The organism is Candidatus Nanopelagicales bacterium (assembly GCA_030700225.1).
In the GTDB taxonomy this organism is placed as follows: Bacteria; Actinomycetota; Actinomycetes; order S36-B12.
This window is the reverse complement of the sequence record JAUYJT010000068.1, coordinates 1-53,276: the sequence shown is the minus strand read 5'-3', so window position 1 is coordinate 53,276 and position 53,276 is coordinate 1. Positions and strand designations below refer to the sequence as shown.

Genomic DNA, 53,276 nt, shown 5'->3' with positions numbered 1-53,276 from the left:
GGCTCGACGCGTCGGCCACAGGCGCGGCGAAAACCCTCGACCCGGCTGCCGGGTCAAGAGGCGAAGAACCAACACCATCGAACATGTGTCCGATACTAATCGACCCCCCCGACAACCCCACCCAACGACACGCGCCCCCGGTGCCCGGAGCCCCGGCGGGGGATCGCCGATCGCCGGGTTGAAGCTATTTCGTGACCATGTCCGTCAGCTCCCCGGCATCCACGACGTCAGAAGCGGGCGGCGGTTTGATGTTGGAAGCCACGCCGAAGTCGTAGAAGCGCATCGTGCTTTCGTACTGCACGCCGAGGCCCTCAGCGGTGACGATATCGCCCTTGTGCTTGAACTGAAGTACACGACCGTCGCCGTCGATCCAGACGGTGACTTTGGCCGTCGCGCCCTGCATCTGCTGTTCCAGAGCCTGGCGATTCTCGTCGCTCATGCTGGCCGACCCGAGCGCCGTCAGAAGGTCGAGGGTGCCTTGGTACTTGGTCGCCCGCACGCCCGCCACCTTCTCGCTTCCGACCTTCTTCATGCCGGTGATCGAATCGAGATTGGCCAGACCCTCGCTTGGCGACGCGATCTCGCCGAGCTGTCCGGCGGTGGTCTTCATCCATTTCGGGGCCTGGTTGGTCTTGATATACAGGACGCCGTCCGCGGAGATGAGTCGCATCCGCCCATTCCCGCCTGGACCCTTGCTCTTCAGGTTGGCCTCGACCTCGTTCTTCGCGAAGTTGACCGTGCCATCCATGGTTACCTGTGTGCCAGCCGATCCGGGCGTTGTCATGGTCGCTGAGAAGCGCGCGCTCCCCGTGGCCAGCGTCTGCTCGCCAGCCTGCACCACGATCGCGGACACGCCGTCCGCGGAAGTTGACGCCGATCCGCTCGGCGCGTCAGGCGTGTCCGTCGCGCTTACGCAGCCCGCTAAAGCCAGGCCAAGGGCTAGGACGACAATAATGTGTGAAAGACGTTGGGTCATCGACCTTCCTTCGTTGAATCCATCATCGTAGCCATGTGCGCTGTTCCGCCGTTTCGGGCAGATTCACTGGCAGCCACAGATCAAGCTAACCGGTCGGTATCCACTACCGCGCGGTCGGTCCAACGGGCCTTCAGCCACGCGAGGACCTCCTGGTGAACAGGATGCGCGGCGTACTCGGCGAGTCCCGCCGGGTCGTCATGCTCGGTGACCAGGACGACATCGAAAGCAGCGGGGGAGGCGTTGGAGTTCCGGCCCGCTCGGATGGAGCGCAGACTCCGGATACGTCCCGCCATGCCGCGCAGGCGGACGAGAGCTTCCTCGACGTCGGCTGGGTCCACCAGCCGGAACATGACGACGTGCGTAGTGCGCGGGTCAGTACTGCTCGCCACGGAGTCTCCTCTGATTCGATCAGCCGAAACGGCCGGAAACGTAGTCCTCGGTCCGTTGGTCCACCGGCGCTGTGAAGATCTGATGAGTTACGCCGTATTCGACGAGGCGGCCATGGCGGACGCCGTCGGAATCGAGTTCGGCAGTGAAGAAGGCGGTGCGATCTGACACGCGCGCGGCCTGCTGCATGTTGTGGGTGACTATCACGATGGTGTAATCGTCCGCTAGCTGACGCATCAGGTCCTCGATCTTGCCGGTCGCGATCGGGTCCAATGACGCGCAGGGCTCGTCCATGAGGATCACTTGTGGCTGCACGGCGATGCACCGAGCGATGCACAACCGCTGCTGCTGTCCGCCTGACAAGGACAGTGCGTTGGACCGCAACTTGTCCTTCACCTCGTCCCATAGGGCCGCGCTGGTCAAAGCGCGCTCGACGGTGTCGTCCAGGTCGTGCTTCTTCCCCTGTGCCCTGGGGCCGTAGGCCACGTTGTCGTAGATCGACTTCGGGAACGGATTGGGCTTCTGGAAGACCATGCCCACGTGACGCCGCACTTCGATTGGGTCGATCTCGGGTCCATAGATGTCCGTGCCCTGGACCGTGACGGTCCCGACGACCCGGGCTCCTGGGATCAAGTCGTTCATGCGGTTCAGGCAACGCAGAAGCGAGGACTTGCCACATCCGGACGGTCCGATCAGTGCCGTGATCTCATTCCTCCGCATGACCAGACTGACATCGCGGACCGCGTAGTAGTCGCCGTAGTACACGCCGACGGATTCGAGATCAACCAGTGGTTCGGCCAATGGATCGGATTTGGGTCCTGCGATCTGCGTGAACAGTGCGGAGGGATTGGCAGCAAACACAGTCATTCACCAGCGCCTTTGGTAGCGGTTTCGAAGGAAGATGGCGATCCCGTTCATTATCAACAGAATCACGAGCAGAACAATGCACAGCGCGGCTGCGAGCACCTGATACTCAGCCCTGGATTGGGATACCCAGTTGTAGATCTGGATTGGGATAACGGTGTAGGTGCTGGACAGTCCGGACGGGTTGAACGTGATGAACGTGACAGCCCCAAGCATTATCAGCGGAGCCGCTTCCCCGATCGCCCGCGACAGGGCCAGTATGGCTCCGGTAGCCGTGCCCGGTATCGCCGCTGGCAGCACTGAGCGCCACGTGGTCTGCCACTTGGTGGCCCCGAGTGCCATCGACCCGAATCGGATGGAGGACGGAACAGCACGCAAGGCTTCTCTGGTGGAGATGATCACGATCGGCAGGACCAACAAAGACAGTGTCAGGGCCGCCGTGATCACGGTCTGGCCAAGGGCGAGCGCTCGGGCTATCACGCCCAGTCCCAGGATCCCGTAAACGATGGAGGGCACGGCCGCCAGATTCTGGATATTGATCTCAACGAGCCGGTAGAAGCGGCTCGTCGGGTTGGCGTACTCCTCCAGATAGATCGCCGCCATGATCCCGACGGGAAGGCAGATCACCGCGGTAGTGCTCAAGACCCAAAGGGTTCCTGTGATGGCTGATTGCGCGCCAGCGAGTTCGGGCAGACGGACCGACGGCATGTTCTCCCAGAGGGTCGGCGTCAGCCTCGGCCAGCCTTCGATGCTGATGAATCCAAGGAGCGCCGCCAGGGAGACTAGGGCGATTGCCAGCGCCACGAAGAGGAGCCCAGCGAAGGCCATGTCCTTGACTGGGGCGCGCCGGATGTTCCTCATTCGTAGACCTCCCGGTACTTGCGTACCAGCCTGATGCTGAACAGGTTCATCAGGAACGTCATGACGAACAGCAATGAACCCACCGCGAAGATTGTCTTGTAGCCGATTGAGTCGGTCGGCTGGTCGCCCGACCCAGCGGCGGCGATGAATGAGGTCATTGTCTGCATGCCTTCAAGCACGTTCAAACTCAGTCGCGGCTGCAGGCCGGCCGCGATGGCGACGATCATTGTCTCGCCGATCGCGCGCGAAACCGCCAGTACGAAGGCCGCGATGATTCCCGACAGCGCGGCTGGAACGACGACCCTTGTGGCCACCTGACTCCTCGATGAGCCCAGGGCGTATCCCGCTTCGCGCAGACTGCGAGGAACTGCCGACATCGCGTCTTCGGACAACGATGCGACGGTGGGGATGATCATCACGCCCATGACCAGACCGGCGGACAGCGCGTTGAAGACTCCGATGTCGGGCCATATGGCCTTCAGGATCACTTGCGTCACGAACTCGAGCGCGAAGAAGCCGAAGATCACTGTGGGGATTCCGGCCAGCACCTCCAGAATCGGTTTGATGGTCCGGCGAACCTTCGGCTTGGCGAATTCCGAAAGGTAGATCGCCGACAGCAGTCCTAGCGGAATCGCCACCACGCACGCGATCGCCGTGATCACCAGGGTGCCGCTGACCAGCGGCAGAACCCCGAACTTGGGGTCGGCGAACAGAGGCGACCACTCGGTGCCGAAGAGGAAATCGGGAATCGACACAGCCTGGAAGAATTGAACTGTCGGGACGATCAGGGCCCAGATGATCCCGACAGTGGTGAGAATCGTGACGGCGGCGGCCGCGGTCAGCAAGCCCTTGATCACGGCCTCGCCGTAGCGGGGTGAGGAGCGCCCCAGGTCCAGACTCCCGTCCGGGGCTGGGGCGCTCCTTGGGCGCAGTCCTGTTACTCCCATAGACGACTACCCTGCCTCCTAGCCGACCGCCGGGGATGAGCTGACCCCAGCCTCCTTGAGTGCATCGGCGTACGCCGTCTTGAGCTCAGATCGTTGCTTGTCGCTCAAAGGGATGTACTGAGCGTCCTTCGCGATCTGCGCGTTATTGTCCACGTAGTAGTCCAGGAACTGCCGCAGCGATGGGTTGGAACTGAGCCGGTTGATGGACGGGTAGATGAACAGCGGGCGAGACAGCGGCGTGTACGTGCCGTCGCGGGACGTTTCAGGTGACGGGGCCACGCAGCCGCTACCGCCGTTGATCTCCACCGCGTTCAGCTTGCCCGGGTTCTCCTCGAAGTAGGTGTACCCGAAGTAGCCAAGTCCGCCCGCGGAGCCGGCTACTCCTTGAACGAGTACGTTGTCGTCCTCGCTGGGGGTGTAATCGGTTCGGCTGGCTCCCTCCTCACCGTTGATCTCATCGGTGAAGTAGTCGAACGTGCCGGAATCGGTTCCCGGTCCGAACAGCTCAAGCGGCAGGTTCGGGAACTTCGAGTCCACTTGGTTCCAGTTGTTGATCTTGGAGCCGGGCTCCCAGATCTTCTTCAGCTGGCCCGTTGTCAGGCACTTGGCGAACGAGTTCGACTTGTTCACTACGACGGTCAACGCGTCATTGGCCACGACGAGCTTGGTGTAGCGCACACTGTTCTTCTTGCACGCCTCGATCTCCACGTCCTTGATAGGTCGGGAGGCATCAGAGATGTCGGTCTCGTCTCGGCAGAACTTCTCGAAACCTCCGCCGCTTCCGGACGTACCGACCGTGACGTTCACGTTTGGCGCTTGCTGCCTGAAGAGCTCGGCCGCCACGGAAGTCAGGGGGCCCACAGTGGACGAGCCGTCCGCCGTCACTGTCCCAGAAGCGTCTGAACCGCCGGAACCGTCAGACTTGCCGCAAGCCGCCAGCACAAGCGTCCCCGCTACAGCTGCGGCTAGCACTCCCGTGAGTGCACGTCTAGTTCTCATCCTCTTCCCTCCATCGTTTTCCCCGCTCCACGCGGGAGCCAGCATCAGCGCCGACACTCGGACGCTAGGGGCGGCACGTGACTCCTTGCCTCATTCGGAGTGAACTCGCCGTGAACGTCTAGTTACTCGGGCCTCCCTTGGCGGGCAGGTGAGGTCCCTCATGTCGCTCCACCGCGACAACCGACCATCCATGCTTAACGAAGGAGCGGTGTATCACGATCATCCCTCCGGGCGGGATCGTGGTTCGCGTGGAACGCTTGAGCGCTGCGGACTTGCCGAGTGCTCCAATGCTCGTCAGCATGCTCGGCAAGACCGGCCGATGGCTGCAAATCGCGAGGCTGCGGCGCTCGCCAGCCAGAGCCTGTGTCCGGCTCCGGGTCGACTTTGGGCGGTCCTTGTAGCCAGCCTCACTGAGCAGAGGTTCGGCTTCGACCTTCGCGCGAGCGACTTCCGCGTATGGCCTCACCGTCTCCAGGCAGCGCAGGGCGTCGGAGCTGTGGACGTGAGTCACCCCGTAGGCCGCTAGCAATGGGATGAGACCCCGGGCCTCGGCTTTTCCCTTGTCGGTGAGCGGCCGTCTGATGTCGGGGCCGTCGAAGTCACCACGCTTGACGGAGGCCGCGTGGCGAAGGATTATCAGGGGCCAGGTTTGCGGCGAGGCGAAGGCCCGCGCGACCAGCTCGGCGTCCCTGGCGTAGCTCAACCGCGCACGAGCATCGTCCAGGGACGCCCAGCGGACTTCGTCAACCTCCCCGTCAGGTGCGAATCCATTGTCCAGGCCGATCGTCGCGGTCCAGTAGTCGACGGTCTTCTTCCGACCCATCGCCTGGTAGGTCTGGCGTTTCAGTGGCACTCCCAGAACTGGGATGATCCCTGTCTCCTCATCGCACTCGCGTATGGCGGCGGCGACAGTGCTCTCGCCTGGGTCGAGCTTGCCTTTGGGCAACGACCAGTCCTTGTGGCTAGGCCTGTGCACCATGAGCGTTTGCGGACCGCGTGATGTTTGCCGGAGCAGCACGACTCCAGCTGCTCGGATCGGTTCATCACTCATCAGCCAGAGGCTAGCGAGGTCTCGTCATGCATTCTGCGCATCGTTGGCCACAAGTGCCGGAATTCAGCCCGAAGCGACATCTCGTGCTCGATTTCGAGTGAATGCAATAGTCCGATCGCGAACCCGGTTGGCCCGTCGACGTCGGGGTCGGACGCGAGCTCCTTCAACGTCATCTGGGCGACGTAGGCGTCCTGGTGGTCACCGAGGACCTCGGTTACTTCAGCCAGTCCCGTGGCGAGGCGCTTGGCCGGTCTGCCGAACACCGGCTCGACGGCCTCAGCCGCGTAGCGGGCCTTCTTGGCCGCGATACGTGTCTCATGCCAAGGATGGGCGGGGCTATCGATGTGCAACTTGCGGACGTCCTTCGCTAGCCGAATCCAGGCCTTCTCCACCAGGGGGGGCAGAACGTCAACGCATGGCTTGTCGGACTCAGGAGTCAGACGCGGCGATCGGACCGCCTCGACGAGTTCGGTGAGAAGTTGGCGATGCCGCTCGCTGCGCAGGGCGGCCAGAGCGTGCGCCCTGGCATCGACAAGGCGGGCCCGCAGGGCCTTGTCGATCGCGGAGGTGGCAAGGTCGGCTTCATCGTGGGGCAAACTCGCGGCGCGGTCCTCGAGGCGTTGGAGCATCACCTCCGTGTCACGGGCGGCGCCGAGCTCGCCGGCGACCCAGCCCAGCTCGTCGCGGAGATGCCGCGCCCATTCCTCTTGCACAAGTGGGGAGAATGCGCGCAGCCCGCTTCGGATCCTGCGTGCGGCGACACGCATCTGGTGAACCGAGTCTGGGGAGTCGCGGCGGACTCTCACATCCTGGATCAACAGTCTGCGAACGTGCCGGGCCAGGTGGGCCCGCACAGCCGCGCCGGCCGCGTCGCTCGGCGTAACGGTGTCAGGCGGCATCACGTCCGGCGGCGCTGAGGCATGAGGCCCCAAGGCGGTCGCCGCTTTCGATGACGTGCTGGGAACGGCGCCGAACTGCGTGAGGTAGGTGACGACCCTTCCCAGAAGCGGATCGGTGGCGGCCTCCGGCGTCAGGGCCTCGACCTCGATCTCGCGGAACCGCGCGACGACCCTGTCCGCGTCGAGGACCGAGACGGTGTCATCGACGAGTTCGAGCGTGGGCTCACCGCTGGCGTCCGACAGCAGATACGGCGCCCGCTCCGTGCGCAGTATCGCGACGGGGACAAGAGGGGCTTCCCGCGTCAGGGCTATCACGATGTCCGAGAGAGCCGCTGGAACGTGTCCGACCTCCCCCGCGCTCAAAGGCAAGCGAATCTCGTCCCGGACTCCTTGGCCCTCATCATCGACGGGCAGTTTCATGTGCCATCCGGCGTCGTGGCCGCCCTCGCGTCGGCGCAGCGTTATCCCCCATCGGAAGAGGCGTAGGTCCGAAGTGTCGTGGTAGACCGCGAGCAGATCGCGGGTGGGCTGAGGTTCTACGGCTGACAGACCCTCTACGCTGCCCGCAAGCTGCGGGAGTCTGAACAGGGCATGGATACGCAGCTTCTTCTCAACCTCGCGCACGGTCGACGGTTCCGCGGCGTGCGCGGCCGTTGCGTCACTCCCGGCGAATGGCAAATCTGGAGGGCCGCCGCTCTCCGACATGCTCACGCTCCTCGCTTGGCACTCTTCAGCCGGATGAGCGATTCCTGGTAGTCGTTCAACTCAGAACCGTCCGATGATTGGATTCTACGGGTCCAGTCTCCGTTTTCGCCCAGATGCCAGGCCGACGTTGCCGGGTCGAACGCCATGTCGAAGAGGGCTCCTATCTCGGCGACATGCTCATCCGACTGAAGTCGTACCAGTGCCTCAACGCGCCTGTCGAGGTTGCGGTGCATCAGGTCCGCTGAGCCGATCCACGTTTCGGGCTTGCCGCTGTTAGCGAACTCGAAAGCTCGCGAATGTTCCAAGAACCTGCCCAAGATGCTTATCACCCGCAGGCGGCCTCCGGTGTCAGGAATGCCAGGACGGGCCGCGCAAATCCCCCTCACCCAAAGATCGACCGGGACGCCCGCCTGAGCCGCGCGGTAGAGGCTGTCCACGATGCGCTCATCAACGATCGAGTTGCACTTGAACCTGATCCTGGCGGGGAGTCCGTTTCTGTGGTTCTCGATCTCTGACTCGATGCGCTCCAGAAGCCCGGATCGGATGGACCGTGGCGCGACCAGGAGACGCTCATACTCGGTGTTCAGCGAGTACCCGGACAAGACGTTGAACAGTCGGCTTACGTCTTCGCCGATCGCTGGATCGGTTGTCAACAGACCGAAATCCTCATACAGCCGCGCTGTCTTGGGGTGATAGTTCCCCGTCCCGATATGGCAGTAGCGACGCAGCATGTCCCCGTCGTCGCGAACGACCATGCTCAGCTTGCAATGGGTCTTCAAGCCCACGAGTCCGTACACGACGTGCACACCCGCGCGCTCAAGCTTGCGGCCCCATCTGATGTTGGCTTGCTCGTCGAAACGCGCTTTGATTTCGACCAGAGCCAGCACCTGCTTACCGGACTCGGCCGCGTCCGTCAGAGCATCGATGATCGGGGAATCACCGCTCGTCCTATAAAGGGTCTGTTTGATGGCGAGCACTTGCGGGTCTGCCGCGGCTTGTTCCAGGAACCGCTGAACGGACGTGGAGAACGAGTCGTACGGGTGATGAACCAGGACTTCCTTCTGCCGGATCGCGTCCAGCACGTCGGGAGGTGAAGCTGACTCCACCTCCGCCAAGTCACGGTTGGTCTTGGGGACGAACGATGGCTGCTTGAGGTCGTCGCGGTTCAGGTCAGTTATCCGCGTCAAAGCGGTCAGGTCCAGTGGCCCAGGCAGCTGGACTACCTCATCCGGCCCCACACCAAGCTCGCTAACCAGCAGGTTCAGCACGTACGGGTCGATTGAACCTTCGACTTCGAGTCGCACCGGCGGACCGAACCTGCGCCGCATCAGCTCTCGCTCAAGCGCCTTGAGCAGATTCTCGGCGTCGTCTTCTTCGACTTCGAGATCCTCGTTGCGGGTAACGCGGAAGGTGTGGTGCTGCAGGATCTCCAGGCCCGGGAACAGCTGGTCCAGGTGGATCGCGATCACGTCCTCCAGCGGGATGAACCGTTCATCGCCGACAGCCACCAGCCGCGGAAGAAGCGGGGGCACCTTGACTCTGGCGAACAGCTCGTTGCCGGTTTCGGCGTTGCGCACGACTATGGCGAGGTTCAGGGACAGCCCGGAGATGTACGGGAAAGGGTGTGACGGGTCGACGGCCAATGGAGTCAGGACCGGGAATACTCGCCGCCGGAAGAATCCGTGCATCTGTTGTTGCTCGTCCTGCGACAGGTCATCCCAGTGCAGAAGCTCGATGCCGGCCTCGTCCAGGGCGGGCTTGATGTCGTCGGCGAAGCATTCGGACTGGCGGCGCATCTGCTCGCGCGCACTATCCCAGATGCGCTCCAGCAGTTCGCGGGGCAGCAGACCGCTCGCGGCGCGGACGGCGATCCCGGTCGCGATCCGGCGCTTCAGGCCCGCGACGCGGACCATGAAGAACTCGTCAAGGTTGCTGGCGAAGATCGCGCAGTATCTGGCCCGCTCGAGTAGCGGCAATCGCTTGTCCTCGGCCAGCTCAAGAACGCGATGATTGAACGCGAGCCACGAAAGCTCGCGGTCCAGGAAGCGATCCGGCGGCAGCTCGGGCAGATCCCCTTCAGTTGGGTCTCCCGGCACAGCCGCGCGGAGTGGTTGCCCAGCGTGGGTCGTCTTCTCTCCGACGACGTCCGCTGTCATATCAAGATCCTGGCACAGACTCCAACTCGATTCCGGCTCTCAACGCGTCGCGGGTTCACGCCACGGCCTTGGGCTGCCTCAGCCGGGTGGGAGTTGGAAGGAGCAGTCCCGGTCGAACACTTCGAAACCGGCTCGCTGATAGAACCTGATGGCCCTGGGATTGTCGGTGTCGACGAACAGATGCGCCCGCGTCACACCGTTGTCCTCCAGTTGCTCAAGACCGGCTGAAAGCAGGGCCTGGGCCACGCCCGATCCGCGCCACTGGGGCTTGACCCCCAGGACTAGCACTTCGCCCGACACCTGATGGTCGACCCGGACGTGTGGGTCGACCTTGGTCCAGTGGAAGCCAACCAGCCCGGTCGTCGGATCCTCCGCCACAAGGAATCCGCCGGGGTCGAACCAATCGGCGTCGAGGCGAGAGCGAAGATCCTCCGCGGTCCAATCCCCCTGGTCGGGGAGTTGCGCGAACGCCAGACTGTTCAGCTCCAGCCAACTGTTAGTGTCCCGAGCTGGGTCGAACGGCCGGATCCTGATCGGGGCGGGCGGCTGTGGGTCGGCTTCAGCGGGGAGCGGTCTGATCATGATCAGCAGTTCGCGGGACGGCGTCAAGTCCAACCGTTTCGCCAGCAGACCGGCCGCCGAGTCGTTGCCGTGTGCCCAGAGCTCAAGGTTCGCTGTCTGCGCCGCGGCTTCGCTGACCAGGAGATCAGCCGCCGCCGGGCATGAGGCCATCGCGGTGAGATGAAGGACGGCATGACCGTTTGAGTCAGTGAGGTGGGCGTAGCCAACCAGTCGATTCTCGGATCGGCAAAGCAAGTGCCTGACGTTGGGCCGATCCGTTGTCTCGCCCCTGTCTCCCAGGGGATACAGGACGTGCTCCGGAAGCACCTGACGACCACATCGGTCCTCTTCCAGCGCCGCTAGCAGGAGCGCCGCTCGTGCCTGGCCGCGGCTGAGTCGGCGCGTGCTAACGACATCAACGCGGTCGGTGCCACCAGTTGTCACGATTGGGCCAGTCGGTTCCGATCCTGGGGCTCCCCGGCTTGGGCGGTCGAGTCGACTTCCGCCGCGTCGTCGGCGTCGGCGGCGTTGGCGTCGTCGGCGGGCATTTCCACGAACCGGTACCCAACGTTTCGCACCGTGCCGATCAGGGCTTCGTACTCAAGCCCCAGCTTCGCCCGCAGCCGCCTGACGTGAACGTCGACGGTACGGGTGCCGCCGTAGTAGTCGTAGCCCCAAACGTCCTGTAGCAACTGGGCTCGGGTGAAGACGCGCCCGGCGTGCAGGGCGAGGTGCTTCAGCAGTTCGAATTCCTTGAAGGTCAGGTCCAGACTCCTGCCCTCAAGGGACGCGGTGTACGAGGACTCATTGATAACGAGCTCACCTCTGCGGATTCGGTCGCGTGAGTCGGCTGCGGCCTCACCGCGTTCGGCTCTGCTGCGCCCCAGCGCCAGCCTCAGCCGCGCCTCGACCTCCGCTGGTCCGCACGAGTCCAGGAGTACGTCGTCCATCCCCCAGTCCGCCTGTACAGCGGCCAGTCCGCCCTCAGTGACCACGAGCAGCACGGGTGCGCTGGCGCCGGTGGCGCGCAGAAGGCGGGTCAGGCCCCTCGCGTGCGGCAAGGACGTGCGACCATCCACGATGATGACTTCGTGCGGGGGAGAGTCCAGCAGGGCAGTGCCGTCCGCCGGAAGAACCCGCAGGGTGTGGGTGAGCAGCTCAAGCGCGGGCAGTACGGTGGCCGCAGGTCCCGCGTCGGACGTGAGCACGAGCAGACGCATGACACCTCCCAGGCTACCGATTGATGCGAGGGTACTTGACCATGGTGACAGGAGAACACGGTTGAGCCTGTGCTTGGTAATCGAGGAGTGTCGATGACGGGATTGGCTGTACTCGTAGTCGCGCTCGTCGCGGCTACGGTCCTGGGGCTGTGGCTGCGGGCTCGCGGGGGGCGGTGGCGTGACGTGATCCCCGGGCCTGTCGCCGACGATGAGGGCCCCGTCGCCGTGGAGACGCCGGATCGCTCGCACCATGGCGGGGAGACGCTGTCGTCGGCGGATCTGGGACAGCCGCTGGGTGAGAAAGCGACGCTGGTGCAGTTCTCGTCATCGTTTTGCCAGCCATGCCGGGCGACTCGACTCATCCTCAGCGACGTCTCCAAGTGTCTGTCGGGTGTGTCTCACGTTGAGCTCGACGTTGAGTCCCACATGGATCTGGTCCGCCATCTTGGAGTCCGACGTACGCCAACCGTGTTCCTACTGGACGCCACCGGCGCGATCCGCAAGAGGGCGAGCGGCCAGCCCAGGAAGCCCGACATTGTGGCAGCCATCGGTGAAGTCGTGTGATGCTTGACGTATGGATGACGGTAAGGGCGTGCTTGTGGATCCGCGCGGGTCGCGGTTCGGTGCCACAGTCACGGTCGTCGTCCTTGCCGCGGCCCTGATCCTCATCCCGTCACCCGCGGCTTCGGTGCTTCTGGTCTTGCAGGGCCTCGCCTTCGGGGCTGGCGGGATCCTCGGGCTTCGTTTCCAGCCATACGGGTGGGTGTTCCGCAAGTGGATCCGAGCCAGGCTGGGCCCGCCATCCGCGCTTGAGGCGCAGGCTCCACCACGGTTCGCTCAGATCGTTGGATGCGTGTTCATCGTCGTTGCGCTGGTCGGCTTGGCGTTCCAGGCGGTTCCCTTGGCTCTGGTGGCGGTGGCGTTCGCGTGGGCGGCGGCATTCCTCAACGCGGTGTTCGGTTTCTGCATCGGATGTGAGGTGTACCTGATGTGGAAGCGGGCGAGCGAGCGGGGATAGCCCGGCCCGGCGTGCGTCGCCTCGGAAAGTGACCGGCTATCGTTGTCACGTGGTCGATGTCTTCTTTGAAGTGTTGCTGGTTGTGATGGGTCTTGTGATCGCGTGGTTCGCGGTCATGGTCGTGGCCAGGCTGTACAAGGGCCAAAGCTGACAGTGTCCGAGGCTCTGCCCCAGGAACTCATTCCGCTGTCATGGCTGATCGGGCGTTGGGTCGGGGTTGGCACGGGTCACTATCCAACGATCGAGGATTTCCGGTTCGGGCAGGAGCTTGGCTTCGTCACGGACGGCCGCCCATTCCTGAGCTACTGGTCCCGATCGTGGGTCTTGGACGATCAGGGCAATCGGATCCGCAAGGCAGCCACAGAGGTTGGTTTCGTCCGTCCTGGACCGGACGGCTCGCTGGAGCTGCTTCTGGCGCACCCCACGGGGTTCACCGAGATTTGGGAAGGCAGCGTGGAGGTCACCGAGATGTCGGGGAACAAGATCACCGGCGCGCGAGCTGATCTTCGCACGGACTTGGTCGCCAGGACCCACGACGCCAAGCCATACACGGCCGGGCACCGGCTGTACGGGCTAGTCGACGGCGATCTGATGTGGACATTCGACATGGCGGCGATGGGGCTGCCGCTACAGAACCACCTGGCTGCCAGGCTCCGGCCGGACCTGCCTGTTGGCGAATGAAGGCAGTCTGATGGGCGAATCTCCCCAGAGCGGATCCGACTTGGCCAAGAGGCTGCGGGACCGCGGGTACCGCCTGACCGCGCAGCGGCAGCTTGTGATGGATGCGGTCCGGGCACTGTCGCACGCGACTCCCGAATCGATCCTGGCCAGGGCGCGCGCTGTCGAACCGAACTTGAACCTGTCGACGGTTTACCGCGTGCTCGCGGTCCTGCAGGAAGTTGGCCTAGTGACGCATGCGCACATCGGCACTGGGTCGCCCGCCTATCACTGGGCCGACGCGCCCCCGCACATCCATCTGGTCTGCGTTGACTGCGGAACGGTGACGAGTGCCCCGATCGAGGTCGGGGAGCGGTTCTCGCAGGACGTTGCCCAGGCGGCTGGGTTCCAGGCGGATGTGAGACACGCCGCCGTCTACGGACGTTGCGCACGATGCGCCGGTGACCCGTCTGGGATTGGCTGACCGAGACCGGAGCACACTGGTCAGATGAACTCCCTGGACCTGCCAGACGCGTGCGCCCAGCCTGAGGGCGGCCCGGACGCCGGTGTCGCCTGGCACTTCGGCGATCCGCTGAGCGAGCAGCGCTGGCTGGTTGAAGGCACCGCGGTTGTCGATCTGTCCGACCGCGGCGTGATCCGTGTAGAGGGGCCCGACAGACTGACCTGGCTGGACGATCTGACGACGGCGAAGGTGTCGCGGCTTCCTCCCGGTGAGAGCCGAGTGGCCCTGATCCTGTCCCCGCATGGGCGAGTGGAGCACGAACTTCATCTGGTCGATGACGGCGATGCCACTTGGCTGATCGTTGAGCCGGGCACTGTCCATGCCTTGGTTGGCTACCTGAATTCAATGCGGTTCTTGCTCAGCGTCGACGTCATTGACGCATCCGAGCAGTTCGGGGTGCTTGGAGATCTAAGCGGTGAGCGATCGGTGGCGGTTCGTCCTGAGTCCGTGGTCCATTGGACCGCTCCTGCCGAGTTCGCGGGAACAGGCCTGACTGAGTCGGGCGCTGACCGTGGCGGCTCGGCTGACAGATACGTGCCGAATCGGCCCGGCGTCTTCCCGGCCCGCGAGTGGGTGATGCCGCGACGCAGCATCGCGGCCGCACTCCAGGCGGCCCCCCACCGGGCTGGGACGTGGGCGTGGGAGGCGGTTCGAGTCGCTGCTGCGGTCCCGCGCATCGGAATGGAGACCGATGCCCGATCCCTGCCGCACGAGGTCGGATGGATTGGATCGGCCGTGCATCTGGCGAAAGGTTGCTATAGGGGCCAGGAGGCAGTGGCGCGAACTCACAACATGGGTCGGCCTCCCCGGCGGCTTGTGCTGCTGCATTTGGGGTCTAGCGACGAGCTACCTGCGCACGGGACCGTGGTGAGGGTGGGTGGCAGTTCTGTCGGTTGGATCGCGACTTCGGCGATCCACTTCGAGCTGGGTCCGATCTCTACGGCGGTTGTCAAGCGATCTGTCCCGTCGGACGCTGAGGTCGAGGTGGATGGCGCGACGGCCACTCAGGTGTGTGTCGTCGTGGCCTGATGCCCGTCATCGGCCGAAGCGCTTGCGGCGCTTGGCATCGGATGCCTTGGCGTCTGCCCGCTCCTTCGTGGGGGCCTCTTTGTCAGGCGCCGGTTCGGTCACCCTGGTTCCGAGCGAATGCAACTCCCGGAAGACCTCTCTGTTGCTCAATCCGCCTCTTGGGGGTCTCGCAGGTGCCGAAGTCGGCTCTGGTGTCGCGGGCTGATCGCGCTGGCCTTGGGACGCCGTTTCCCGAGTCGCCCTTGGCGGGGTTTCGGCCGTGGTGGGTTCAGGGTTCGCTAGGGTGCCCGAGTCAGCTGCGGCTTCTGCCAGTTGCTCAGCTAGCTCGTCGCCACCAAAGCCATGGGCCGCCATCACGGGGTGGGTTGAAAGGTCGACGTCGCGCTCCTCGGAGTCCCGGCCTATCGCAAGGATCATGCCGCTCTCGATGAGAGGTTCCACTAGCTCCACGGCCTCAAGGATTGTCAGTCCGCATCGATCGGCGATCCCAACAGTGTCAACGTCTCCGACGCAGCTGCTCACGATCGCTTGCTGGATCGTCGCGAGACCTTCGTGCGCGCCGGTGTCTACGGCCAAAAGCCGGGACTGTCGCGGTTGGGCCGCGTCGCGGTATCTAGCCGCCTGCTCCAGCACGCGCATGGCCGGGAGGAGCAGCGTGCTCGTCTGCGGCAGGCGACCGTTTTCGAACCGAGTCGATGACACTCCCAGGCGAAGAGCCACCGCGAGGTGTTCGCCAGCGGTCGCTGTAGCGAACTCAGTCAGGAAGTCCTCAGGGACGCCTCGCTTGCTTAGCAGCACATCAATGAGTCGGGTGCCCGGTGACGCCCGGGTCGCGCTCAGGGCGTTGGCTATCTGAGCCTGGGAAAGGACCCCAAACGCCGCGAGTCGGGCCGCGAGCAGTGGCGTGCGGCAAGCGGAGGAGACTCCGCACACGTGGCCGTCCCGGAGCCAAATCCAACCGGTGTCGGCGTCGGGTCCGCTGATGATGAGCCGACCGGACGCTCCTTGCGCGACTAGGTCCAGCAGTTCGTTTTCGAACGTGGCGATCTGATCGGAGTTGGGGTGCAACGTGACCTCCTGAGTGTCGTCCCCCAATCTGTGTGATCGGCTGTGTTGGCGGTTTACTTGACCCCAACCGGTCTGCGTGCACGGCGGGCGAGAGAATGGCTAGGCTCGTGTCGGAGGTGATCCGTGTCAAGTCCGAAACCCGGGGATCCGATCCCTGGCGGTCGAAGGAGAATCGACCGCATCTTGGATCGGAGTTTCGTCATGGATCTGCCCAGGCTCACGCTGGCCGAGTTGCGCGATCGGCGCGGCCAGGCGATGGACGAGGAGGCGGATCTGTCGTACGTACGACGGATGCTCCAGGGACGCATCGACATACTCACCGACGGCTTGGGCTCGGGTGTCAAAGGCACGCAGGAACTTGTGGAGGGGCTCACGCAGATTCTGACTGGGTCCGGGCCAAGAAGCAGTGGGTCCGCGCGACGGCTCACCAGCGAGTCCGGGGGGACGGGAGCGCGCAGGCGGCGCGCGGAACGGCTCATGACTGATGTTGGGCTTTCCGACCCGGCGACAATGACGAAGGCCAAGGCTGAGGCGGCGCTGCTTCTGCTGCGAGCCGAAGAGCGCGACGTATCGTCGGTGCGCAACAAGGTGCATGAAGTCATTGAAGCTTTGTCCGCTGAGCTCGGCAGGCGCTATCGCAGTGGAGAGGCCTACCCAACATCGTGATGTTCGTTACCCACACGCAACGAGAAGACGGGAAAATCAGAAATGAGTACTGGTCCTGAGTCGAAGTCACCGGATCCGATCGCCGCTAAGCCCCCGCGCAAGGCCCCAGCGCGCAAGCGAGCCGCGACCAAGTCGTCGGCGACAAAGAAGGTGAGTCCGGCGGCGCGCGCCGCGCGGAAGAAGACAGCCACCTCCAAGACTTCTGCCGCGCCGAAGACTTCTGCCGCCAGCCGAAAGCCTGCGAGGGCGTCCGCCGCCCCGGTCGCGGCAGCCCCCGCATCAAGCAATGGGTGGAGTCGCCTGTCTGGGCTGGAGTTGCCGAAGCCCGAAGACTTGCGCGCGTCTTTGGCGCGGACAGTCGATGGAGTACAGGACGCGGTCGGGACCGCTCCGTCGAAGGCTCAAGATCTGGTCCAGGACCTGCGGGAGCGTGTCGCGAAGGTCGTGGCTTTCATTCGCGAGGCCCTGGGCAGGTAGCTGAATCCGGTCAGCGCTGCCAGCTGGCCGCCGATGTCGCGCGAGAGCGACCTGTGGCTGGCGCCCACTCCACGAAACCCCACGAACATCAGCCCGTAGGCTGGGCGCATGTTTTGGCAAGCTCAAGCTTCTGTCCTGGGGCTGATCTGGCTCGTGTTCCTGGTGTTGAAGGCCTGGGCTTTCCTTGACTGCCTCCGCCGACCCTCGAGGGCGTTTCCCGCGATCGGTCGGCAGAACAAGGGTCTTTGGGTGGCCCTTACGGGCGTGAGCGTCTTGACCGGGTTGCTATTCGATCCCGTCGGGCTGGTGGGCATCGCAGGCATCGTCGTCGCTTTGATCTACCTTTTCGATCTGCGACCCAGGATGGCCGAGCTGACCTGGCGCCGGTGACTCGGACCTGATGTCCGCCTGAGCGGTTTGATGAGCGCCTGGGCGGTTTGGCGAGCGCCTGGGCTGCATGCCCGCAGCAATCATTCCCACGCCCCCCACCCCCACCGCAGGAGCGGCCGTTCCCGACAAAGGCACCCGTTCCGCAAGGAAACGACTGTTGCAACGGGCGCGTCTGTACCCTAACGGTCGCGTTTGTCGGGAACGGCCGCTAACGCAAGGGGGAGGCGTCGACGCGGGAGCGGATGGCGGGCAGCGGGCGCGGCGTCGGCTGAATTGTGGAGGGGCGGCGCCGCCGTAGCGGAACCGCCCCTCGCTTTGGGCCTATCTGGCTCGGACCTCCTAGAAGTCCATGCCTCCCATGCCCCCCATGCCTCCGTCGCCTCCCGGCATCGCAGGCGCTTGCTTCTCGGGCTTGTCGGCAACCACGGCTTCCGTAGTCAGGAACAGACCCGCGATCGACGCGGCGTTCTGCAGCGCTGACCTGGTGACCTTGGCCGGATCGATGATCCCGGCCGCGATCATGTCGACGTACTCGCCGGTGGACGCGTCCAGTCCCCAGCCTGGTTCAAGGCTCCGGACCTTCTCGACCACGACGCCGCCTTCGAGCCCGGCGTTGACGGCGATCTGCCTCAACGGAGCGGTGACAGCGCTCTTGACTAGCGCGGCTCCGGTCTCCTCGTCGCCGGACAGTTCCAGCTTCTCGAACGCCGCCGTGGACGCCTGAATCAGGGACACGCCACCACCGGCGACGATTCCTTCCTCAACAGCGGCCTTGGCGTTGCGCACGGCATCTTCGATGCGGTGCTTGCGCTCCTTCAGCTCGACCTCGGTGGCGGCTCCGGCCTTGATGACCGCGACTCCGCCAGCCAGCTTGGCCAGACGCTCCTGCAGCTTCTCCTTGTCGTAGTCGGAGTCGCTGTTGTCGATCTCGGCCCGGATCTGGTTGACCCTGCCGGCGATCTGGTCGGCGTCTCCGGAACCCTCGACAATCGTCGTCTCGTCCTTCGTGACTACTACCTTGCGGGCTCGGCCGAGCAGATCCAGGTCGATCGTCTCCAGCTTCAGGCCCACTTCCTCGGAGATGACCTGGCCACCGGTGAGGATGGCTAGGTCCTGCAGCATTGCCTTGCGGCGGTCGCCGAACCCAGGCGCCTTCACGGACACTGACTTGAACGTGCCACGGATCTTGTTCACGACCAGGGTGGCCAGGGCTTCGCCCTCGACGTCCTCGGCGATGATCACCAGGGCCTTGCCGGACTGCATTACCTTCTCCAGGATCGGCAGCACGTCTTTGACCGCCGAGATCTTGGAGTTGACGATGAGCAGGTATGGGTCCTCCAGGACCGCTTCCATGCGCTCGGTGTCGGTGACGAAGTACGGCGAGATGTAGCCCTTGTCGAAGCGCATACCCTCAGTCAGCTCAAGCTCGAGCCCGAAGGTGTTGCTTTCCTCGACAGTGATGACTCCCTCTTTGCCGACCTTGTCCATGGCCTCGGCGATGATTTCGCCGACCTCGGTGTCCGCCGCGGAGATGCTCGCGGTGGCCGCGATCTGCTCCTTGGTCTCGACTTCCTTGGCCAGCTCTAGCAGCTGGTTGGACACGGCCTCGACGGCCTGCTCGATTCCGCGCTTGAGCGCCATTGGGTTCGCCCCAGCAGCTACGTTGCGCAGACCCTCATGAACGAGTGCCTGAGCGAGCACGGTGGCCGTTGTCGTGCCGTCTCCGGCCACGTCATCGGTCTTCTTCGCGACCTCTTTGACCAGCTCGGCGCCGATCTTCTCGAAGGGGTCTTCCAGTTCGATTTCCTTGGCGATGGAGACTCCATCGTTGGTAATCGTGGGAGCGCCCCACTTCTTCTCAAGTACGACGTTGCGGCCTCTGGGGCCCAGTGTGACCCTGACGGCGTCGGCCAGGGTGTTCATACCCCGCTCGAGCGCCCGGCGGGCCTCCTCGTCGAACGCGATTATTTTCGACATACGGTGCGTTCCTCCGCAGAACGTATCGGGTGGTTACCGGCGCGACGCCCGCGACGGACGGCAAGGCACCGACTCCTCCTTCAGAGCCGACACCAGACCTCGTCGAACCGGCACAACACCCCCACAGGACCAGATCCAGACCGAGTTCATGCCACGATCTGTCACTCGACCCCCGAGAGTGCTAACTCACTTATTAGCACTCTAACGGCCAGAGTGCAAGATGACGCCTAGTGCGATCAACCAGCGAAGGCAGCGTGGAGCGGTCAATTGCGGCCTCCCGCCGACTGTCTACAGGCGGCCTGCAGGTGTCAGAATGAGGTATCCGCATACCGGTGGAGCGCGTGACGGCGAAAGGGAGGGGCTCATGTCTAGGCACGGACGAAGTAGTGAGCGGTACGACCCAGCCAAGGACGTCGTTGAGGAGATGTACCACGAGATATCGGAAGACTTGGGCACTGACGGCCCCGAGGAGACATTCGGACATCCGGACGAGAGCGTCATCGGGCGGCTGGTGGAGGAGGACGAGGGTGTCCGCCCCGACACCACTTCGGAGGTTCTGGCCTTCGACAGCCACGACGTCAGCGACCTGTCTGCCGAGGAAGCCGCAGTGCATCTCGTCGCCGACGAGGAGGAAGAGGCGGCGGCGGACCCAACCCTGACCCGCGCGGCCCGCCGGGCGCTAGAGGACTACTGAGCCCCGCCGGCTACAGCCGGAATCACGGCGATCGAGTAGCCATCCTCAAGGGGGGTGTCAAGGCCACCGGAGAACCGGACGTCTTCGTCGTTGACGTAGATGTTCACGAACCTGCGCATCGCTCCGGTATCGTCCAGCACGCGCGCCCGGATGCCCGGTGCGGCCTCCTCGAGTGACTGAAGTGCGGTAGCCAGAGTCGATCCGGGGGATTCGAGGGTGACTTCGGCGGCCCCTCCGGTGTAGGTGCGCAGAATCGTCGGGACTCGGACGGTAACGGGCATGACTCTCCTTACTTGGTTGCGGCCACAGATCAGGCGGTTCGGTCGTCAGCAGCGCGCGCTAGGACTTCCCGGGCCTCCTCGACGGAACCGTCGATGACAGCGGTCGGTCCCACGACTCCTGCCACCGCGTCGAGGGTCTTCAACCCGTCGCCAGTGTTCAGCAGCACGGTCTCCGCGTCCGGGTTGGCGACTCCCGTCGCCAGGAGCTTGCGGAACACGGCCAGAGTTACCCCGCCCGCGGTCTCGCCGAAGATCCCCTCCGTTCGCGCCATCAGCCGGATCGCGTCAACGAGATCCGGATCGCTGACGCTGTCTATGGCTCCGTTTGTCCGCCGGGCGACGTCGAGCGCGTAGGGCCCGTCAGCCGGGTTTCCGATGGCCAGTGACTTGGCAATGGTGTTGGGCTTGACGGGCCTGACCGCATCAGCTCCCTCGGCGAACGCCTGGGCCACCGGGGAGCACCCGTCGGCCTGCGCCCCGAACACCCTGTATTCGTGCTCATCCACTAGGCCGAGTGACACGAACTCTCGCCAGGACTTGTCGACTTTCGTCAGCAGCGACCCTGACGCCACCGGTATCACGATCTGATCCGGCAGGCGCCATCCAAGTTGTTCGGCGACCTCGTACCCGAGGGTCTTGGAGCCCTCCGCGTAGTAGGGCCGCAAGTTGACGTTGACGAAGCCCCACGTGTCGGTAATCGGGTCGCCGATCAGTTCGCTGCACAGCCGGTTGACGTCGTCGTAGGTGCCACGCACGCCTATCAAAGTTCCGCCGTAGGCAGCGGTCGTCACGGTCTTGCCGGCCTCAAGGTCGGCTGGGATCACGACCACGGAACGTTGCCCGGCGCGAGCAGCGGCCGCCGCCACCGCGTTGGCCAAGTTCCCGGTTGACGCGCACGCCAGCGTTGACAGGTTCAGCCGACGAGCGGCGGATTGGGCGACGGAGACGACGCGGTCCTTGAACGAGTGCGTTGGGTTGCCGCTGTCGTCCTTGATCCACAAAGGAGCGGTCATGCCCAGGGCTCGCTGAAGATTGTGCGCTCGCACGAGTTTGGTCTGTCCGGCCTGCAGGTTCGGCTCCTGCCCGGCGTACGCGGCGACCGGGAGTAGTCCGGAGTAGCGCCACAGAGAGTTCGGACCCGCCTCGATGGAGGCCCTCGTCACCTCGCCGAACACATACGCGGCTTCAAGTGGGCCGAAGCACTCCATGCATGCGTAGGCCGCGCCGAGGTCGTACCGTGCGCCGCACTCGCGGCACTTCAGGTGCGTTGCCGGCCCGAAATCGGGCTGGCCCGCAGCCAGATCGTTCTGGGGACTGTTGGCGGTCACTGCACGGGGCCTTCCTGCTGCCCTTGGGATGAGCCTTTTCCGTTGTGAGGTGGCCCGTGCGATGATCACCCAGGCCCTAACACTGTACTTCAGGGTTTGCCGGAGATGGGAGCGTGGGATGCGTCGGTTGGAGGGGAACTGGTTCGAGAATCGGTCCTCAGCCCTGGCGGATTGGGATCTGGACAGGTTGCTGGAGACCAAGGGAACCGCCCGGGTCGACGTGATTCTGCCTGCTCTGGATGAAGAGGACACCGTGGGCCCGATCGTGGCCGCGATCATGCGGGATCTCGTGGCACCCGGTCGCAGGCTCGTGGATGAAGTCATCGTTGTTGACTCGGGCAGCACCGATGCGACCGTGGATCGTGCCTCGGCGGCTGGCGCGAGAGTCGTGAAGACGGATTCCGTGCTGACGGACTTGCCGGTTGAGCGTGGCAAGGGCGAGGCTATGTGGCGGGGGCTGGCTGCGACGGCCGGTGACTTGGTCGTGTTCTTGGACGCGGATTTGCGGTCGTTCACGTCCGGGTACGTGGTTGGGCTGCTCGGGCCGCTGCTGGCGGACCCATCTGTCCACCTCGTCAAGGCCGCCTACGACCGGCCCTTGGTCCTTGGGGATCAGCGGATCGCCGACGGCGGGGGGCGCGTGACCGAGGTGCTTGCCAGGCCCTTGATCAACGCCCTTTGGCCTGAGCTCGGAGGTGTCGCGCAGCCTCTCGCCGGAGAGTTCGCGGCGAGGCGTTCCTTGCTGGAGTCGCTCCCGTTCCCGTGCGGCTATGGAGTGGAGACGGGTCTACTTGTTGACGTCTTCCGCGCGGTGGGGATTGATGGCATCGCGCAGGTGGACCTTGGTGTGCGCGTGCACCGCCACCAGGATTGGGCGGGTCTTTCCGGTATGGCCGCTGAGATCATCCATGCGGCGATGCTCAGAGCCGATCCGGCCGGGTTGATGTTTGAGCCTGGGCAGGGCGCGGCTCTGCCCGGATTCGTCAGGACACCGGAAGGGCTCGACAGGCAGGACCGGCCGGTTCAGGTGCTGGAGCGCCCACCGCTATCGTCCGTGCCGGAGTATCGCGGTGGTCGGCTGCGCGCGCCGGTCTCGGGGCTACGTCCGACGGTGCAGCGAGGTCCGCGCCTCGTTTCGTGAGGCTCGGAGTCGGCGCAGGCGCCTCACGAGTACCGGATCGGCGCACAGGGCCTCCGGGTTGTCGATCAGGTTGTTGAGCGTCTGGTAGTAGCGCGTTGTCGAGAAGTCGAACTGCTCTCGAATCGCATCTTCCTTGACCGCGCCGACGCGCCACCAAGCCCGCTCGAACTCCAGGATCCTTCTGTCAAGGTCAGGCAGTCCCCTAAAGGGCGGTACCCCCAGTTCCGCGTCGGCCGAGCCGGTCCGGTGTGCGCTTGCGATCATCTGTCTATCTCCCCAGCCTGCTCCCGTGGCCCGACGCGTTGGGCACCATCGTATTGCGACGGTGCGCCTCACTCGTGGAGCACACGGGGAGCAGTTCGCGGTTCCGAGAGCACGCCGGAGTCGGCCTAGCTGCCGGAGCTTGATCGAGCCGCTTCCCGGCGCGCGAACAGATAGCCCCACCCGTTCGTTGCCCAGTGCATGCCCATGGGGGCGATGAGCGACCCGGACCCCATCCGCAAGACGCAGAAGACGATCCCGCCGATCGTCGTCGTGACGACGGAAATGAGCACCGCTGTGATCTTGGCCAGCAGTCCACCGCCACCGACTCGGGATAGCCGGTCGTTTCGCAGGTGCATGTCCAGGGACGGCAGCACGTGCCACAGACCGAAGAGCACGGCCGACATCAGGGTGGCCCAGGCGACGCCGTACCGCCGCGCGAGCATCGCCCAAAGGACCGCTCGGAATGCGACCTCCTCGAAGAGCACGGTGCCGATGGGCAGCTCAACCATTGAGTGCCAGAAGAGTTTCGGCAGCGACAGATTCGCGATGTCGTGGTCCTGGAATGCGCCGCGTGTGTGGGGCAGGCGCGAACCGATCGCGTAGACGGTGAATATCGATAGCACGGCGATCGCGCCCCATATCGCCCCGGTGAGCCACGTCCAAGGCGCAAGACCCATGGAGGCCCAACTTGAGCCGTCCAGCTTGCCGAGGGCCAGCGCCACGACCGATCCGCCGAGCGTCCAGAACAGGTAGTAGCCGGGTAGCGCCTTGTGCGCTGCCACGTTGATCATCACCAGCAGAACGAGTACGGCGATTACAGGCCAGATCGGGAGCCCGGACTCGACCTTGGGGATCGCGCTACCCCAGGACGAGAGAAAGGCCTCGATCACGCCACCCTCGCATCCCGCAGCGGAATTGCCGCGCTGTCTGATCTTAGATCCAGGCGGCCGGGTCCTTGCGGCGGGCGTTTGGAGTCGGGGCACGGAGGCGCTCGAACTGCCAGGCCGCGCTCGAACTGACCAGCGGCGCCAATCTGCCCGTTATGGTCGCCATAGGCCCGACATTCGCGTTCTTAGCGACCATAGCGGGTCGATGCGATCCAGGAATCCGACAATACGGACAGGCAGATCCTTCCCCGGCTCGCGGGCGGCCGCATGTGGAATCGTTGAGGCGTGGTGCGAAGAGGCGGTGTCCTACCCTCCGCGCTGATCGCGGTCATCAGCTTGCCTTGCGGGTACGTCGTCTACAGGGTCGTTCAGGCGATCGTGGGCTGGCTGTGGATCGAGGGCCCCGAGTCCTGGTGGGATGGGCGCCCGCCGTGGATCTACATGCTCGCTCTTCCGGTCGCTGCGGGCGCGCTGGTCTACCTGGCCAGGTCGCGCGGCGGGGATGGGCACAACCCGCTATTCGGGATCTCCATGGAGCCCGTGAGCCCGCGTGACTACCCGAGCGTTCTGGCGGCGATAGTGCTGTCCTTGGCGGGCGGGCTCGTGCTGGGTCCTGAGGTAGCCATGGTGTCAACCGGGTCATTCCTGGGTGGCGCCCTGGGAAATGCGTGGAGCGTGCCGGTCAAGCGAGGCGTGATGATCGGGGCGGCCGCGTCTCTTGCCGCGCTCCTAGTCGATCCGCTCTTCTCCGGCCAGCTGAGGATCCAGGGCGTCTACCAGTTCTCTGCCTGGGACCTGCCGATGGCGGCTGGAGCCGGAGTGGCGACTGCCCTTCTGCTCGTGGTCGTGAGGCTGGGGGCCATTGGGCTGCTGCGCTTCCGGGGCGGCGACAAGCCGCGGATTTGGCAGCTGATGGTGGGCGGTCTGGTCGTGGGTGCGATCGCGGTCGGCTACCAGTCGGCGAGCGGCCAGAAGGTGGACCTGGTGCTGACGAGTGGGGAGACTCTGATCGCGCCGCTCGTGACGCTCGGCTCGGCCAGCTTGATCGCTTGGACGGTCCTGGCCAAGTGCGCCGCGTACGCGGTGAGCCTTGGGTCTGGATTCCGTGGCGGACCTTACTTCCCCGCGATGTTCGCCGGGGCCGGTCTCGGTGCGGCAGGGGCAGGTGCCCTAGGCCTGTCTGCCGAGCCAGCGGCGATCGCGGGAGTTCTGGCCGGGATCACGTTCCTGGCTCACGCGAAATGGAGCGTGAGTCTGGCACTGTCCCTTGTCATCGCGTTTGGCCTCGCAGGACCTGCGATGGTGCCAGTCGCGTTGATTGGCGGTGCTTGCGGTCGCCTGATTCCGATTCCGATACCGAGACCGGCTGAGCCTGAGACGGCCGATGCCGTCGGTGCGGCTTCACAGGACTAGGTCATGTGTCGGCCGCACCGCAGCGGCCACTCGACGTGCCGCCTGCTGCGGATCGTCATGCTCCCAGATGCGAATGACCCGCCACCCGGCATCGACGAGATGGCCGTCGGTGCCCTTGTCCCTGGCGATGTTGTCGGTGACTTTGCGGGCCCAGAACCCGGAATTCAGGGTGGCTGGTCGATGATGTTCGGCGCACCCATGCCAGAAACACCCGTCCAGAAACACAGCGACCTTCGCCCTCGTGAACACAAGGTCGGCCCGCCGACGAAGCTGAGGCAGCGGTTGCTTGTCGACTCGGTATCGCAGACCCAACGCATGCACGGCGGATCTGAGAGCCAGTTCAGGTTGGGTATCCCTGCTCCGGTTGCCCCGCATCACGGAGCGAACCGCTGGCGTGCTCGCCCAACTCGCCGCTTGTGTCACGCCTCCAGTGTCGGACGCGGCTAGTCGAGTCGCTGCGTCAGGTACTCCTGGGCGTCAGCTTGGATCTCCTCAGATGTCTCGGGCCGCGGTTGCAGATTGTTGGCCCATGCGCGGCCAGGGTGCAGAACGTCCCAGCGCGAACGCACCCCCGCATGCCTGCCGCTGCCCGTGTCGTGGTTACCGAAGCCGTCGATGAGCGCGTTCCACAGCGGAGCCGAACGGTTGATCAGGAGTGATTCACCCAGCGGTATCCAGATCTGCTCCACGACCAGCCACCGAACACCGAAGTCCTCCAGCTCAAGGTTCTCCGCCATCTCTATGCTCCGACGATGTTGGCGAAGACGATGGCACAGAGCCCTGGACTGCGGCGCTGCGAGCAGTCCTTTCCGTGAGCCCTTTGGAACGGCCTTTCCGGCGTAGATCGGCACGTCGTAGCTCTCCCGGTTCGCCTCCGAGAGCAGCGCGTAGGAGGGGAACGGCCCCGTGTAGTAGACCGCATAGATCCCGGCACCTTCGAACTGGTCCAGTTCCGCGAACGGCGTCGCTTCTGATACCGCGAGCGCTTGGGCCACGGAGGCGCCCAGGTTCTCGATGTCGAGCGGGTTGAACGGCTTGCTCATGCGGTCAGTCTGTTGCCGCCCGACGATCGTGTCGCGCCTCCCCCACGGAGCGGTGGGGGTCCCCCCGCCCGGCGACAGCCGGGGAGGGGGAGGACCCCCATTCCGGCGATCGCGAGGTGCTCCGCCACACTCCCGGCGAGGCGCTGTGCGAGCAGGACCGGAACCGCGTTTCCCAGTTGACGCATCGCTTCGGTCCACGAGCCGTGCAGTTCGTACCGGTCAGGGAACGTCTGGAGCCGAGCGCTCTCGCGAACGGTGAAGTACCGGACGGAGCCGTCCTGTCGCAGCATCATGTTCTCGCCACCTGGAACTCCGTGGTCGCCAGCCTTCAGGGTCTTCGCGGGCAAGTCCAGGTGACTGCCGGTGTGGCCCACGTATGGGCGGGCACCCGGCTGTAGAACGTGGTTCAGCGCGTTCGCGGTGCCGTGGGGGAGGGGTTCTGGCAGGCCGACGAGCGCGTCGCGCACCGTGCGCCACGGGCGCAGATCGCAGTCTTGCCGAGGAAGCTCCGGGGGCGAGTCAGGCGCCGTCGGCCGATCTCCTGGTTTGACACGGTGCCGCTCCCAGTAAGAGCCAGTAACCCATTGATCGTGCAGCAGGACTTGCTTCGAATGCGTGGCGTCGGGGAAGCTCCATTCCGCGTCCACATCGGAGCGGAAGCCCACGATGATGACTCGGTGGCGCTGTTGGGGAACGCCGTAGTCAGCTGCGTTCACGACTGTCGGCACGACGTTGTACGCCAGGCCGTGCTCTGAGCTGGTTTGCTCCGCCTGGAGCCGGTGGAAGTGGTCGACCCAGGTCTCGGGATCGCGTCGAACCGATTCCGGGTAGCTCAGTCGCAGAAGGATGTACTGGTAGTAGTTCGCGAACGTAGAACGGGTCAGCCCGCGAACATTCTCGATGATGAACGCCCGAGGCTGCACGGCCCTGATCACCTCGGTGGCTGCGGGGAACATGTCTCGGCGATCCTGCGCGGCACCATGTTTGCCGCCCATCGAGAAGGGCTGGCACGGTGGTCCACCGGAGACTAGGTCGATTGGCCCCTCCACCGAACCCCAGTCCACGGACCTGACATCGCCTTCCACAAGATTCCATTCGCGGACGAGCGGGTAGTCTGCGGCCTGATTGTGCCGGATCGTGTCGCACGCCCACCGGTCCCACTCCACGACGAGAGCGGGATGGAAGCCAGCGAGCTCGCAGCCGAGGGCCAGGCCGCCGGCTCCAGCGAAGAGTTCAACGGAGCGCATGCTACGCAGGCTATTCCGTAGGTCCGTCAGTCTGGAGGACTTGTTCGGCGCGGCGCCGACACTGTTGAAAACCCGGGTCGGGCCGTGCCTGTGGATGCGCCGCAGTCGAGGCGAACGACGCAGACTTGCCTCAGGACCGTTCTCCCCCAGCGGACGCCAGTGGCCCGGCTGCGGAGGAGTGAGTCAGGGCTATCCCGGTCCAGGGGACAGCCGGGCGATGCGGTTTCCGGGGGCGCCGTTTTCGGTCGTGAAGCTGCCAGTGAGGACGATCCCTCCGTCGGGCTGTATCGCCACCGAGTAGCCCATCCCGTTCAGGCCTCCGTTGTTTTCGTTGAAGTTGGAATCGGGCGTCCCGTCCGCGTTGAATCGCGCGACGTTGTTCGTGGGGATGCCGCCAGCCTTGTTGAAGTCGCCGGTCACGACGATCTTGCCGTCAGGCTGCAGAGCCACGGCGAAGCCTGCGAAGTAGGCGCCGTTGAGGCCGCCGTAAGTGTTGCTGGCAAAGCGAACGTCGGGGGCCCCGTCGGAGTCGATCCGGGCGATGCGATCCCCTGGAGCACCGTGGGTTGTCATGAAGCTACCGGTGATGATGATCTTGCCGTCGGGCTGCAGAGCCACCGAGGAGCCCGAGCCGTAGCCAGCTTCGGGGCGGTCGGCGAAGTTGACGATGAAGCGGACGTCAGGACGGCCGTCTGCTTCGAACCGCGCGACGAGGCTTGAAGTCATGCCCCCGGCCTCGCTGAAGCCGCCGGCGACGATGATCTTGCCGTCGGGCTGAACAGCCAGGGAGTTGCCCCCGAGGGAGTCGAGGCCGCCGTTGGTCATCTTGATGAAGCTGGTGTCGGGGGTGCCGTCGGCGTTGAAGCGCGCGATGCCGTTCGCGGTGGCGCCTCCGGCTAGGTTGAAACCGCCGGTGACCACGATCTTTCCATCGGGCTGCACGGCCACGGAGTTGCCGCTGGGAGGAATCACCATCCCCGGGTCGATGCTTCGCTTCGACGGCTCTGACCAGCCTTTGTCAGTAAGTCCGCCGTTTGTGCTGGCGTTGAAGGCCGTGTCTGGCGTGCCATCCGCGTTGAAGCGCGCGATGCGCGGCGCGCTTGTGCCTCCGGCTTTGGTGAAGCTGCCGGTGACGATGATCTTGCCGTCAGTCTGCACTGCTACGGAGTGGCCAGCCTTGTTCAGGCCGCCGTTTGTGCTGGCGTTGAAGCTGGTGTCGGGTGTGCCGTCGGTGTTGAAGCGCGCGATGCGCGGCGCGCTTGTGCCTCCGGCTTTGGTGAAGCTGCCGGTCACGATGATCTTGCCGTCAGTCTGCACTGCTACGGAGGAGCCAGCCCCATTCAGGCCGCCGTTGGTGTTGGCGGTGAAGGTCGCGTCGAACCGCATGCTCTCCGTGTCGGGCGCGGCCGTGCAGCCAGCCAAGACCCCTACAGTCACCAGCAGGCCCGCGAGAGAACCGACAAGCACGAGACTGCGACGATTCGGGCTGCTTCCCATGATTCCCCTTTCCCCGCAACGACCAAGCTCCGCCCTGGCGTCTGACAGGACCCTCTCGATCGGCGCGTGCGCCACCCTTTTCGGGGGTCAGACGCGCGGGGATTGCGAGGGGTTCCGCCGGACTTCAGGTCGAGCCTTCAGATGGGGCAGACGCCGCGCCGTGGGGGGAGCTGAGTCCAAGGCTCAGCACCAGAGCCGACGCCGGGGCTCGAACCCGGAACCACCTGTTTACAAGACAGGTGCGCTGCCAATTGCGCCACGTCGGCCGACTCAAGAAGTGTAGGACGGTTGGGGTGATGCGTGCCCCGCGCCGATGCTCGGTTCGGGCTCCGCATCGTCGGCCATCACCCCCCAGGAGTTTGCGGCCGTTCCCGACAAACGCGACGGTTTGGGTACAGACGCGCCCGTTGCAACGAGCGTTTCTTCGCGTAACGGGTGCGTTTGTTCGGAGCATCCGCTTCGGCGGGGGGAGGGCGGGGCTGCAGTGGGAAGTCCGGCGCCGGACTTCGCGAATCACGGCTTGGGGGTGCGGATCCACAGGCGAAGGAGGAAGAGCCCGAGCGCCACGGCCGCCACGAGGACAGCCGCTGCCACACCCCACAGCATGCCGCTTCGTCCAGAAACGGTGAACTTCGGGTTTTGGGCCGCGGTGATCGTGAAGTCGGGGGTGACAAGTTGGAATACGAACTCATACTCGCCGGGGATGAAGCCGTCGTCAGGCCGATAGCTCTGGCGCAGCTCGCTGATGCCGGTGGGGAGCTTTGGGAACTGCTGGAGTAGTACCTTGTCAATCTCCTGGCCGTCGCGCATGACGCGGACGTCCGCGGTAACAGGCCCTTCGATTGGTCGGACGTTGTTCTTGACCGCGCCAAGCAGATCCACGGTGACGATCTTGTCTTCCTCCATCTTCTTGTTGGCTGCGGCGACTAGGAACGACACGGTGTCCACCTTGATGACGACCGTCTTGTCCTCGTTCGCGTCGAGGTGGAATGGCTCACGGACGTTCACGAGCTTGGGGATGTTGAAGACGGCGAAGTAGTCACCAGGCGCCAAGGTCGCCTCCAATGTGGAGCCGACAGTCTCGCGGACAGTGATGGGGGTTGGTTTGCCTGGCATCGCGATACTCAACCCGCCGGAGACTGCGGAATCGTCGGCAGAGGAGAGCGCTTGCACCTTGACGCTTCCCGCTTCGCCTGGAACGACAACTTTGAACACGACCGCGAACGCTGGCTTGTACACCAGCTTCCCCTGCTTGTGTGGCACGTTCGTTTGCTTGCCCTCCACCAGAATCTCGTATTCCCCTTTGGGGACGAACTCCTCCACCTTGATGGCGAAGTGGAAGTCGTGCTGCTGCATTGGGGCCAGATCGGCGGTTGGGCTGTCCGGTACGACCGTGATGCCGTCAGGTACTTTCGATTCGAACTCCACCGTGGCTTTCCCGGTTCCGGTGTTTTGGATGCGCAGAAACTGCACTGGCGGCAGTTCCGCCCCAGGCTGGATCGAGAAGACGGTGCTGGCCGGGAAAGAGCTAGAGCCCCCGATCCCGTAGCGGGGCTCCGCTGTGGCCTGTGAGGGCAGTCCGGCCACCGCTACGACTGATAGGGCCCATGCCGCCATGAAACCCACGGCGACTCGCTTCCAGATCATCGCTGCGCCTCCGAATGTCCGCATCCTGCGGCGAGAGTAGTCGGTTGACATGCTGAGGGTGGGGAGGTTTCCCTCCCCACCCTCAGAACTGACTTCTCGCTGCTACGCCTGCGCGGCAACGGTCACTGTCAAGGCCCCTGTGTAGGTCTGGGCCGGGACCTGACCACCTGTGGCCAGGCGGCAGGACGCAACGTTGGTGGTGTTGCCGTCCTCCACTGCCCCGCCGGTCAGAATGTTCGAATGCACTTCGGTCGCTCCTGCGGCTATCCGGGCTGCGCCGGTGTTGTCGTAGGTAGCCGAGCCTCCGAGGCAATCGAGTGCGAACTTGGTGACATCTGGCGCCGCGGTAACCAAACCGCCCATGTTCGTCATCGTCGTGGTCCCGTCTGTCAGGTTCGCCACGGCGTATGAGATGTCGGTCGCGCCGTTGACCTGCAGCGTGCCGTGGGAGATGTTCTGCGCGTTCGCGCTTCCGTCCTTCGCCAACTCTCCGTAGCTCTGACCAGCACGGTTGGTGTCAACGGATCCGTAGTAGGCGACCGAATGCGTTGCGTCCGTGACCGTGTGCGTCCCGGCACTCGTGTCCAACGCGGTGACCTTAGCCGTCCAGTCTCCTTGCAACGCGGCCTCGCCGACCTTGAACTTGAAGTTCAGGTCCATCGCGGTGTTGGTGGCGGTGTAGTCCGAGAGGGAAGTCTGGTCGGCCCAATACGTCGAGCCGCCGGAAGTGAGCACGAACGCGTCATCCGCCCTCGTCCAGACCATCTTCATCGTGTTCTGCGAATCTGTCGACGAGCAGTCCGAAGTGCCTCCTGCGGTGTTGTATAGACACAAGGTCACCGTGTTCAGATCCAATAGCGTGTTTCCGTCAGTGATCGTCGCGTCGATCTGATATGTGGCCGACGTACCGTTCGCGGCAGGCTGCATCGCGAAGCCAGCCGTCACAGCTGACACGACCGGATCGATGTTCCCCTGATCGAAATCGTCCGCCTGCGCTGGTGCTACAGCGACCGCCGTCATGGCGCCCGCTACCAAAGCCGCGGATGCCAGCCCAGCCCACATCCTCAGCCTCTGCCGTTTCCCGTGGTTCATCTCTAACTCCAATCCGCCCGTACAGAGCGTGTTACCTGCGTCACATATTGTTGATTGTCCACGCTGTTTCCCACGGATACAACCTGGACAGCGAACTTCTTTCAGATTTCCTGCGAGCGGTCGCCAGGCGGGCCCGAACGCCGCCTGGGTCAGCGGCCCTGGGTCAGCAGGTATAGGGCGATCGACGTCGCCGCCGAGGCGTTGAGCGACTCGGTCTGCTCATGAATGCCGATGGTGGCCACGGCGTCGCAGCGTTCGGCGACGAGGCGGGAGATCCCGCTGGATTCCGAGCCCACGACGAGTGCGACGGGCTGCTCGAGCAGGCGGCTATCAAGGCTCTCGATCGGGACTCCGTCAGATGCCGAAAGGCCGACGGCCACGTAGCCGTCCTTCTGTAGGGCCGACAGCGCGCGAGCGACGTTGACGACGCGCGCGACCGGCACTCGAGCCAGCGCGCCCGCTGAGGCTCGCCAGGCCGCCGCGGTGACTGCCGCCGCCCGCCTCTCCGGTATGACGATCCCGTCCACGCCGAAGGCGGCCGCTGATCTGGCGATCGCCCCAAGGTTCCGGGGGTCCTGGATGTGATCCAGGACCACGACGACTGACCGACCGGCCGCCGGATCCCCAGCGGCGCGGCGTAGGTCAGCTAGGTCCGCATACGCGAACGGTGCGACCAAGAGTGCGATTCCCTGATGCGGCAGCCCGTCAGCCAGACGGTCCAGCTCCGGGCGCGTGCGAAGCGACAGCGGGATACCGCCCTGTTCGGCCGCCCGCTTGGCCCGCCTGATCCGAACGTCCTCAACGGCGGAGTCCAGCACCGCCAGCTCCACCGCCGGAATGCCAGCCGCCAAAGCCTCGTCGACTGCGTTGCGGCCCAGGATCACCTCCTGCCGCATCGCGCGAACAGGTCCCGGCGAACGGTCAGCGCGCTTACGGCGGGCCTTGGCAGCCGCCGGGTGGCCCGGTCGGTTCACAGCCGGAGGAGTCGGCCCTTTGCCCGACAAAGCACGCTTGCCTCGGCCGCCTGAACCGACGGCCGCGCCCTTAGCCGACCTCGCGCCGCGAACCGCTCCACGTCGGCTTGAGTTACCCGCCATCACTGGTCCGCTGCGGGATCGAGCGTCCACCTGGATCCGGCGGCCCCGTCCTCAACCGCGATACCCGCGCGCCGAAGCGTCTCCCGAATCTCGTCGGCGGCTGCGAAGTCACGCCGGTCCCGGGCCGACTGCCTCTGCAGCAGAAGGTGATCGACCAAAGCGCTGAGCGCCTCGTGGATCCCCGCATCAACGTCCTGGACCCACTCCTTTGCCAGCGGGTCGACGCCAAGCAGATCAGCCATGAGCCTGACCGATGCCAGCGTCGCGCGAAGCTCGGGTGCGGCCGCGTCGGCGCCGAGCTGGGTGTTGCCGTCGCTGACGGCGTTGTGAAGCACTGCCAAGGCCGCCGAGACTCCCAGGTCGTCGTCCATGGCGGCCACGAACGCCGGGGGCAGGACCGCGCCCAGCTCGACCTGGCCTACGCGCTCCGTCGCGCGTTGGACGAAGGACTCGATTCGGTGATAGCCAGCCGCGGCCTCCGTCAACGACTCGGGGGAGAACTCCAGCATCGAACGGTAGTGAGCCGACCCGAGGTAATAGCGCAACTCGACCGGCCGGGCCTGCTTGATCAGCTCGCTGACCAGGAGTGTGTTGCCCAGCGACTTGCTCATCTTCTCGCCCGCCGTCGTCACCCAGGCGTTGTGCATCCAATACCGGGCGAATGGGTATCCAGCCCCCTGCGACTGCGCTATCTCATTCTCGTGATGGGGAAAGACCAGGTCCAGTCCGCCGCCGTGGATGTCGAACTCCTCCCCGCAGTACTTCGTGGCCATGGCGGAGCACTCCAGATGCCACCCTGGCCGTCCAGCTCCCCACGGCGTGGGCCATGTCGGCTCGCCGGGCTTGGCGCTCTTCCACAAGGCGAAGTCCCGCGGGTCGCGCTTACCGCGCAGCGACTCATCCTCGGCCTGGGGCACATCCTCCAGTCGGTGGCCGCTGAGATCTCCGTAGCCGGGCCAAGACCGGACGTCGTAGTAGACGTCTGCTCCGACCGCGTAGGCATGACCGCGCTCGATGAGGCGGCTCATCAGGTCGATCATCTCGGGCACATGTCCTGTGGCCCGAGGTTCGTAGGACGGTGGACGCACACCAAGGCACGTGTAGGCGGAGTCGAACGCGCGCTCGTTCAACATCGCCCATTCCCACCACGGATACCCGGCCTCGGCGGACTTGGCCAGGATCTTGTCGTCGATGTCAGTGACGTTTCGGATCAGAGTCACGGCCAGGCCCTTGTACTCCAGCCAGCGCCGCAGGACGTCGAACACGACGGCTGAACGCATGTGCCCGATGTGTGGCAGAGACTGGACCGTCGCGCCGCACACGTATATCGACGCCGTCCCGGGCCGGACAGGTTGGAATTCGCGGACCGACCGGCTGGCGGTGTCGTGGAGGCGCAGGGTCACGCGACAAGGCTACCGAGGACCGTGCCAGGCATTCCTGTACACGCCTACACACGCACGAGTGCGGTCGCGATCGCGGCCAGCCCCTCGCCCCGCCCGGTCAGCCCGAGGCCGTCGGTTGTGGTCCCCGAGATCGAGACCGGGCACCCAGCCGCTGCCGACATTCCCGCCTCGGCTTCGCGGGCGCGTGCCGAAACGCGAGGCCGGTTTCCGATGATCTGCACGGCGATGTTGCTGGGGACGGCTCCGCGTTCGCGCAGAAGCGCCGCTGTCTCGGCCAGAAGCGTCGCGCCTGATGCGTCGCGCCATTGGGGATCGGACGTGCCGAACAGCGTTCCGATGTCGCCCAGGCCACTTGCTGAAAGCAGCGCGTCGCACGCGGCATGGGCTGCCACATCGCCATCGCTGTGGCCGGCCAGTCCCGCCTCATCCGGCCAGGCCAGCGTTGCCAACCACAGCGGCCTGCTCGCATCGAACTGGTGGACATCTACGCCGATTCCAACGCGAAGCTCAGTTGACACGGGCAGCCATCCGACGTCGCAGCAGGGCTTCAGCGGTGAGCAGGTCGATGGGCCGCGTGACCTTCAGGGCGTCCTCGTGGCCAGGAACAACGAGCACGGGCACGCCGATGGCCTCGACATGGGCGGCGTCGTCAGTGCGTTCGCCGCGCGCGAGCCGCAGCGCCTCGGTCAGCACTTCGCGGCGGAAGCCCTGCGGGGTCTGGACGGATCGCAATGTGGATCGGTCCAGCGTTGACACCACTCGCCCGGCAGCGTCGATCTGCTTTATGGTGTCGACGACGCGAGTAACTGGAACCACGGCTTGCGCCCCCGATTTGAGCGCGGCGACCACCGACTCGACGACTTCGGGCGGGACCAAAGGACGGGCCGCGTCATGGACCAGCACCGTGTCGATTCCTGTCGGGAGCGCCGCCAGGCCGAGGCGCACCGAGCTAGTGCGGCTCGCTCCGCCTGCTGTCACGTGGAGGTCAGCGACCGTGTCCAGTCCTGCGATCGCGCTGCTGAATTCCTCAAGCAGATGTTCAGGCGCGGCAACGACTATGTGTGTCACGGCTCGGCAAGCGGCTATGGCGCGCACCGCATGTTCCAGCAGCGGCGCCCCGCCGAGATCTCGCAGTGCCTTGGACACGGGCCCGCCCAACCGCTCGCCTTTGCCAGCGGCGGGGATCACACATCCGACGCCGGTCATTCAACGTCCAGTCGCCGTGCGAACACCATCCGGCCGTTCGACGTGACAAGAACGCTGGTGACCTCTACATGGAGATCCCCACCGATCCGGTCACGTCCACGCTCTACTACTACCATCGTTCCGTCGTCGAGGTAGGCCACAGCCTGCCCAGCCTCCTTGCCCTCCCTGACGAGCCGGACAGTCAGGGAGTCCCCGACGAGGACCGGTGGGCGCAGTGCCAGCGACAAAGCGTGGAGGTTCTGAACCGCAGCACCCGCGATTGACGCGGACTTGGCCAGCCCAGTGTCAAGGGTCAGTAGTGCCAGCGAGCGAGCGATCGCGATACGGACGAGCTTGGCGTCCACATCGGCGATCTCTGGCGCTTCGTCGGGAATGACTGTCACCGAGACTCCGTCTGTGCGGCGCAGCACGTCCAGGGTCTCCAAGCCCTTGCGCCCCTTCTGCCGTCGGCGCTGATCGGAGCTGTCCGCCAGATTCGCAAGTTCGTCCAGAACGGGTTGGCAGACCACGATCCGCCCCTCCGCGAAACCCGCCGCTATCACGTCCAGGATTCGGCCGTCGATCGCGACCGAGCTGTCAATGAGCCGACCTCTCGTCAGCTGCCGAGGGGTTGCGGAAATCCCGGCCCGGGCGCCGAGTGCTCCCAGAACGGCCTCCCGTCGGTGTTTGGCGACGGTGAATCCGAACGCTGAGCCGAGGATTACGACAAAGGCGAACAGGCAGGCGGCGATCACGGCGGGAGTTAGCAGGAACACCGGCCACGTGAGAAGGGCCGTCAGTAGTCCCGCGGCCATCCCGCCGATCGAGCCAGCGACCAGTTCCTCCGGTGTGACGCCCTCGAGCGCGCGGTCGCCTCGGTCAAGCGACGACACCGCGTACCTGGCAACGATTCCGCCAGCGGAGTATCCGAATCCGGCTCCGATCACCAGGCCAAGCGTGGGCCCGTTCAACCAGCCGAGAATGGGGGCGTCAGATGCTCCAGAGATGGAGCGGGCGATCTGCCATCCGATCGCCGCGCAGAGAACAACGACAAGGAATCGCAGGGTTTCGACAACTCGGCTGGGGGGCCGTTTGAGTCGTCCCATGGCACTCCTTCGACAGCTGCCTCAACGACGAGCGCAGATCGCAGTGCCGGGACTCTAGCGCCCATGGCTTCAGGAAGCGAGTATCTCGTCCAACAGCGCTTCGGCCTTGTCCTCATTCGTGTTCTCAGCCAAGGCCAGTTCGCTGACAAGCACTTGACGGGCCTTGGACAGCATTCGCTTTTCTCCGGCGGAAAGTCCGCGGTCCTGATCGCGGCGCCAAAGGTCGCGAATGACTTCGGCGACCTTTACGACATCTCCCGATGCGAGCTTCTCCAGGTTGGCCTTGTATCGACGCGACCAGTTCGTCGGTTCCTCTACGTGGGGCTTGCGGAGCACATCGAAAACGCGGTCCAAGCCCTCCGCGTCTACGACGTCGCGAACGCCAACGAGATCCACATTGTCCGAGGGGACCCGGACGGTCAAATCTCCCTGCTGAACGCGAAGTACTAGGTACTCTCTTGGTTCGCCTTTGATGGTTCTGGTCTCGATCGCATCGATTGAAGCGGCTCCGTGGTGCGGGTATACGACGGTGTCGCCGACCTTGAACGTCATATGGAGTGGCCCCTTTCACCGGGAACCCAGGGTACCACGCGGAGGCACCCGGTCTCCGTGCCGGAAGACGCGGCGACGACCGCCAGCGAGTCTGTCAGCCCTCAGGAGCTGAACTTGTAGCCGAGACCTCGGACCGTCCGCAGCAGGATCGGATTGGCTGGATCAGGCTCAATCTTGGAACGCAGCCGCTTCACGTGGACGTCGAGTGTCTTGGTGTCGCCGACATAGTTGGAGCCCCAGACCCGGTCTATCAACTGCCCTCGAGTGAGCACGCGCCCGGTGTTGCGCAGGAACAGTTCAAGCAGGTCGAACTCCTTCAGGGGCAGGGCAACCTCGGTGCCGTCGACGGTGACGATGTGGCGCTCGACATCCATCCGCACGGGCCCCGCGACTAGCTTCGTGTCGGCTGGTTCCTCGGATTCGGGTCCTCGGCGAAGGACAGCTCGGATCCGGGCCACTAGCTCCCGGCTTGAGTATGGCTTGGTCACGTAGTCGTCAGCCCCAAGCTCCAACCCGACTACTTTGTCCACCTCGGTGTCTTTCGCCGAGACCATGATGATCGGGACGCTCGACTTCTGTCGGACCGCTTTGCACACTTCGGTCCCCGACAAGCCGGGGAGCATCAGATCAAGCAAGATCAAGTCGGCTCCGTGGCGCTGGAACCGGGCAAGAGCGTCGGTTCCGTCGCTCGCGAGTTCAACCTCGAAGCCCTCCTTGCGGAGCATGAAGCTGAGAGCATCGCGGATGGACTCCTCGTCCTCCACGACGAGCAGGCGAATCACGTCAGCTCCTTTTGGTCACTCGGTACCGCCATGGCCGGAGCCAGATCATGGTCGTCAGCCGGGTCTTGCCCGTTGTACCTTGGAAGCTGGATCGTGAACGTTGAGCCTTCGTTCGCGACCGACCACACTTTGACGTCTCCGCCATGATTGCGGCACACGTTGCGGACGATCGACAAGCCAAGGCCCGTGCCTCCCGTGGCTCTCGACCTTGCCATGTCGACTCGGTAGAAGCGCTCGAATATCCGGTCCAGTTCCGGCTCCGGGATACCGATTCCCTGATCCTTCACGTCGATGTCAACGATGGATTCGCCGACCCTTACGGCGACCGCGACGCGGGTGCTCGTGTCGCTGTAGGCGACCGCGTTGGCCAGGACATTCCTGAGGGCGGCGAGCAGTTGTGACTCGTCGCCGAAGACGTGGGCGTCGTGGTCGCCTCCGACGACGATGGCGATTCCCTTGGCATCCGCGGCTGCGGTCACGTACGACACTGCCCCCGCCACAAGCGCGTCGACAGAGAGGTCATAGGCGTGCGACATGGGGTCGTCGCCTTGCACTCGGGACAGGTCGAGCACGTCGCTGATCAGCTGGGACAACCGACCCGCTTCAGTCTGTAACTGCTTGGCGAAGTGGCGCACGGCCTCTGGGTCATCAGTGGCCGCTTCCAGAGCCTCAGCCAGGAGCGACACCGCGCCGACGGGCGTTTTCAGCTCGTGGCTGACGTTGGCGATGAAGTCCCGGCGCACCGCGGCCACCCGATTCTCCTCGGTGAGGTCATCGATGAGCAGGAGTGACAGGGCACCTTCCAGGGGAACGGCGCGCACGCGCAGGTCGAGCCATCCCTTCCGAAGAGGCGGGCGCCGCACCGTCACGGCTCGGATTACGGGTTTCCCGGCGACTTGTGAGTCGGCCGCGCACTCAGCGATCTCATCGAAGGCGATCCGCCCTCTTCGAATCAGGCGCAGATGGGCGGCACCCGGCGACGCCCTGATTACGCTGGCCGTCTTGTCGCAGACGATGACTACACCACCGAGCACGGACAAGACAGATTCCAGCTCTGGGGAGATAGACCCCACGCTCGCCCCTGACGGTGAGCCGGGACACAGGTCCGGTGTGTGGGGCGAGCTCGGGTTCACGCACGAAGAGTACGACTTTGGCGGCTCATGGCAGCGCCCCACCCGGGGGACCGCTCCCGCACGGTCTCCAGCCGTAGGTTCAAGACTCGCGCGCACTAGAATGACTGGTGGCATCAAGCAGGGAGTTCACGATGCGGGAGACCTACCACGAGAAGCTGGATGCGATCAGCCAGGAGCTAGTCCAGATGACGGTGCTGGTCGGATCGGCGATCAGCAAAGCGACTAGGGCTCTGCTGGACGCGGATCTTCAGCTGGCGGAGTCTGTCATTGAAGGCGACGAGACCGTCGACATGATGGCCGCCGACATCGATGAGCAGTGCTATGAGCTGGCGGCACTGCAGCAGCCAGTGGCGACCGATTTGCGGATCGTCATGACCGGAATTCAGATCTCGATGTCGATGGAGAGGATGGGTGATCTCGCCCGGCATGTCGCGCGGCAGACGCGCTTGCGCTATCCGAAGTCCAGCGTGCCGCAGGAGCTCCGGGGAACTTTCGCGCAGATGGGCGCTGTTGCCGAGGCGATCGTCGGGCTCACGGGCTCGATCATCTCGACCAAGGACGTTTCTTTGGCCATCGATATCGAACGCAGTGACGACCTCATGGACGAACTTCACGCGAGCTTGTTCAGGCGAGTCCTTTCCGAGTCATGGCCCTACGGTGTCGAGGAGGCCATAGATGTCACGCTCCTTTCTCGGTTCTATGAGCGCTTCGCGGATCACGCCGTCACCATCGCCAAGAGGGTCATCCACATCGTTACCGGAGAGCCATACGCGGCAGTCAGCGTCGCTGGCCCAGGTGTTCCCGACGACGGCGAGGTCTGAAGCACTTGCGTGATTTCGCATTCTGCGCGCGGCCCCTCGTAGCCAGGCCGGTGGGACGATGACGATGCTTGCTTCTCGGCTCGCTGATCGAGCCCTGCGTGTCGCTGTGGTGAGTCTGCACACTTCGCCGCTCGACCAGCCGGGGACAGGGGACGCGGGCGGCATGAACGTCTACATCGCGCGCACCGCCGAGCGCATGGCGACGGCGGGAGCCGAAGTCGACGTGTTCACGCGTGCCACGTCAGATCGTCAGCCGGATGTTGTTCACCCCTGGCCAGGCGTTCGCGTCCATCACCTGTCCGCGGGGCCCCTTCAGGGTGTGCCTAAGGAGGATCTTCCTGGGCAGGTCTGCGCGTTCACATCGGAGCTGCTGCGGAGGCAATCCAATGGCGCGTGGCCCCCCTACGACGTAGTGCACAGCCACTACTGGTTGTCGGGGCAGGCGGCATGGCTGGCCGCCGAGCGTTGGGACGTCCCGATGGTGCACACCATGCACACAATGGCGAAGGTCAAGAACGCGGCACTGACCGAGCGGGACAAGCCGGAGCCGCGGATGCGGGTCCTCGCCGAGGAACAACTCGCAGGTGTCGCGGATCGATTCATCGCGAACACGGCCGACGAAGCGGCAGACCTTGTGAATCACTACGGTGCTGATCCCGGTTCGATATCAGTAGTGCATCCGGGCGTGGATGTGTCTGTGTTCCGGCCCGGCGACCGGGCAGCGGATCGCCGTAGGCTCGGCATCCCGGACGACCAGTTCCTGATTCTCTTCGTGGGCAGGATCCAGCCCCTGAAGGCACCCGACTTGCTATTGAGGGCCGTTGCCCGCGTTGTGGAAGCCATGCCAGAGTTGAGGCGACGGCTTGGCGTTGTCGTATGCGGCGGACCGTCGGGTGGCACTGGGTACATGGACGGGCTGTCGGGGTTGGTTGCCAGGTCCGGGATCGAGGACCTGGTCAGGTTCCAACCACCGACCGATGCCGCAACGCTGGCCAAGTGGTACGGGGCTGCCGATCTTGTGGTTGTGCCGTCATTCTCCGAGTCATTCGGGCTCGTGGCGCTGGAGTCCCAGGCATGCGGTACTCCCGTCCTCGCCGCTGGTGTTGGCGGCCTGCGCACTGCCGTGCGAGACGGGGAAGGCGGCTTCTTGATTGACGGTCATGGCGAAAGCGATTGGGCTGACATCCTGACCAGCGTCATTGTCGATAGGTCCCGGCTTGACGCTATGTCCGGGCCCGCTGTGGCATATGCCAGCCAGTTCAGCTGGGCTGCCACGGCGGCTGCGACTCTCGCGCAATACCGTGATGCGATCGCCCGACATGCGGACCCCGGTCTCGTCGTGGCCAACTAGAGAAGGGCAGAGGCGTGTCAGCTGTAGACGTGATCCGCCAGTACCTCAGCGACGCTGGTCTGGCGGCGGAGGAGCCAACTCCCGGTCACTTCGTCGTGGTCCTTGAGGGGGAGACCAAGCTGCGCACGACGGTGTCCCTAGTGGTCGGGACTCACTCGGTCGGAGTGAACGCATTCGTCGCCCGTCGCCCTGATGAGAACCACGCGGTCGTCTATCGCTGGCTGTTGGAGCGGAACTTGAAGATGCTCGGGATCGCCTACTGCCTGGACCGCGAGGGCGACATCTACCTGGCCGGACGGATACCGGTGGCATCGGTCACGTCAGAAGTTCTCGACCAGATCCTGGGCGCTGTCCTGATTCACGCCGACGGCGACTTCAACACCATCTTGGAGCTTGGGTTCGCTCGCGCCATTACCGAGGAGTGGCGCTGGCGGCTGGCGCGGGGGGAATCCACCCGCCATCTAGAGGGGTTCGCCCGCCTTGCTCCGCGAGATCCTGACGAGTAGCGGCTTCCGTGGCGAAAGCTACCTGTCCTGCGGCACGATGTGCCCATGACCCTCAGCGACGAAATGACCTTGATACTTCTACGGCATGGCCAGAGTGAATGGAATGCCCTGAATCTGTTCACCGGCTGGGTGGATGTCGACATCACAGACCAGGGACGCCTCGAAGCCGACAAGGGCGGCGAGATGATGCTCGAGTCCGGAGTGCTGCCCGACGTCCTGCACACGTCAGTGCTGCTCCGGGCGATCAGGACCGCCGAGCTCGCGCTGCATTCAGCGGAGCGGCACTGGATCCCGGTGCGGCGTCACTGGCGGCTGAACGAACGCCACTACGGCGCCCTGCAGGGGAAGAACAAGAGAGAGACCATGGAGGAGTTCGGGGAAGAGCAGTTCATGCTGTGGAGGCGTTCTTATGACACTCCGCCGCCGCCCATCGACCCGGAAGACCCGTATGCGCAGACTCACGATGACCGGTACGCCCGGTTGGCCCCCGAGCAGTTGCCGGCGACGGAGTGCTTGAAGGACGTCGTAGACAGAATGCTGCCTTACTGGTACGACTCGATCGTCCCCGATTTGCGCTCTGGCCTTACGGTTCTGGTCACGGCCCACGGCAATTCGCTGCGGGCACTAGTGAAGCACCTCGACGGCATTAGCGACGAGGACATCGCCGCGCTGAACATTCCCACAGGGATTCCGTTGGTCTACCGACTCGATGAGAATCTCGCGCCAACTGTGGAAGGCGGCGAGTACTTGGATCCGGAGGAGGCTGCCAAGGCAGCGGCTGCTGTGGCCAACCAGGGGCGGTAGGGACACGGTCCTGCGCCCGGAATCAGCCGCAACAGGCCGCTGTGGACTAGCCTTGGAACGGTATGCGGGCGGAGAGTCCGCCCGTGAACGCGAACAGGGTCAGTGAACCCGCTAGGTCAGGAGGCCAATCGTGCCTACGGGGATTGTTAGGTGGTTCGATTCCGAGAAGGGATACGGGTTCCTGACAACAGACGATGGTGAGGACGTGTTCGTCCACTTGCGAGCACTTCCGATTGGAACGACCAGCGTTCGCCAAGGGACTCGAGTGGATTTCAGCGTCGCGGAGAGCCAGAAGGGCAAGCAGGCGCTGTCGGTTCAGATTCTGGACACCCCCCCGTCAGTGGTGAAGGCTAGTCGGCGCCCAGCGGAGGACCTCGCGTTGATCATGGAGGACCTGATCAAGTCCTTGGACAAGGTCTCAAATCAGCTTCGTCGGGGCCGCTATCCCGATGACGCGACCGCGCGTCAGGCAGCGGCTGTTCTGCGGGTTGTCGCCGACGACCTCGACGTGTGACTGTCTGATCGCGTTCGGGGTCGCGTCAGGGGCCGGTGATGAGCGCCAGCTAGGCGCCGCTGGGCACGAGCCGCACGAGCCAGATCCCCCGCACGTTGCCGCTATTGCCTGCGACGACCTGCATCGGCATGCCGTTCTTGGGCATGCCCATGGGGAAGGTGAACCGGAAGTAGGTGCCGGTTAGCGGTTCCTGGTTTACGGTCTGGCCGCCGATCTTGAGGAACCACCCGCTTTCCGCGACAGCTGTGTCGACACTGATCCCAACGGTGTTTCCAGCTTCAGCTTCGATCTGCTCGACCCCGGTTGACACCGACCCCGTGATGATCTCCTCAGCGCATTCGCCCGGCGAGAGGGACTCCGAATCGAAGGCCCAGCACAACGCGGGTTGGTCGACGCTGGTCGTCCCGCTCCACACTGTGATGGCCGGCGCCGGCTTCTGGCACCCCGACAGAATCAGGACGGCCCCAGCCGCCAGGCTCAGAGCGGCAACGTGTTTGCCTTGCATGCACCCTCCTCGTTGGCGGTCCTCAGGTTATCCCCGTTCCGCGCGGCCGTGCGGGAGGTTAGGGGAGCGAGGCTCACGTGGGCTGGATCTCCAGGCCGCAAGGTGCCAGATCGTCGACCGCGACATCGGCGACTCCCCCGCAAGTAGAAGCCACGGTTGACTCAGAGTGGGCCCCACAGCCGTAGTCGAAAGCCACGGCGCTGCCGTCGGCGGGAGACAGGACGCAAGTGCAGATGCCGAACTGCTGGCCCATTGGCCCGCCTACCGTAAGCATCCATCCGCAGGAGGTGCATGAACCAGGCGTTGTCTTCGCCATAGCCGACGCTGGGCCGAATCGACCGGCGTACCAGCGGCTCGCGGCTTCCAGTCGTCCAGCTGCTGATGGCACACGGGAGCGCCCCAGGCCAGCCTCCCAGCAGACAGGGTGAAGCGGCCCAGGATCCAGGGGCCCAGCCAGATCGTCGTCGCCGGACCAGCCTGGGGCCAAGCGCGGATCGGCTGGGTCGGTAGGCAGCACGGACCCAGAGGTCAGATCGCCTGGCTTCAGACGCCACGCCCACGGAATCCACTGCGGTGCGACGAGCGCCGTGGTTCCCGGCAGGGCTACTACCTCGCTCACGGTGACCCGGTGGGAGTGTTCCGCGCGCACTACCGTCACGTGCCATAGCCAACCCACGTATCCGGCCGACGTGCACTCAAATGTGTGAGTCACGACGCGCTCATCATTGGCAGAAGTTCCGCGGTGGCCACCGACTGACTCTGCCCCTCCATCGGCGATCGCGGCCCTCCAGGCCGTGTCGACGGCTGCGGCGCAGATTGGGTCAGGGGTAATGGCGCCAGAGCGCCGTGCAAGTACGGACACGCTAGACATTCTCGCAGGTTGGCCCGCAGTGTCCCCGGACGTGCTCATGCGTCCTGCGCCGCGGCGATCGGAAGCGCGGTGATGTGCGAGGCAACCGGTTCCTCTATCTCGGCGTACTCACCTGTGCTTCCGACCATCACGTGGTCGCCAACGCGGCGGACCTGGACAAGCCCGCCAGGCTGCGCTCCCACTCGGCGCAGTGTCGACAGGATCGTCGGGTCCGCCTGAGCGGACTCGCCGATGCTGAGTATTCGAGCTTGGCGGACGTGAGGACCGGCGATTTGTGTCAACGGGACGCCTTCAGCGGCTGCGGGGCCTGGTCGCGCTTCGGGGTCAAGTTCCGATAGCCCGGGGATGGGCTGGCCGAACGGAGAGGCTTCTGGCTGGCGCAGAGCGGCCATTAGGAGCCTTTCGACATCGTCGCTGATCACATGTTCCCAGCGGCATGCCTCGGCGTGCGTCAAGTCCCAGTCCATGCCGAGCAGGTCAACGAGCATGCACTCGGCGAGGCGGTGTTTGCGCATCACGCGCGTGGATGCGGACCTGCCAGCAGCGGTCAGGTGGATCTGCCGGTCTTCCCCGACGTGCAGCAGGCCGTCCCTTTCCATCCGGGCCACCGTCTGCGACACCGTCGGCCCGCTTTGCGCCAGACGCTCGGCGATGCGCGCACGCAAGGGCGGGATCCCTTCTTCCTGCAGCTCAAATACCGTGCGCAGGTACATCTCGGTTGTGTCTATCAGCTCGCTCACGATTGCCTTCCTACGAGGACAGCATCAATAGTCGCATCTTCGCGATCCCGCAGGTCGTGACGGTGGGTAGCGGTGACCCCGTGGCGAAGCGACAGTGCAACACTGGGGCCATGGCTGGGCTCGCTGTTGTGTCCCTGAAAGGTGGCGTCGGCAAGACGACGGTCGTGTTGGGACTCGCGGGAGCCGCCAGGGCCCGCGGCTTGCGGGTTCTGGTTGTCGACCTCGATCCGCAGGCGAACGCCACCGCTGGCCTGAATCCCGGCAAGGTGAAGTTCACTAGCGGTGACGTGCTCGCGGACGGGCGTGAAGGCGTGGCCGCCGACGCTGTCATCCCTTCGGGGTGGGGTGGAGTCGACCTGATCGCTTCTGAGCCAGCGCTCGAGCACAGGAACTCGTCACAGACAGCTGGGTCAGCCCTGCGACTTCGCCGTGCGCTAAGGCCGGTGGCCCAGGAGTACGACGTCGTGCTCATGGACTGCCCGCCGTCTCTTGGTGAGGTCACGCGTAACGGGCTCGCGGCCGCGATGCAGGCACTGGTAGTGACCGAGCCGAGTTTCTTCGCGTTGCTTGGCGCGGAGCAGGCGTTGGAGGCCGTGGGAGTTGTTCGAGACAGCGCCAATCTGAGGCTGAGAGTGGCTGGAATCATCGTCAACCGTATGAGGCGAACACTGGCCGAGCACACTTACCGGTGGAACGAGGTAGCTCAGGCATACCCTCAGCTATTGCTCACGCCGGCCGTGCCGGAGAGGGCGGTCATCCAGCGCGCCCAGGGTGCCGGTGTGGCCGTTCAGGATCTGGACCATCGTGGCGGAGGCGAAGTGACGGGCGTGTTCGAGAGTCTCCTGGGCCAGACACTGGACCGGACTGGAAGTCGAAGACCACAGGGAGTGTGAGACAGGATGACTACGCGACCCCGTCCAGCGTTGCGGCGGGCGCCTGATGCCGATGTCCATCCGGCGCTGCTCTTGCGACTGGATGAGCCTGAACTGGAAACGGGCGAGGCTGGCAAGACAGGTAGCGCCTTGGAACGCGCACCCGGTACCGACAAGTCCAGCAAGGCCGATAAAGCCGACGCTGGCAAGGCAGGTAAGTCCGGCAAGGCTGATAAGGCCGGCGGTTCGAGCTTCCTGGCCGCGGGGCACGCGACTTCGGACTCGATGAGATTGGGGCGGCCGCAGGGCAAGAAGGTCGACCTGAAGGTCAAGGTTCCCAAGTCACTTCGCAAGCAGTTGCGCGAACGGGCGGCCCAATCGGACCAGACGCTGGACGCGTTAGTGACTGAAGTCCTGGTCGCTGGGTTGGGCGACGGTCGCTGGTGGTAAAGGTCCCAGATGGGGGATCGGGTGAATTCGACCATGCCATGGCGCAGCGCGTTCAGTACCAGGCCCCACCTCTGCTTGAGGAAGAGTTGGCTTCGACGCCTTTGGGTCAGTTCCGGAAGTGGTTCGCTGACGCGGTTGCGGCTGGCCTTCCTGAGCCCAACGCGGTGAGCTTGGCGACTTGTGGTCTGGACGGTCCGTCGGTGCGCATGGTCCTGGCCAAGGAAGTTCGACCCGAAGGGGTTCGGTTCTTCACCAACCGCATGTCGCGCAAGGCTCGCCAGATCGAAGACGACCCGCGCGTGGCGATGGGTTTCGCGTGGATCCCGTTGCACCGACAGGTCTTGATCCGCGGCCGGGCGGAGCCGCTGCCGCGCGCTGTCGCAGAGTCGTACTTCTCGGGCCGCCCGCGTGATGACCGTCTGGGCGCCTGGGTGTCGATGCAGTCAGCGCCAATCGAATCCCGGGCCAGCTTGTACAAGCGTGTCGTTCAGGTCGCCGAGGAGTTTCCGGAGGGCATGGAAGTGCCGATGCCGGACTACTGGGGCGGCTATTTGGTGCGCGCGTCGTCTGTAGAATTCTGGCAGGGTCAACCGTCCCGGCTGCACGATCGGCTCAGGTTCAAGGCGAAGACCGACTACCCGTGGCTGGACGAGGCGGCAGCTTGGACTGTGGAGCGACTGCAGCCGTGATCTCGCTTGACAGGGGCTGCCTCGCAGGGCCGGGCCTACATCTAGTTGACTGAGTACAGGGGAACGAGTCTTTGGGAAATGGGGAGTGATGGACGAGTTCATTCCGGGGCTCGAAGGGGTAATAGCCTTCGAGACCGAGATAGCCGAACCAGACAAGGACGGTGGAGCGCTGCGGTACCGCGGCGTCGACATTGAAGACCTGGTCGGCAGAGTCTCATTCGCGAACGTTTGGGGCGTTCTGGTTGACAACGAGTTCAACCCGGGCCTGCCTCCGGCGGAGCCGTACCCGATCCCGGTGCATTCCGGGGACGTCAGGGTTGACGTCCAGTCCGCGATCGCGATGTTGGCTCCCGGCTGGGGGTTGAGGCCCTTGCTTGATATTGACGACCGAGTAGCTCGCGAGAACTTGGCTCACGTGTCCGTGATGGCGATGTCGTTCGTCGCGCAGTCCGCGCGTGGACTCGGTGTCCCGATGGTTCCGCAGGCTGAGATCGACAAAGCCAGAACGATCGTCGAGCGAATGATGATCAGGTGGCGCGGAGATCCCGATCCGAAGCATGTTCAGGCCGTGGACGCCTACTTCGTTTCGGCGGCCGAGCACGGGATGAACGCGTCGACGTTCGCAGCCCGCGTCATCGCTTCCACCGGGGCAGATGTGGCCGCCGCGATCTCGGGAGCTGTGGGTGCGATGTCCGGGCCACTCCATGGTGGCGCGCCATCGCGCGTCCTGAGCATGATTGAAGAGGTCGAACGCACGGGTGATCCAGAGGGCTTCGTACGCGGGCTCCTCGACCGAGGTGAACGGCTAATGGGCTTCGGGCACCGTGTCTACAGGGCTGAAGATCCCCGCGCTCGCGTGCTGCGCCGCACAGCCAAGGAACTGGACGCTCCCAGGTATGAAGCTGCTGTGGCTCTTGAGCAGGCCGCTCTGGCGGAGCTCCGGGCGAGGCGCCCGGACAGGGTGCTGGAGACGAATGTCGAATTCTGGGCAGCCATTGTCTTGGACTTCGCGGAGGTCCCGGCGCACCTGTTCACTTCCATGTTCACCTGCGCTCGGCTGGCGGGGTGGAGCGCTCACATCCTGGAACAGAAGCGGACGGGTCGCCTTATTCGACCATCGGCGCGATATGTGGGTCCGGCCCCGCGCAAGCCCGAGCAGGTTCCAGGCTGGGACGAGACCATGGTGACCGGGAGCCTGCCTGCCGTTGGCAGAGACTCAGTAGTGATCGGGAAGTGACATGACAGCGGTTGATTCGGCGCAGATTGTGATTCCAGTTGAGATGCTGCCTGGCGACGGACGGTTCGGATGCGGGCCTTCGAAGGTCAGGGCCGAGCAAGTGGACTCCTTGGCGAGAGTGGCGACGACCTATCTCGGAACGTCGCACCGCCAGGCCACGGTGAAGGGTCAGGTCGCGCGAATCCAGGAAGGGTTGCGCGATTTCTTCAAGCTTCCGGATGACTACAGCGTCGTAGTGGGTAACGGTGGGGCGACGGCGTTCTGGGAAGTGGCCACGTTCGGACTAATCCGCGAACGGGCGCAGTTCTTGTCGTTCGGGGAGTTCGGATCGAAGGCCGCCAAGTCTGCCTCGATCGCGCCGTTTCTTGGTGAGCAGGATGTTCGCCTCGCCCCCGCTGGTTCCGCGCCCGTCTTTGAGGCGGCTGATTGGATCGACGTGTACGCCTCGCCGCACAATGAAACGTCGACAGGAGTGGCCATCAAGCCGGGTCGCGTGGCTGGCTCATCCGACGACTCGTTGATGGTCTTCGACGCCACATCGGGAGCGGGTGGTCTTCCGGTCAGGGCCGCGGATTTCGACGTGTACTACTTCAGCCCGCAGAAGTCCTTCGGGTCGGACGGTGGCCTGTGGATCGCTTTGATGTCCCCTCTGGCTTTGGAACGAGCTCGCGAGATCTCAGCGTCGGGGCGCCACATTCCCGCATTCCTCGATCTGGTCACGGCGATCGACAACTCAGTGAAGAACCAGACCTACAACACTCCAGCGTTGGCGACGATTTGGATGATGGCCGAGCAGGTGGACTGGTTCAACAAATCGGGAGGAATCGACTGGGCAGTTGCGCGTACCCAGGAATCGGCCTCGACCTTGTACACGTGGGCTGAGTCGAATGTCTGGACGACGCCCTTCGTGGCTGACCCTGAGTTGAGGTCCGCGGTGGTCGGGACGATTGATATCCACGAGCGGCTGGATGCCGCGGCTGTGGCCAAAGCGCTGCGTGCCAACGGAATCGTCGACACCGAGCCGTATCGCAAGTTGGGTCGCAACCAGCTGAGAATCGCGATGTTCCCGTCGGTGGAACCAGCCGATGTTGCCGCCCTGACCCGTTGCATTGACTACCTGATCGCGCGGATGGCCGGGTGAGCACGGGGATTGCGAAGTTCCGGCGGGGCGGTGCCTGGCGCCATAGCCTTGGGTCATGAGCGTGGATGTCAAAGGGCGGCCGACTCACCGGGCGCTTGATCGCCTTCCGCCTGAGGTACCTCACCATCGGCCGCAGATGGCGCTGGCATGGTTTGCCTCGGCCGGAGCAGTGTTCCTGATGATCGTGTGGTTCTGGGTCGTTGTCTCGGGCCCAGGACTGATCCCTCGCTCAGATCCTTCGGCCGACAGCGCCGCGTCTGGCTCGGGTGAGCAGCAGACGGAGAAGAGTGGCGTTCCGAAGGCGCCGAAATCGAGCGACACGGTCACCGAAGAGGTGGAGATGACGGCCTGGTCGGTGTTGTCCGCCGATGGTGAGTTGCGAGTGCGCGGCACCTTGGAAAACGTCAGCTCAAAGCCCCTGGACGGGACGGTCGTCGCGTACGTGTTCGTCGGCAAGAAGCTCGTGGCCACCACCAAGACTGGCATCAAGAAGTTTGGGCCGGGTAAGTCGAAGAAGGTGACGTTGTCCGGTGATGACGAATGGGTGCCGGGGAAGAAACTCGTGGTCCTGAGGTTCGAGCCAGCCAAGAGCTGATTGGAGCCCGGAGTGGACGAGGACATCAAGCCGCTGGACGTTGACGGCGTCGGCGCCACGATAGCTGGCACGGCAGCCTGGGCGGTGGCGCTGGTAGTGCTGTGGTTGCTGCGGGACTCGTTGGTGGCAGCGGGGAACGGGTGGTGGATCTGGGTGGCCTTCGCGGGTTTCGTGCTTGGGCTGCTGGCGATCACATACACGGTGCGGCGCCGAGCGGTATACCGGAAGGCTCGCGAGGAGTCGCCGGAGATCGTGAGTGATCGCCCCTCCGGTGGGGACGAGGTCGAGTCGTGACACCGGTTTCCGAGGTTCTTGCCGCGGGCTGCCTGGACGGGCGAACGGCGTGGGTGAGCGGAGCCGGCACGGGAATCGGTCGGGCTTGTGCTTTCCAGCTAGCCAGGCTCGGAGCGACCGTGTGCTGCGTGGGGCGACGGCCAGAACCGCTCGCTGAAACGACCACCCTCATCGGCGATGCCGGCGGAGAGGCCTGGCCGATGCCCTGCGACTTGCGTGAGCCCGAAGCCGTCGAGTCCCTAATCGATGACATCCTGGAGCGCAGCGGCAAGATCGATATCGTGGTCAACAACGCCGGAGGGCAGTTCATCAGCCCGGCGGAGGCGATCTCGGAGAACGGGTTCCGGGCGGTTACCCGGCTGAACCTAGATGCCGTGTGGCGAGTCACGACTCGGATCGCGGCGCGTTCGATGATCCCAAGCGGATACGGGCGGATCGTGTCGATCACTATGACTCCGAGACGCGGGATGCCCGGCATGTCTCATTCTTCGGCCGCCCGCGCGGGCGTGGAGAGCTTGACGGCCACGTGGGCACAGGAATGGGGCCGATACGGGATCCGGACTGCGGCGGTCGCGCCGGGGATCGTGCGGACCGAAGCTTGGGAATCGCGCTACGGGCTGGATCCTGACCAAGTGGGTCGCCTCGTGCCGCTGGGCCGACTTCAGACTCCCGATGAGGTCGCGGCCGTTGTCGCGTTCCTGGCTTCGCCGGCGGGTGACTACATCACAGGCACGACAATCGTTGCCGATGGCGGCTGGGACTTGGTCGGCCCAGCCGACAACCTAGTCGGCTAGCAACGTGCCGGGCAGCCCTCCTGGCTACCAGTCGGCAGTACTCGTGTCCGCCGTCACCTGGTGGCGGTGAACAGGACACCAACCGATAGTCGTGCTCGGGCTTCTCGGGCTTCTCGGGCTTCTCGGAGTTGAGGGTGGGACGGCTGTGACTCGACTCGGTGGCGGCGAGCAAGTCCAGCGTGACGCGATCGCCCAGAGGTCGACAAGCCAGCGACTCCTCTCGGAACTGGAAGTAGCAGTCGACCGGGTCACGCCCGAGCAAGGGCGGGCCGCGCGCTAGGCCTGTCGCCTTCGAGGGGAACGGTCCAGGCCAAGGAACCTCCGAGGAGGCGCACCGGGTAGTCCCATGACTGGCAATCCAGGTGGTCCCATGAACCTGGCAGAAAACCGCCTACAGCGGTCCCATGCTCATGGCAGGCGACATGCGAGAAGCGCACTTCTCTGACGCGGAATGCCGCTGCACACGGGCATGGGCCTTACGTGGCACGAGACCCGGTTCATTCTTTGTCCACAGGTCGTGACATCGGGGATGTTATCCACAGCCTGCGTGGTGTGCCGTTGATTGTCGGACCCTCGTGGGAACATGTGTGCGAGTACAGGTTTCCTCTACGAAGCGGGGATGGGGGTGGTGGCCATGTCGGTGGCTGAGTTGGGTGGGTCTTCCGAAGCTGGGGGCGTGGGGTGCGCGGCGTCGCCGCCGGTTGCTGGGGTGATGTCGGCGCTGATGGCCGCGGCTGACGCGACGGTTCCCTCGGGCCTGGGCTGCGGCGATGTGTTGGCCGCGGACGTGGCTGTGTTGTCCCGGGCGGTGCACGCGGCGCAGGCGGAACTGGCTCGCCGTATTACCGCGGCTGAACACCAGGACGCGTTGGCTTTGCAGGCCCATTCCACGTTATGCGCCAATGGTTGGGCCAGCGGTGCGGCGCACAGCCTTGTAGCGGCGGCGCGGTTCGTCGATTCCCACCCGGTGTGCTCTGGGCCGTGGCGCGTGGGCCGGGTGGGGGTGGAACGTTACGCGCGGATGGAAAGCGGCACCCGTGGCTTGGACACCGGCCAGGCCGAGGATGTGGCCAAGGCGTTGGCGCCGGTCCTGACGGAGTTGAGTGTGGCTCAGGTGGCGCGGGCGTGCGCTCACGCTGTGGCTTTGGCCAAAACCGACCTGGCGCATCGATGCGAACAAGACGCCCACGACGACCGATATTTGTCGTACACCAGGTTCCGTGACATATCGGTGTTCGAGGGACGCCTAGCTGGTGTGGACGGCAAAGCGTTCGAAGAAGCTGTGGCGGCTTGCGCTGACTCGGTTCGCGTCGAGGGCGACGGTTTGACCCGCGCGCAGCGCAACGCTGACGCTTTGATGCTTCTGGTCAGCAAAGCCGACCTTCCCAAACACGGCGGACTACCAGCGGCGGTCACGTTGACCATGACCATGGCACAAGCCGAACAAGTCGCCAACACCTCCCCCGGGCAATCTCACACGGAATCGCACACCGAATGCGGCGCACACCAAGGCGCCGATGCCGAATCGGGCGCCGGGGCGGATTCGTGGTGCGCTGGCGGTGCCGGCTTGGGCCAGCTGGGTCACGATCAGGTCCTAGGACATGCCGGTGCCCGGTTCGGGTTGTGTTCCTGCAAGATCACTCCCGTGATCGCTGAGCCTCGCGAACCAGTGGATCCGCGTTCGTTGTTGAACCGTTTGGGTTTGACTCAACTCCAGCCTGTGGCGGTGGGGCGTTCGGTACGTCTTGCGACCCCAGCGCAGCGCAGGGCCTTGGCTGTTCGAGACGGGGGGTGTGTGATCCCGGGTTGTGATGTGGGTCCTGAGCACACCCAGCCGCATCACGTCACCGCGTGGTCCCTGGGAGGCGC

The 53,276-nt window shown here is 64.6% G+C and carries 59 protein-coding genes and 1 tRNA gene; 25 read left to right on the top strand and 35 right to left on the bottom strand.

Going from position 1 to position 53,276, the window contains the following annotated elements:
- Positions 1-184 precede the first annotated feature (184 nt).
- The 11 genes from Q8P38_11220 to Q8P38_11170 form a co-directional block, all read right to left on the bottom strand.
- Entirely contained in the window at positions 185-976 is a 792-nt protein-coding gene (locus tag Q8P38_11220) for an LppX_LprAFG lipoprotein (GenBank protein MDP4015173.1), read from the bottom strand.
- Positions 977-1,056: 80 nt separating this feature from the next.
- Positions 1,057-1,365, bottom strand: coding sequence for a Dabb family protein (locus Q8P38_11215; GenBank protein MDP4015172.1), 309 nt, complete (start codon positions 1,363-1,365; stop codon positions 1,057-1,059).
- Positions 1,366-1,384: 19 nt separating this feature from the next.
- Complete coding sequence (gene pstB, locus Q8P38_11210; GenBank protein MDP4015171.1) at positions 1,385-2,230, bottom strand: phosphate ABC transporter ATP-binding protein PstB; 846 nt, start codon at positions 2,228-2,230, stop codon at positions 1,385-1,387.
- Entirely contained in the window at positions 2,231-3,088 is an 858-nt protein-coding gene (pstA, locus tag Q8P38_11205; protein MDP4015170.1) for a phosphate ABC transporter permease PstA, read from the bottom strand.
- On the bottom strand, positions 3,085-4,035 hold the full coding sequence (pstC, locus tag Q8P38_11200; GenBank protein MDP4015169.1) for a phosphate ABC transporter permease subunit PstC: 951 nt from the start codon (positions 4,033-4,035) through the stop codon (positions 3,085-3,087). Before pstC ends, pstA begins: the two co-directional genes overlap by 4 nt.
- 18 nt (positions 4,036-4,053) lie before the next feature.
- Positions 4,054-5,034 carry a PstS family phosphate ABC transporter substrate-binding protein gene (locus Q8P38_11195; GenBank protein ID MDP4015168.1) on the bottom strand — a complete coding sequence of 327 codons (981 nt, stop codon included), beginning with the start codon at positions 5,032-5,034 and terminating at the stop codon, positions 4,054-4,056.
- Positions 5,035-5,152: 118 nt separating this feature from the next.
- On the bottom strand, positions 5,153-6,085 hold the full coding sequence (locus tag Q8P38_11190) for an NUDIX domain-containing protein (GenBank protein MDP4015167.1): 933 nt from the start codon (positions 6,083-6,085) through the stop codon (positions 5,153-5,155).
- Positions 6,085-7,689: a CYTH and CHAD domain-containing protein gene (locus Q8P38_11185; GenBank protein ID MDP4015166.1), complete on the bottom strand. Its 1,605-nt coding sequence runs from the start codon at positions 7,687-7,689 to the stop codon at positions 6,085-6,087. The genes Q8P38_11190 and Q8P38_11185 overlap by 1 nt, the downstream gene beginning before the upstream one ends.
- 2 nt (positions 7,690-7,691) lie before the next feature.
- A complete protein-coding gene (locus tag Q8P38_11180) occupies positions 7,692-9,845 on the bottom strand; it encodes an RNA degradosome polyphosphate kinase (GenBank protein ID MDP4015165.1) in 2,154 nt (717 codons plus the stop codon).
- A 78-nt stretch (positions 9,846-9,923) separates the two neighbouring features.
- Positions 9,924-10,850, bottom strand: coding sequence for a mycothiol synthase (gene mshD / locus Q8P38_11175; GenBank protein MDP4015164.1), 927 nt, complete (start codon positions 10,848-10,850; stop codon positions 9,924-9,926).
- On the bottom strand, positions 10,847-11,626 hold the full coding sequence (locus Q8P38_11170) for a response regulator transcription factor (protein ID MDP4015163.1): 780 nt from the start codon (positions 11,624-11,626) through the stop codon (positions 10,847-10,849). The genes mshD and Q8P38_11170 overlap by 4 nt, the downstream gene beginning before the upstream one ends.
- A gap of 93 nt (positions 11,627-11,719) precedes the next feature.
- Here Q8P38_11170 and Q8P38_11165 point away from each other — a divergent pair, with 93 nt between their 5' ends.
- The 5 genes from Q8P38_11165 to Q8P38_11145 all read left to right on the top strand — a co-directional run bounded on the left by Q8P38_11165 (position 11,720) and on the right by Q8P38_11145 (position 14,853).
- Positions 11,720-12,190: a thioredoxin family protein gene (locus Q8P38_11165; protein ID MDP4015162.1), complete on the top strand. Its 471-nt coding sequence runs from the start codon at positions 11,720-11,722 to the stop codon at positions 12,188-12,190.
- A 10-nt stretch (positions 12,191-12,200) separates the two neighbouring features.
- Positions 12,201-12,644: a DUF4395 domain-containing protein gene (locus Q8P38_11160; protein ID MDP4015161.1), complete on the top strand. Its 444-nt coding sequence runs from the start codon at positions 12,201-12,203 to the stop codon at positions 12,642-12,644.
- Positions 12,645-12,797: 153 nt separating this feature from the next.
- On the top strand, positions 12,798-13,325 hold the full coding sequence (locus Q8P38_11155; protein MDP4015160.1) for an FABP family protein: 528 nt from the start codon (positions 12,798-12,800) through the stop codon (positions 13,323-13,325).
- 10 nt (positions 13,326-13,335) lie between these two features.
- Positions 13,336-13,785: a Fur family transcriptional regulator gene (locus Q8P38_11150; protein MDP4015159.1), complete on the top strand. Its 450-nt coding sequence runs from the start codon at positions 13,336-13,338 to the stop codon at positions 13,783-13,785.
- Positions 13,786-13,809: 24 nt separating this feature from the next.
- Positions 13,810-14,853 (top strand): folate-binding protein, encoded by a 1,044-nt coding sequence (locus Q8P38_11145; protein ID MDP4015158.1) that lies wholly within the window; start codon positions 13,810-13,812, stop codon positions 14,851-14,853.
- A gap of 6 nt (positions 14,854-14,859) precedes the next feature.
- Here Q8P38_11145 and Q8P38_11140 read toward each other — a convergent pair whose 3' ends face one another.
- On the bottom strand, positions 14,860-15,921 hold the full coding sequence (locus Q8P38_11140; protein ID MDP4015157.1) for a hypothetical protein: 1,062 nt from the start codon (positions 15,919-15,921) through the stop codon (positions 14,860-14,862).
- Positions 15,922-16,044: 123 nt separating this feature from the next.
- Between Q8P38_11140 and Q8P38_11135 the strand changes: the two genes are divergently transcribed.
- The 3 genes from Q8P38_11135 to Q8P38_11125 all read left to right on the top strand — a co-directional run bounded on the left by Q8P38_11135 (position 16,045) and on the right by Q8P38_11125 (position 17,454).
- Positions 16,045-16,587, top strand: coding sequence for an aerial mycelium formation protein (locus Q8P38_11135; GenBank protein MDP4015156.1), 543 nt, complete (start codon positions 16,045-16,047; stop codon positions 16,585-16,587).
- Positions 16,588-16,629: 42 nt separating this feature from the next.
- Positions 16,630-17,064 (top strand): hypothetical protein, encoded by a 435-nt coding sequence (locus Q8P38_11130; protein MDP4015155.1) that lies wholly within the window; start codon positions 16,630-16,632, stop codon positions 17,062-17,064.
- 108 nt (positions 17,065-17,172) lie between these two features.
- Positions 17,173-17,454, top strand: coding sequence for a DUF2516 family protein (locus Q8P38_11125; GenBank protein ID MDP4015154.1), 282 nt, complete (start codon positions 17,173-17,175; stop codon positions 17,452-17,454).
- A gap of 339 nt (positions 17,455-17,793) precedes the next feature.
- Here the strand turns inward: Q8P38_11125 and groL are convergent, their stop codons facing one another.
- Complete coding sequence (gene groL, locus Q8P38_11120; GenBank protein MDP4015153.1) at positions 17,794-19,431, bottom strand: chaperonin GroEL; 1,638 nt, start codon at positions 19,429-19,431, stop codon at positions 17,794-17,796.
- Between the two features lie 364 nt (positions 19,432-19,795).
- Here groL and Q8P38_11115 point away from each other — a divergent pair, with 364 nt between their 5' ends.
- Complete coding sequence (locus Q8P38_11115) at positions 19,796-20,125, top strand: DUF5709 domain-containing protein (GenBank protein ID MDP4015152.1); 330 nt, start codon at positions 19,796-19,798, stop codon at positions 20,123-20,125.
- Here the strand turns inward: Q8P38_11115 and Q8P38_11110 are convergent.
- Complete coding sequence (locus Q8P38_11110) at positions 20,119-20,406, bottom strand: MoaD/ThiS family protein (protein ID MDP4015151.1); 288 nt, start codon at positions 20,404-20,406, stop codon at positions 20,119-20,121. The two genes, Q8P38_11115 and Q8P38_11110, sit on opposite strands and share 7 nt — an antisense overlap.
- Before the next feature lie 29 nt (positions 20,407-20,435).
- On the bottom strand, positions 20,436-21,734 hold the full coding sequence (gene thrC, locus Q8P38_11105) for a threonine synthase (GenBank protein MDP4015150.1): 1,299 nt from the start codon (positions 21,732-21,734) through the stop codon (positions 20,436-20,438).
- A gap of 61 nt (positions 21,735-21,795) precedes the next feature.
- On the opposite strand from thrC, the gene Q8P38_11100 reads away from it, so the two are divergent.
- On the top strand, positions 21,796-22,875 hold the full coding sequence (locus Q8P38_11100; protein ID MDP4015149.1) for a glucosyl-3-phosphoglycerate synthase: 1,080 nt from the start codon (positions 21,796-21,798) through the stop codon (positions 22,873-22,875).
- Here Q8P38_11100 and Q8P38_11095 read toward each other — a convergent pair.
- Positions 22,834-23,139, bottom strand: coding sequence for a DUF3263 domain-containing protein (locus Q8P38_11095; protein ID MDP4015148.1), 306 nt, complete (start codon positions 23,137-23,139; stop codon positions 22,834-22,836). The genes Q8P38_11100 and Q8P38_11095 overlap by 42 nt on opposite strands.
- Positions 23,140-23,264: 125 nt before the next feature.
- Positions 23,265-24,029: a type II CAAX endopeptidase family protein gene (locus Q8P38_11090; GenBank protein ID MDP4015147.1), complete on the bottom strand. Its 765-nt coding sequence runs from the start codon at positions 24,027-24,029 to the stop codon at positions 23,265-23,267.
- Between the two features lie 282 nt (positions 24,030-24,311).
- On the opposite strand from Q8P38_11090, the gene Q8P38_11085 reads away from it, so the two are divergent.
- Positions 24,312-25,439 carry a chloride channel protein gene (locus Q8P38_11085; GenBank protein ID MDP4015146.1) on the top strand — a complete coding sequence of 376 codons (1,128 nt, stop codon included), beginning with the start codon at positions 24,312-24,314 and terminating at the stop codon, positions 25,437-25,439.
- Here the strand turns inward: Q8P38_11085 and Q8P38_11080 are convergent.
- From Q8P38_11080 to Q8P38_11010, 15 genes are all read right to left on the bottom strand, one after another.
- Entirely contained in the window at positions 25,428-25,862 is a 435-nt protein-coding gene (locus tag Q8P38_11080) for a very short patch repair endonuclease (protein MDP4015145.1), read from the bottom strand. The genes Q8P38_11085 and Q8P38_11080 overlap by 12 nt on opposite strands.
- A 20-nt stretch (positions 25,863-25,882) precedes the next feature.
- Positions 25,883-26,482: an Eco29kI family restriction endonuclease gene (locus tag Q8P38_11075; protein MDP4015144.1), complete on the bottom strand. Its 600-nt coding sequence runs from the start codon at positions 26,480-26,482 to the stop codon at positions 25,883-25,885.
- On the bottom strand, positions 26,479-27,729 hold the full coding sequence (locus Q8P38_11070; protein ID MDP4015143.1) for a DNA cytosine methyltransferase: 1,251 nt from the start codon (positions 27,727-27,729) through the stop codon (positions 26,479-26,481). Before Q8P38_11070 ends, Q8P38_11075 begins: the two co-directional genes overlap by 4 nt.
- 189 nt (positions 27,730-27,918) lie before the next feature.
- Positions 27,919-29,226: a hypothetical protein gene (locus Q8P38_11065; protein ID MDP4015142.1), complete on the bottom strand. Its 1,308-nt coding sequence runs from the start codon at positions 29,224-29,226 to the stop codon at positions 27,919-27,921.
- 193 nt (positions 29,227-29,419) lie between these two features.
- Positions 29,420-29,492 (bottom strand) — tRNA-Thr (locus tag Q8P38_11060).
- A 247-nt stretch (positions 29,493-29,739) separates the two neighbouring features.
- A complete protein-coding gene (locus tag Q8P38_11055) occupies positions 29,740-30,924 on the bottom strand; it encodes a hypothetical protein (protein MDP4015141.1) in 1,185 nt (394 codons plus the stop codon).
- 51 nt (positions 30,925-30,975) lie between these two features.
- Positions 30,976-31,965, bottom strand: a complete 990-nt coding sequence (locus tag Q8P38_11050) for a hypothetical protein (GenBank protein ID MDP4015140.1) — start codon at positions 31,963-31,965, stop codon at positions 30,976-30,978.
- Between the two features lie 149 nt (positions 31,966-32,114).
- Complete coding sequence (gene rlmB, locus Q8P38_11045) at positions 32,115-33,062, bottom strand: 23S rRNA (guanosine(2251)-2'-O)-methyltransferase RlmB (GenBank protein ID MDP4015139.1); 948 nt, start codon at positions 33,060-33,062, stop codon at positions 32,115-32,117.
- A complete protein-coding gene (cysS, locus tag Q8P38_11040; protein MDP4015138.1) occupies positions 33,062-34,465 on the bottom strand; it encodes a cysteine--tRNA ligase in 1,404 nt (467 codons plus the stop codon). The genes rlmB and cysS overlap by 1 nt, the downstream gene beginning before the upstream one ends.
- A gap of 44 nt (positions 34,466-34,509) precedes the next feature.
- Positions 34,510-34,983: a 2-C-methyl-D-erythritol 2,4-cyclodiphosphate synthase gene (gene ispF / locus Q8P38_11035; GenBank protein MDP4015137.1), complete on the bottom strand. Its 474-nt coding sequence runs from the start codon at positions 34,981-34,983 to the stop codon at positions 34,510-34,512.
- The gene (gene ispD, locus Q8P38_11030; protein ID MDP4015136.1) at positions 34,973-35,671 is read right to left on the bottom strand and encodes a 2-C-methyl-D-erythritol 4-phosphate cytidylyltransferase; all 699 of its coding nucleotides are present in this window, start codon (positions 35,669-35,671) and stop codon (positions 34,973-34,975) included. Before ispD ends, ispF begins: the two co-directional genes overlap by 11 nt.
- Positions 35,668-36,756 carry a hypothetical protein gene (locus Q8P38_11025; GenBank protein MDP4015135.1) on the bottom strand — a complete coding sequence of 363 codons (1,089 nt, stop codon included), beginning with the start codon at positions 36,754-36,756 and terminating at the stop codon, positions 35,668-35,670. The genes ispD and Q8P38_11025 overlap by 4 nt, the downstream gene beginning before the upstream one ends.
- A 69-nt stretch (positions 36,757-36,825) precedes the next feature.
- A complete protein-coding gene (locus Q8P38_11020) occupies positions 36,826-37,308 on the bottom strand; it encodes a CarD family transcriptional regulator (GenBank protein MDP4015134.1) in 483 nt (160 codons plus the stop codon).
- Between the two features lie 101 nt (positions 37,309-37,409).
- The gene (locus Q8P38_11015) at positions 37,410-38,090 is read right to left on the bottom strand and encodes a response regulator transcription factor (protein MDP4015133.1); all 681 of its coding nucleotides are present in this window, start codon (positions 38,088-38,090) and stop codon (positions 37,410-37,412) included.
- The gene (locus tag Q8P38_11010; GenBank protein MDP4015132.1) at positions 38,087-39,163 is read right to left on the bottom strand and encodes an ATP-binding protein; all 1,077 of its coding nucleotides are present in this window, start codon (positions 39,161-39,163) and stop codon (positions 38,087-38,089) included. The genes Q8P38_11015 and Q8P38_11010 overlap by 4 nt, the downstream gene beginning before the upstream one ends.
- A 167-nt stretch (positions 39,164-39,330) precedes the next feature.
- Between Q8P38_11010 and phoU the strand changes: the two genes are divergently transcribed.
- The 5 genes from phoU to Q8P38_10985 all read left to right on the top strand — a co-directional run bounded on the left by phoU (position 39,331) and on the right by Q8P38_10985 (position 43,219).
- Positions 39,331-40,044, top strand: a complete 714-nt coding sequence (phoU, locus tag Q8P38_11005) for a phosphate signaling complex protein PhoU (GenBank protein MDP4015131.1) — start codon at positions 39,331-39,333, stop codon at positions 40,042-40,044.
- A gap of 58 nt (positions 40,045-40,102) precedes the next feature.
- On the top strand, positions 40,103-41,395 hold the full coding sequence (gene mshA / locus Q8P38_11000; protein ID MDP4015130.1) for a D-inositol-3-phosphate glycosyltransferase: 1,293 nt from the start codon (positions 40,103-40,105) through the stop codon (positions 41,393-41,395).
- 14 nt (positions 41,396-41,409) lie between these two features.
- Complete coding sequence (locus tag Q8P38_10995) at positions 41,410-41,901, top strand: YbjN domain-containing protein (GenBank protein ID MDP4015129.1); 492 nt, start codon at positions 41,410-41,412, stop codon at positions 41,899-41,901.
- 45 nt (positions 41,902-41,946) lie between these two features.
- The gene (locus Q8P38_10990) at positions 41,947-42,705 is read left to right on the top strand and encodes a phosphoglyceromutase (GenBank protein ID MDP4015128.1); all 759 of its coding nucleotides are present in this window, start codon (positions 41,947-41,949) and stop codon (positions 42,703-42,705) included.
- 130 nt (positions 42,706-42,835) lie between these two features.
- Positions 42,836-43,219, top strand: a complete 384-nt coding sequence (locus Q8P38_10985; GenBank protein ID MDP4015127.1) for a cold shock domain-containing protein — start codon at positions 42,836-42,838, stop codon at positions 43,217-43,219.
- Positions 43,220-43,268: 49 nt separating this feature from the next.
- Here Q8P38_10985 and Q8P38_10980 read toward each other — a convergent pair whose 3' ends face one another.
- The 3 genes from Q8P38_10980 to Q8P38_10970 all read right to left on the bottom strand — a co-directional run bounded on the left by Q8P38_10980 (position 43,269) and on the right by Q8P38_10970 (position 45,335).
- Entirely contained in the window at positions 43,269-43,724 is a 456-nt protein-coding gene (locus Q8P38_10980) for a hypothetical protein (GenBank protein MDP4015126.1), read from the bottom strand.
- Between the two features lie 73 nt (positions 43,725-43,797).
- On the bottom strand, positions 43,798-44,586 hold the full coding sequence (locus Q8P38_10975) for a DUF3027 domain-containing protein (protein ID MDP4015125.1): 789 nt from the start codon (positions 44,584-44,586) through the stop codon (positions 43,798-43,800).
- A 44-nt stretch (positions 44,587-44,630) separates the two neighbouring features.
- Positions 44,631-45,335 (bottom strand): metal-dependent transcriptional regulator, encoded by a 705-nt coding sequence (locus Q8P38_10970; GenBank protein ID MDP4015124.1) that lies wholly within the window; start codon positions 45,333-45,335, stop codon positions 44,631-44,633.
- A gap of 110 nt (positions 45,336-45,445) precedes the next feature.
- Between Q8P38_10970 and Q8P38_10965 the strand changes: the two genes are divergently transcribed.
- The 9 genes from Q8P38_10965 to Q8P38_10925 all read left to right on the top strand — a co-directional run.
- Positions 45,446-46,228 (top strand): ParA family protein, encoded by a 783-nt coding sequence (locus tag Q8P38_10965; protein MDP4015123.1) that lies wholly within the window; start codon positions 45,446-45,448, stop codon positions 46,226-46,228.
- 6 nt (positions 46,229-46,234) lie between these two features.
- Positions 46,235-46,657, top strand: a complete 423-nt coding sequence (locus Q8P38_10960) for a hypothetical protein (protein ID MDP4015122.1) — start codon at positions 46,235-46,237, stop codon at positions 46,655-46,657.
- A 38-nt stretch (positions 46,658-46,695) separates the two neighbouring features.
- Complete coding sequence (pdxH, locus tag Q8P38_10955; GenBank protein ID MDP4015121.1) at positions 46,696-47,346, top strand: pyridoxamine 5'-phosphate oxidase; 651 nt, start codon at positions 46,696-46,698, stop codon at positions 47,344-47,346.
- Between the two features lie 88 nt (positions 47,347-47,434).
- Positions 47,435-48,583, top strand: coding sequence for a citrate synthase 2 (locus tag Q8P38_10950; protein ID MDP4015120.1), 1,149 nt, complete (start codon positions 47,435-47,437; stop codon positions 48,581-48,583).
- A gap of 1 nt (position 48,584) precedes the next feature.
- Entirely contained in the window at positions 48,585-49,724 is a 1,140-nt protein-coding gene (gene serC / locus Q8P38_10945; GenBank protein ID MDP4015119.1) for a phosphoserine transaminase, read from the top strand.
- A gap of 55 nt (positions 49,725-49,779) precedes the next feature.
- The gene (locus Q8P38_10940) at positions 49,780-50,319 is read left to right on the top strand and encodes a hypothetical protein (GenBank protein ID MDP4015118.1); all 540 of its coding nucleotides are present in this window, start codon (positions 49,780-49,782) and stop codon (positions 50,317-50,319) included.
- A gap of 12 nt (positions 50,320-50,331) precedes the next feature.
- Complete coding sequence (locus Q8P38_10935; GenBank protein ID MDP4015117.1) at positions 50,332-50,613, top strand: DUF2530 domain-containing protein; 282 nt, start codon at positions 50,332-50,334, stop codon at positions 50,611-50,613.
- Positions 50,610-51,407: an SDR family oxidoreductase gene (locus Q8P38_10930; GenBank protein ID MDP4015116.1), complete on the top strand. Its 798-nt coding sequence runs from the start codon at positions 50,610-50,612 to the stop codon at positions 51,405-51,407. Before Q8P38_10935 ends, Q8P38_10930 begins: the two co-directional genes overlap by 4 nt.
- A gap of 583 nt (positions 51,408-51,990) precedes the next feature.
- The coding region (locus Q8P38_10925) for a DUF222 domain-containing protein (protein MDP4015115.1) at positions 51,991-53,276 on the top strand (1,286 nt) is incomplete at its 3' end.

Excerpts from the sequence above, each read along its gene's own strand:
- Q8P38_11220 (MDP4015173.1), bottom strand. The coding sequence starts at position 976 with ATGACCCAACGTCTTTCACACATTATTGTCGTCCTAGCCCTTGGCCTG.
- pstB (MDP4015171.1), bottom strand. The coding sequence starts at position 2,230 with ATGACTGTGTTTGCTGCCAATCCCTCCGCACTGTTCACGCAGATCGCA.
- pstA (MDP4015170.1), bottom strand. The coding sequence starts at position 3,088 with ATGAGGAACATCCGGCGCGCCCCAGTCAAGGACATGGCCTTCGCTGGG.
- pstC (MDP4015169.1), bottom strand. The coding sequence starts at position 4,035 with ATGGGAGTAACAGGACTGCGCCCAAGGAGCGCCCCAGCCCCGGACGGG.
- Q8P38_11195 (MDP4015168.1), bottom strand. The coding sequence starts at position 5,034 with ATGAGAACTAGACGTGCACTCACGGGAGTGCTAGCCGCAGCTGTAGCG.
- Q8P38_11190 (MDP4015167.1), bottom strand. The coding sequence starts at position 6,085 with ATGAGTGATGAACCGATCCGAGCAGCTGGAGTCGTGCTGCTCCGGCAA.
- Q8P38_11185 (MDP4015166.1), bottom strand. The coding sequence starts at position 7,689 with ATGTCGGAGAGCGGCGGCCCTCCAGATTTGCCATTCGCCGGGAGTGAC.
- Q8P38_11180 (MDP4015165.1), bottom strand. The coding sequence starts at position 9,845 with ATGACAGCGGACGTCGTCGGAGAGAAGACGACCCACGCTGGGCAACCA.
- Q8P38_11170 (MDP4015163.1), bottom strand. The coding sequence starts at position 11,626 with ATGCGTCTGCTCGTGCTCACGTCCGACGCGGGACCTGCGGCCACCGTA.
- Q8P38_11165 (MDP4015162.1), top strand. The coding sequence starts at position 11,720 with ATGACGGGATTGGCTGTACTCGTAGTCGCGCTCGTCGCGGCTACGGTC.
- Q8P38_11160 (MDP4015161.1), top strand. The coding sequence starts at position 12,201 with ATGGATGACGGTAAGGGCGTGCTTGTGGATCCGCGCGGGTCGCGGTTC.
- Q8P38_11150 (MDP4015159.1), top strand. The coding sequence starts at position 13,336 with ATGGGCGAATCTCCCCAGAGCGGATCCGACTTGGCCAAGAGGCTGCGG.
- Q8P38_11145 (MDP4015158.1), top strand. The coding sequence starts at position 13,810 with ATGAACTCCCTGGACCTGCCAGACGCGTGCGCCCAGCCTGAGGGCGGC.
- Q8P38_11130 (MDP4015155.1), top strand. The coding sequence starts at position 16,630 with ATGAGTACTGGTCCTGAGTCGAAGTCACCGGATCCGATCGCCGCTAAG.
- Q8P38_11125 (MDP4015154.1), top strand. The coding sequence starts at position 17,173 with ATGTTTTGGCAAGCTCAAGCTTCTGTCCTGGGGCTGATCTGGCTCGTG.
- groL (MDP4015153.1), bottom strand. The coding sequence starts at position 19,431 with ATGTCGAAAATAATCGCGTTCGACGAGGAGGCCCGCCGGGCGCTCGAG.
- Q8P38_11115 (MDP4015152.1), top strand. The coding sequence starts at position 19,796 with ATGTCTAGGCACGGACGAAGTAGTGAGCGGTACGACCCAGCCAAGGAC.
- Q8P38_11110 (MDP4015151.1), bottom strand. The coding sequence starts at position 20,406 with ATGCCCGTTACCGTCCGAGTCCCGACGATTCTGCGCACCTACACCGGA.
- Q8P38_11100 (MDP4015149.1), top strand. The coding sequence starts at position 21,796 with ATGATCACCCAGGCCCTAACACTGTACTTCAGGGTTTGCCGGAGATGG.
- Q8P38_11095 (MDP4015148.1), bottom strand. The coding sequence starts at position 23,139 with ATGATCGCAAGCGCACACCGGACCGGCTCGGCCGACGCGGAACTGGGG.
- Q8P38_11075 (MDP4015144.1), bottom strand. The coding sequence starts at position 26,482 with ATGAGCAAGCCGTTCAACCCGCTCGACATCGAGAACCTGGGCGCCTCC.
- Q8P38_11070 (MDP4015143.1), bottom strand. The coding sequence starts at position 27,729 with ATGCGCTCCGTTGAACTCTTCGCTGGAGCCGGCGGCCTGGCCCTCGGC.
- Q8P38_11065 (MDP4015142.1), bottom strand. The coding sequence starts at position 29,226 with ATGGGAAGCAGCCCGAATCGTCGCAGTCTCGTGCTTGTCGGTTCTCTC.
- Q8P38_11055 (MDP4015141.1), bottom strand. The coding sequence starts at position 30,924 with ATGTCAACCGACTACTCTCGCCGCAGGATGCGGACATTCGGAGGCGCA.
- Q8P38_11050 (MDP4015140.1), bottom strand. The coding sequence starts at position 31,965 with ATGAACCACGGGAAACGGCAGAGGCTGAGGATGTGGGCTGGGCTGGCA.
- rlmB (MDP4015139.1), bottom strand. The coding sequence starts at position 33,062 with ATGGCGGGTAACTCAAGCCGACGTGGAGCGGTTCGCGGCGCGAGGTCG.
- ispD (MDP4015136.1), bottom strand. The coding sequence starts at position 35,671 with ATGACCGGCGTCGGATGTGTGATCCCCGCCGCTGGCAAAGGCGAGCGG.
- Q8P38_11025 (MDP4015135.1), bottom strand. The coding sequence starts at position 36,756 with ATGGGACGACTCAAACGGCCCCCCAGCCGAGTTGTCGAAACCCTGCGA.
- Q8P38_11020 (MDP4015134.1), bottom strand. The coding sequence starts at position 37,308 with ATGACGTTCAAGGTCGGCGACACCGTCGTATACCCGCACCACGGAGCC.
- mshA (MDP4015130.1), top strand. The coding sequence starts at position 40,103 with ATGACGATGCTTGCTTCTCGGCTCGCTGATCGAGCCCTGCGTGTCGCT.
- Q8P38_10990 (MDP4015128.1), top strand. The coding sequence starts at position 41,947 with ATGACCCTCAGCGACGAAATGACCTTGATACTTCTACGGCATGGCCAG.
- Q8P38_10980 (MDP4015126.1), bottom strand. The coding sequence starts at position 43,724 with ATGCAAGGCAAACACGTTGCCGCTCTGAGCCTGGCGGCTGGGGCCGTC.
- Q8P38_10965 (MDP4015123.1), top strand. The coding sequence starts at position 45,446 with ATGGCTGGGCTCGCTGTTGTGTCCCTGAAAGGTGGCGTCGGCAAGACG.
- Q8P38_10960 (MDP4015122.1), top strand. The coding sequence starts at position 46,235 with ATGACTACGCGACCCCGTCCAGCGTTGCGGCGGGCGCCTGATGCCGAT.
- pdxH (MDP4015121.1), top strand. The coding sequence starts at position 46,696 with ATGGCGCAGCGCGTTCAGTACCAGGCCCCACCTCTGCTTGAGGAAGAG.
- Q8P38_10950 (MDP4015120.1), top strand. The coding sequence starts at position 47,435 with ATGGACGAGTTCATTCCGGGGCTCGAAGGGGTAATAGCCTTCGAGACC.
- serC (MDP4015119.1), top strand. The coding sequence starts at position 48,585 with ATGACAGCGGTTGATTCGGCGCAGATTGTGATTCCAGTTGAGATGCTG.
- Q8P38_10940 (MDP4015118.1), top strand. The coding sequence starts at position 49,780 with ATGAGCGTGGATGTCAAAGGGCGGCCGACTCACCGGGCGCTTGATCGC.